We start from the raw sequence: 57,671 nt of genomic DNA, 5'->3' as shown, positions 1-57,671 counted from the left end.
CAACGAAAATTGAAATTGTGGAAGAGCCGTGGATTACTGCAACAATAATGGTCCCTGACCAATACTTGGGAGAGATTCTATCTCTATGTGAAGAAAGGAGGGGAGAACAGGAGGATTTATCTTACATTGGTAACACAACAACAGCATTGTTAAGATATAAATTACCACTATCTGAAGTTGTTTTTGACTTTTATGATCGATTAAAATCAATTTCCAAAGGATATGCAAGTTTGGATTGGGAAATTTCCAGCTATCTGGTAAGCCAAATAGATAAATTAAGCTTTTTAATTAATGGAGAGCCCGTAGATGCACTGGCTTGTATCGTTCACAAAAGTAGGGCAGAAAAAAGGGGGCGTGAAATATGTGCACGCTTGAAGGATCTAATACCACGTCAGCAATATAAAATCGCGATTCAAGCGGCAGTGGGCGGAAAAATTATTGCCAGAGAAACGATTAACCCATACAGAAAAGATGTAACAGCTAAACTCTATGGTGGAGATGTAACGCGAAGAATGAAACTACTTGAAAAGCAAAAGAAGGGTAAAAAAAGGTTACATTCTATAGGGAACGTAAATATTCCACAGAATGCTTTTATTCAAGCCTTGAAGATAAGTGATTGATCTTAAAAGACTTCTTGTATAGTTTTTGGCAACAACCGTTAGAAACAAAAAAACTTACTTGACAAACTCCGCCAGCCCCCTTATCATGAAACTGAAGCTATTTATTTATCTTCTCTGTACAGATTAAATGACAAAAAACTCACGTATCTGGCGTCTCATGTTTAATTTTTGCACTATGTGCACCTTATGTCTTTATCAAATTTCTGGGTTTTGACCTACACAAGCTGAAATACGCTTATAAAGCATTTAAAACATTAAAAAACGCTAACTTAAAAAATGGATAGTGAATAATTAGCTACCCTAGGGTTTCTTTTACCTTTTTTCTGTTTAGTAAATTTCTTAACGTTTATAATTTAGATTAGTTGCGGCTTAAAAGCAACTGAATCGCGGTTATTAAGTGTTTAGAATAAAAAAACGCCATACTTGAAAGTTTAATGTAAGTAATTAGCCAACCACGGGGCTTCTTTTGCCTTTTTTTTATTTGGTAAATTTCTTAATGTTTATGGCTAACCGACAACCGTCATCCCGCTGCTTGTTAGCGGCTAAGAGATACCGCGAATGAATCGCGGTATGACGTGGGAAACCTTTCTTGGGTTAGCTATAGAGTTGACTTTTTTATTATGGTATGTGATAATTGCAGTGTTATTAAGTTTAGTGGTAAAATGATAATGAATATAGCTTATTTAGCAGCACTTATAGCAGCAGCTATAATAAAAATAGCAGCAGTAATACTTTGTGCTATAATGTGTATAAGCATTTTCTTTATATTATTTAAGGGAAAAAGAACACTTAGATTCAAAAGGATTTCTATCTCTTCTGAAAACAGTAGGTGTAATTTCTATAATACTATCAATTATATCTCTCCCACTTATTATATTAAGCCTTACTACTCCGTCACCTCTGGTAGTAGGTATAGTAGGTGGTATCGTTGGTGCTATTTCCATAATACCATTAATAGTAGCTTACATTTTGCTTTCAATAACATCGAAAGGATTGTCTCAACAGCCTGAAAATTATCAGCACTTGTTCTTAACTTCTCTTTTACTGTTTATTGGAAACATCATAGCTGGAGCTTTTATCGCTGTAAGTGGTGTTTTTCCAATATGTAAAGTAGATTCCTTATCATCTTTATCAGCAGCACTAGAGTCCTTACCTGCAGTAGGAATACATGCACTAGCACTTACGATTGCAACTGCAATTGGAGTAGTTATTGTAATCGATCTCGCTAAGCAAGCTAAGGAGTACATATCAGGTAAAATAATGCAAGCAGAAAAAGAATCTGTGACTGATACACATAAAGAACCAGACTCTAAAGTGGATGAAGCAAAAGAAGGAAATGTTAAAAATGAGCGGAAAGTACCTCTTTTGCCCTAAATATAAAGATGTCATCCCAGTGCTCCTTTTTTTGTCATCCAAGTAGCTGACACTGGGATCCAGGTTGCTCACAAGCAAACTAGCATAGAAAGTGGTTACAACGTTTTCGATGAGATTGCAGAAAGGCTGGATCCAAGTGGGCTTTGTTGCATCGCTACTTATGAAAGGCTAACTATAATTAGGATTATAAGCAACTTATTGAAAATCTTGTTTTTTTGCAATCAATCTGATCAAATTTAAGAATAGTAATTTGTTATTTATATTAATAAATTTAATTCTATTGAAAATAGCTAAAGCATTGAAATTCTTGAATTTTAGCCGGATTAGTGAGTGGTAGTGAAATTTCTTTTACTCAAATTTAGGTATTCACTGACCGTTCTTGTTATAAATACCAGAATAATAAGCTACTGATATTCTCCACCTTTTTTATCTTTAATCCATCATAGCTAGCGATGCAACAAAGCCATCCCAGTGTCAAGCACTGGGATGACAGGGGAGTTGGATGACACCGTCTTGGATGGAAATCAGTGTCAGCTACTTTCATGACAAAAAGAGGGCACTTGGATGACAGGAGAAGGAAGCATTGCCCTCCTGGTAGCACAATGTTCGTGCAGTTGTGTGTCAACTACTTTTGTGGCACCGTTTGTTATTCAATCTTTATGCTAGTTTTACTAAAAATTATACTATTTTAGATATAATTACAATATCTAAGTTTAAGGTATAGAGATGAATCCTACAATCAAGAGAATTTTCAATATTTTTCTTATAGTATTATTTATTTCTTTTTCTCATGTTGGGAGTGCTGCCGCTGACACTAATACTGATACAACTGCTCAAGTAATATGTAACATTATTGGCTACGTTTGGGGAATAGGCGGACCGCTTATGACCGTAGTGATAATAGGTGCAGCTTTGCTTGCGATATTTGGTAGAATGCCATGGCCAGCTCTTTTTGCACTCGGTATATTTTGTGCTGTATTTTTCGGTGCTAAAACTATCGTCATAAAAGTAATGGGTGGTATAGGCGGCACTGGAAATACTTCTTTGATGGACCAATGCGGAACAGGAGACACAAAAAAGAACTATTTTTTTCTAAAACAGACCTGATGCACGGCTTCAACTATATCTTCCACTTGCGGTAATGCTTTTTTTTCTAGATTTGCAGCGTAAGGTAAGGGGATGTCCTTGCCAGTTACACGTACAACTGGAGCATCAAGGTAGTCAAATCCTTGTTCCATAATAACGGCTGACAGCTCTGCTCCTATTCCTGCAAATGGCCATCCTTCTTCTACACTAACTAACCTATTAGTCTTCTGAATAGAGTTAATAACAGTTTGAGTGTCAAGTGGTCTTAAGGTTCTGAGGTCAATAATTTCAGCTTCTATACCTTCACTCGAAAGTAAATCTGCTGCATTTAAGGCATCCATTAATTTTAATGAAAAAGCAGTGATAGTTACATCCTTTCCTTCCCGTATAACAGCAGCTTTGCCTATCTCAAGTAGATAATCTTTGTTTGATAGCTCAGAGTCAGAAACTTCATGCTCATGTCCATAAGCTATTTCGTTTTCTAGAAATATTACCGGATTAGGGTCACGAATTGCAGCTTTAAGCAGACCTCTGCAATCTGAGGCAAAATAGGGTGCTATTACTTTTAACCCCGGTATATGCGAATACCAAGCTGCAAAGCATTGAGAATGTTGTGCAGCAACTCTTGCTGCAGCGCCATTTGGTCCACGAAATACTATAGGGCATCCAAGTTGTCCGCCTGACATATAATTTGTTTTTGCTGCGGAATTCACAATTTGGTCAATAGCTTGCATAGAAAAATTAAAAGTCATAAACTCGACTATTGGCTTTAATCCAGCAAATGCCGCTCCAACAGCAAGGCCAGCAAATCCATGTTCGGTAATAGGCGTATCAACTACTCTGTTTTCTCCAAACTCTTTCAGTAATCCTTTCGTTACTTTATAAGCACCATCATACTCTGCAACTTCTTCACCCATGATAAGCACATCAGAGTCGTTTTGCATTTCTTCTCTAATTGCTGTGCATAAAGCTTCTCTTACACTTAAGGTTGCCATTTATAAACTTTTATAGACTTTAACTAAAGTAACTATATCAGAATTACTGGGGGTAAGTAAAGTGTACAAATTAAGTTTTACAAACATCATGACCAACTTATTCCAAAAAAAATCTTCTCACGCTTGCTGGTTTTGGTTGCTAAAAATGATTGTATTGCTTGTGTTTTTAATAATATATACTGCTAAGTTAATAATAATTCACTTGGGAATAACAGAAAAATACATGATAATTTTATATTTCAAATAGAATAAAATCCTTTTTATTGATACTGTCTTTTTTTGTAAAAAACATTCCTAACTTTTCCACCACTTTTTCTGGCTAAGGTCAGTATAACTTTTGCTTGAAATAACTGTTTATATGGTGCAATTTACAGCTTTTAGTTGCTAAAATTATAACTCTTAATTTAATAATTTTAATCCAATAAGCTTTCAGGTTAATAAAATTAAATTATTTGAGTAAATGCAATACCATGTCTTTATTTGTGGGTAATAATAAGAATAACGAAGGTTGGCTCAGCTACACTTCTATAATTTCAATTTTTATGTTTACCGTATAAAAGAAGTTTCTTCTATCTGTGTCTTCGCGTTTGAAACTAACTTTATTCTATCTCTTTCTTGTTCTGGACTTAACCTGTGAAGCGCGTAACTGAAATCTTCCTCACTCACTATAAGCCGTCTTTGCGCACCAGCGCTAATTTTTGCTTCATTCACTAATTGCTCTAACTCAGCCCCAGAATAGCCTTCAGTCTTGGAGGCTTAGCTTTTCATCAGTTTTTGTACCTCGCATATAAAGTGCCAATATCTTTTGTCTCACCTCTATGTTTGGATTAGGGACATAAACCTTCTGACCTAAACGTCCAGGTCTAATAAGTGCTGGATCTATACCACCGATAAGGTTAGTTGCACCAATTACTATTATATCTTTTCTGCTCTTAAATCCATCTATTTCAGTTAACAACTGTGTTAAACTCTCTTGACAATGGTAAGCTGAGTTATTAGCGGTACTTCTTTTTTGAGCAACTGCATCTATTTCATCTATAAAGACTATACAAGGAGAATATTTTTTTGCTATTTTAAAAAGCTCGCGTACAGCATGTGCACCATGACCAATATATACTCCAATAAGTTCAGGACCTGAGATGCTTATGAAATTCATATTTGATTCACCTGCAATTGCACGAGCGATAAGTGTTTTACCATTTCCAGGAGGGCCATATAATATGTAACCTCTTAGTGAATTAATACTTTTATTTCCAAACAGCTTGCGCATTTCTTCTGTCATTTGGTCACAGCAAATCATCTGCAACCGTTGTTTTAAGGAGTCATCAATTATAGCATCAGCAAATGTTATTCTTTTATCATCTGAATTAGCTAATTCTATCGATATAGGCAGCTCTACTTCCTTTAGTTTGCTGAATACTTGATCATATACAAACCAAACAATAAAAAGGGGAACGACAAGTAACACACAAGGCATAGCTTCACTAACATAATGTGCAGCTAACTCATACCCTTTACTAAGCAACATTGTATGCATATAGGCAAACAAAAAAGCGATAGAGACAATAGTTGCCACGCATAGTAAACAGATTGAAATTCTTTTTAGTAATTCTGAAATTTCAATTTTTTTCATCTTAATACCTTATACCAATTTTAAACTAAGAATAATTTTATCTAGCTTACCTATTTTAGCTTGATTAGAGCGTTCAGAAAAATTATCAAGTACGTACTTTAATTTATTAAATACTAAAAACAATATATCACCATATTGTCACATACATCTTTAAAGTTTACCAAATTCATTTTCAAAAAACAAGATTTTATTATTAACCAGAATTCTGGATTAGATTTTAGGTAAATTATTGAAAGTCTTGAACTTTACTAAATTAGTAACTAGTCTTAAAATGCTTACTGCTTTATCGTAAATGCTAAAACAATAAGCTATTGATATTCTTGTTTTTTTTAATCTCCAATCCAGAATTCGGGTTAAAAACGCTAACTTGTATCTTCAAGAAGTAAGACATAATAGCTCTAAAATGTCTTGCAAGGAAAGGTAAAGCTGAACGCTAACTTATGCCAGAAAAATACCGTCTTGTTTGCCTTTTTGAGTAGTATCATCTTATTTTTCCTGTAAATTTTGTTTATAACGCCTAAGATTTACGATATTTTAATCCCGGTAGAATATCTTATAAAATCAGATTATATGTTATACCTATGGAAATAGATAACTTTCAGCAATATTACAACCAAGAAGAAATGAAGACAGTAACATTAGCTCAAATTTATAAAGACTTGGTAATAAAGATATTCGATATAGCCACAAGCAAAATGTAAGCTACTATTAATGGTATTATGGAAATAGCACCAACGATACCACCTACTATACCTACTACCAGAGGTGACGGAGTAGTAAGGCTTAATATAATAAGTGGGAGAGATATAATTGATAGTATTATAGAAATTACACCTACTGTTTTCAGAAGAGATAGAAATCCTTTTGAATCTAAGTGTTCTTTTTCCCTTAAATAATATAAAGAAAATGCTTATACATATTATAGCACAAAGTATTACTGCTGCTATTTTTATTATAGCTGCTGCTATAAGTGCTGCTAAATAAGCTATATTCATTGCAATTATCACACACCATAATAAAAAAGTCAACTCCATATGTTTAGGTTGTAAAATCCCAAAAAGCAGCCAGAATAGAATAAGCAAACATTTACGAATTGAATTTAGTGCAAACAAGGGTGTTGATATCAACCATACTCTGCAGAATCGCAATATGGTATGACTACATGCTTTTTATTGATTTGATTAACATAATCAGCAGAGAGTTTTGTTTTGCAAAAGATGTCTACAGTAACATACTGCAATTATTTGGAATTGTAGGGCTAGGTGCAATTGTAAGGCCACTTGGTGCATTCATATTTGGTCACGTTGGTGACAGGTATGGAAGGAGGATAGCATTAATAATTACTATCTTGCTAATATCGATACCATCAAGTCTCATTGCATTTATTCCAAGTCACAATCAAGTAGGTATAATTTCTACTATATTGCTTCTTGCAATCCATATAACACAAGGAATTGCACTTGGTGGTGAACAAGGAAGTTCTGTTTATCTTATAGAGCATTTATCCAGTAGGAAAGAGAACTTAGGGATGTATTTTGGAATGATGGGTTTTGGTCGCTCCATTGGCGTCTTGCTTTCTGCGGTGATAGTGATTATCTGCAAAAAAACTACTGATTTTTGTACCTTGGGTTGGAGATTGCCATTTATTTTCTCAGCTATTTTAGGATTAATTAGCGCGTATAGCATATACACATTGGGAGAAACTCCAGCATATGAAAAAAATCGAAAACAAAGAAATTTACCTGATTTGCCAATAATAGAGCTTATAAAACGCCACAAGAGAGCTCTTATACTTGCTATTTTAATATCTGTACCTGTTAATGTTGCTGTTGGATTTACCATATTTCTTCGAACTCTCGCAAAGGAAATAGCATCAGTGGATGTTTATGTAACAACATATATCAACGAAATTGTATTGATTATAACCAGTGTATTAATGCCGATATCTTCAATAGCGTTTGGAATGTTGGCTGATAAAGTTGGAAAAGAGCGCACTGCAATCTTATTTATAGCAATTACAATGGCACTGTGTTGTCCTGCGTTATCTATTGCATATTACTATAAAAATTATCTTGTGATTGCGTTGAGCGTAATGGTTCTCTCTATAATAGAAAGGGGTATAGTTCCCATAGGAATAGTTGCATCTGAACTCTTTCCTACCAATGTTAGATTTAGTGGTGTGAGCTTATCACGCAATGTCTCTTATGCGTTACATGGAGGATTTACTCCTATGGTTTGTATTTGGTTGACTGTAACATTTCCTCAAACAAACCTTGCTGCTGGGCTTTATATAGTCTTCTGCTTGTTGATCAGTGTGGTAGCAATATTGCAAATAAAACCGCAAGATAAGAAATTTGATTGGTCTTAGTTTTCTCCTATGTGATTTGATAGACCGGGAAAGGGTTTCATCTAAGTAGCTGACACCCTGACAACCGTCATCCCGCTGCTTGTTAGCGGGATCTAGAGATACCGTGACGGTATGACGTAGGACTGCTGTCATTCCAGTCTGGAATCCAGAGAAAAGGATGATGTCATCCCAGTGTCCCTGTAATGTCATTCCAGTGCTTGACACTGGAATCCAGCCTTTATTATGCAGCCACTTGGTTAAAATTAAGTCTTCTGGATCCCAGTGTCTGGGCACTGGGATGACAAAGGAGGGCAGTGTCAGCTACTCGGATGACACCCTGCTGGTGGACAATGTTTGTATAGTTGTGCGTCACGCGCTGGAATGACGAATTACTTAACCGCCATACCGTCACGGTATCTCCTAGCATAGATCCCGCTAACACGTAGCGGGATGACGATTTTGTATCGGAAAACAAGTAGCATGAAGATTTATCAAATGTTCCTTAGTTTCTCAAAAAAATCCTTTAACAAAAAAGAGCATTCTGTTTCTAATATCCCACCATAAACTTCAGGTATATGGCTGCAAAATTGAAATATCTTAGCACCATTTTCAATTCCTCCACCTTTTGGATTATAAGCTCCAAAGTACAATCGTTTAATTCTGGCAAAGGAAATGGCTTGAGCACACATCGGACATGGTTCTAATGTTACGTACATATCAGCATCACAAAGCGTGGGAGTTGAAAATGCTTGTCTGATCGCTAACATCTCTGCATGTGCAGTTGGATCGCTGGATATATTGTGTGCAGAAGAAATGATATTGTCTCCACTCACTATTACAGCACCTATGGGCACCTCATCATTTTTTTGAGCGAGTTTGGCTTGCTCTATGGCAAGCTCCATATATTGATACTTAAACACTAGGCACTTATTTCTTATCAATTGCTGCTTTAACGAACGACACGAAAAGAGGATGAGGAGAAAACGGCTTTGATTGAAATTCTGGATGAAACTGCACACCAATAAACCACGGATGACTCTCTAACTCCACTGCCTCTATGCACGTTCCATCTTCTGATATGCCACTGCATAACAGCCCATTTTTTTCTAAGTCATCTTTATAATCTGAATTGATTATGTACCTATGCCTGTGTCTTTCTGAAATAGTAGTGTTACTATATGCATCCATCATTTTAGAGTTTGCATTTATATTACATTTGTATGCCCCAAGTCTCATGGTTCCACCAAGATCGTCATCTTGATCGCCAGCTAACTTAACGATTGGATGTTTACAGTTACGAAATTCTTCAGAGTGTGCATCTTCAAGCTTAACAACATTACGAGCAAATTCAATAATTGCAAGCTGCATACCAAGGCAAATTCCGAAAAATGGGATATTATTTGTACGGGCATAATTTATTGCTAATATTTTACCCTCTACTCCGTCATCACCAAACCCCCCTGGAACAAGGATTGCATGAGAATTCTGTAACTTCTCCCCTATAAGCTTTTCATTTATAGGTTTTTCTTCCTTCTCTCTTGAGTTAACCCAATTTATCTTTACTTTGACTTTATTACTAATCGCACCATGATTTAATGCTTCAACCAGTGATTTGTATGCATCAGGGAATTCGGTGTATTTTCCCACTATAGATACAGTAACTTCCTGTGTTGGGTGCCTTATGGAATGCACTATTTGATCCCATTCAGTCAAGCTTGGTTTTGGCTTACTTAAATGAAAGTGCTCCAAAATTTGCGTATCAAGCCCACATTGGCTATACAACACCGGTAACTCATATATATGACTCACATCAGGGGCAGGTATCACATTGGATAAAGAAACATTGCAAAGCTTAGCTATTTTCTCTCTTTGATTATCGAAAATTTCTTTCTCACTGCGGCATAATATAATATCTGGTTGTAACCCCGCGGAATTTAACTCTCGAACTGAATGCTGCGTTGGTTTTGTCTTTAATTCTTGCGCTGCGGTAAGATATGGTATTAAAGTTAAGTGAATCAGGATAACTCTTTGTTTTCCTAATGTGTAGTTAACTTGGCGTATAGCCTCCAAAAATGGTTGGCTTTCAATGTCACCTACAGTTCCGCCTATTTCACATATTACAAAATCTAAACCTTCCGTACCATTAAAAATGAACGATTTGATCAAATCTGTTACATGAGGAATGACTTGCACAGTTTTGCCCAGATAATCACCACGCCTCTCTTTCTTCAATAACTCATGATATATCTTACCAGTTGTTATATTGTCATCTTTTGTTGCTTTAATTCCAGTAAAACGCTCATAATGCCCAAGATCCAAATCAGTTTCAGCACCATCTTCGGTAACAAATACCTCTCCGTGCTGAGTTGGGTTCATTGTCCCAGGATCAATGTTGAGATACGGGTCAAGTTTTCTGATACGGATCTTAAAACCGTGAGCTTGAAGAAGCGCACCAACACTCGAAGCAACTAAGCCTTTACCAAGCGATGACACAACTCCACCTGTGACAAAGATAAATTTAGCTTCCTTCATTAATTTTCAAATGGAACAGAAGTAGATTCACTTTCTTGCTTTTTTTCTAATATAATTTTTTCTGCGATCGATTTTTTATGTACGTCTTTTGAACATAATCCTGACAATAGCAATGTGTTTATAATAAACAATCCAGCAACAATAGCCGTTATTCTGCTGAGCGGGTTTTCAGAAGATTTCACCGGAATCATCGAATTGACCCCCTGTTGTGTATTACTAAAACCACTTAACGAACTACTTCCAGGCGGCTGCAAGAGCACTAAAATTACTAACACAACAACCAATATTATTTGAAATATACTTAATACCGCTACTGACATTATAGATAGGGCTGAAAATAAAAATTTTAGCAGTACAAAGCACGTAAGTCAAGAACATCTGTCACCCAAATAACTTGAAATCTAAGTATGTATTTACTGCTTACCTTATTTTGATTAACATATGCATAAAACTTTGGGCTTAATATGTATCACATTTTAAAATACAAAAATTATGAACCAAAAATAGACGAAAGTGCTTTCATCGCAGGTGGTTCGCATATCATAGGCAAGGTTGAAATAGGAAGAGATGCAAGCATCTGGTTTAATTGTGTAATCAGAGGGGACGTTGGATCAATAAAAATAGGTAATGGAACAAATATTCAAGATGGAACGGTAATTCATGTGGATAGAAACCCAGGTGGTGACACAATTATTGGCAGCATGGTAACAGTGGGACATTTTTGTGTGTTGCACGCATGCACGGTGCATGATAAGGCGTTTATTGGTATGGGCTCTACCGTGATGGACCATGCAGTTGTGGAGCCTGAAGCTATGGTAGCTGCTGGCTCACTGGTAACACACGGAAAAGTGATAAAAAGTGGGGAAATATGGGCTGGCAGGCCAGCAAAATTCTTCAAAAAATGTCGAATGAAGAAATTAAACATATTACACAATCAGCACAAAATTATATTATGCTAATGAATGAATATAAAAACTGAAGCTCGCGTCAAGTGTTTTACTTGACACGTACATTTCGGCTTAACCCTTGTTACTTCTTTTTCCCATTCTCATTTACTTCTTGTGCTTTTGCCCCATCTACTTGAGTACTAGGTAATACTGCATATGTAATACCACCGGCTACGAGTGCAGATGCTACTGCTATACCAATCATTACTAACATCTCTAACTTAACTGTACGTTCAAGTGCAGTAAATGCTATCAGTCCAGCAGCAAGACCCATACCAACAGTAGCAGTGTACCGTGCTCCATTGCCTTGTTTTAGTTGTTGAATTTTTTTGTTTTCAGCTTCTAATTCTTTATTTTCCTTCTTTAGCTTGTCAACTTCTTTCTCTTTAGCTGTTAAGTCTGCCTTCAGTTTGTCAACTTCAGCATTTGGCTGTTGTTGTTTTAGTTGTGCTATTTCTTTCTCTTTATCTGCTAATTGTTGCTGTAAGTCCGCAACTTCTTGTGTATTTTGTTGAGCTTTTAATGCTGTTATTTCCTCGTCTTTCTCTTTTAACTGCTGCTTACTCCGTTGTATTCTTTTACTTGTTGATCTTTTTCCTTTTCCTTTTTTTGACTTAGTAACACCTTCTTGCCCATTAACAGAACCTTCACTTAATGTCGTGCTATCACTAGAAACAACACTTCGATTACCTTTATTGCCCGACGTAACCTCATTATCATCGGCAACCTGCATTGTATCATTAATCCCTTCAGACACAGGCGTGCTACTCGCATCAACATAATCATTTAAAGACTCTTGATTACCAACTAAAGAACCTTGTAACGACTGCTCTGTTCCTGATTCAATAGAGTTTTTATTTATAGTTCCTTCTTGATCAGATGTTATATCAGTTGGTGAAGTTGCTCCAGGTGAAAGATTTTGATTTGAATTATGCATATTTAACCTCAATATATATAATTAACATTACATAATACTCTTAGAACCTAAGGTCAAGTAATATTTTTATCATAGCATAGAAAATTTATGTTCGTAAACAAAAAATTTTGGCGTAAAATTGCCGTATTTACTTAATTGTGCTATAGCTAAAGTAATTTAGGTTTACCGACCATCGTCATTCCGCTGCTTGTTAGCGGGATCTAGAGATACCGCGGCGGTATGACGTTGCTAGCTTAAAGTTTAAAATTGAGAAATATTTATGTTAAAAGAAAAATACGGCTTTAAAGAAGTTGAAGACAAATGCAACATATTATGGGAAGGTAGTAAAGTTTATAAATGGAATGGTGAAAAGGATAACACTTTCACTATAGACACGCCTCCACCGACAATATCAGGAAAACTCCATATCGGCCATATATTTAGCTATTGCCACACGGACTTTATTGCAAGGTTTCAGCGCATGCTGGGAAAAGATGTGTTTTACCCAATTGGGTTTGATGATAATGGGCTTCCCACTGAAAGATTGGTTGAGCAAACCTATAAAACCCGCGCAAAAGAAGTTGGCAGGGAAAAATTTATAGAGATGTGCCATGAGGTTATTGAAAAATCAAAGCAAGAATTCAAGGAACTATTTAAATCGGTCGGCATTAGTTATGACTGGGATTTGGAATACCACACGATCAGCAAGGAAACTGTGACGCTTTCACAGATGTCGTTTATTGATCTATATAATAAGGGATATGCATATAGAAAAATGCAGCCCATCCTTTGGGACCCGGTTGATAAAACAGCAATTGCACAAGCAGAAATAGAAGATAAAGTTTTTGAGTCATCCTTAAACACGATAGTTTTCTCTACTCAAGAAAATGAGCAGATCAATATTGCAACTACGCGGCCTGAGTTACTCCCCGCATGTGTTGCAGTTTTTTGTCATCCAGAGGATGCGCGCTACACCCATCTGATCGGAAAAACAGCCGTGGTGCCGATCACAGAGACAAAAGTTCCAATAATAGCTGATGATAAGGTTAAAATAGATAAAGGCACTGGGCTTGTTATGTGTTGTACATTCGGTGATGAGCTCGACATATATTGGCAGCAAAAGCATAATCTGCCGATGAAAATTATCATCGATCAGGATGGGAGGATGAACCTTCATGATGTCATTCCACCACACCCCGGCGTCATTCCAGCGCGTGACGCTGGAATCTATGAAATAAATGGACTAAAAATTGTAGCAGCAAGAAAGAGGATGATCGAAATCCTAACTGAAAAAGGACTTTTGGTAGAAAGCACTAACATTTCTCATTCTGTTAAGTGCGCAGAAAGATCTGGTGCACCACTTGAGATATTGCCTACTTATCAATGGTTTATCAAGACTTTAGAGCAAAAAGCTCAAGTATTAGATAAAGTAAAAGAATGCAATTGGCATCCAGCTACTATGCGTAAACGTATGGAAGTGTGGATAGAAGGGCTAAATTGGGACTGGTGCATCTCAAGGCAACGTTATTTTGGTGTGCCATTTCCAGCGTGGTATTCCAACCGTAAGGGAGAAGAAGGTAAAATTATTCTAGCTGAGATAAAGGACCTGCCTATAGATCCATTGAAAGATTTGCCAAAAGGGTATAGCAAAGAAGAGGTTATCCCAGATCAAGATGTAATGGATACCTGGGCCACAAGTTCAATTACTCCTCAACTAAGTGCACTAGCAGTAAACAGTGAGTTTAGCTTACCAAATCATCGCTATGATACGATATTTCCTGCAGATCTGCGCAGCCAGAGCCATGAGATAATAAGAACTTGGGCTTTTTATACTATTTTAAAGGCACATTATCATGCAAATTCTTTACCTTGGAAAAACATTATGATCAGCGGTTGGTGTTTAGCAGATGATAAGAAAAAGATGAGTAAATCAAAGGGTAACATCATTACTCCTCATGTAATACTTGAAACTTATGGAGCTGATGTAGTGCGCTATTGGGCAGCGAACTCAAGGCTTGGAGTTGATACAGTCTACTCTGAAAATATATTCAAAATTGGCAAGCGCCTCGTTACAAAACTTTGGAACGCTAGCAAGTTTGTTTCCATGTTCATGGAAAAGCATCAAACAGTAAGCATAAATTCCATCAGTGAGACGATGGATAAATGGATACTGTCTAAGCTGTACAAAGTAATAGGTAAAGCAACGAATAACCTATTACAGTTTGAATACTGCGAAGCTTTGGGCGCAGTAGAAGAATTTTTTTGGAAGGATTTTTGTGATAACTACTTGGAATTAGTAAAAAAACGCGCGTACGGAAGCAGTGAAGCAACCTTAAGTGCAAAGCAAAGTTTGGCATATATACTGAATATTATTTTGCGGTTATTTGCACCTTTCTTGCCTTACATTACAGAAGAGATATACCACCAGTTGTATAGTTATAATTCTGTACACAATCAAAGTAATTGGCCGAGCAAAGAAGAACTTATCTACGATAAATATTCAGAGGAAATGGGAGATAATGTTATTCAGATATTAAACATTATCAGAAAGATAAAGGCAGATAATAATGTATCAGTTAAGCATCTGATAAAAAAGTTGATGATAAAAGCGAGCGTACAAGAGGATAAGTTAGATCAATCTGCACAGGATGATTTGCAGGCAGTGTGCAATGCAGAAATGATAGAGTGGATGCAGTCTGAGCTTGAAACTGAAGACGGAAAATACATAGTGAATATAGACTTATACTGATTTTTATAGCTTTACTTCCTTTAATATCCATGCTATTGTAATCATTATTAGTATGAGGGAATAATGAGGGATTTGTATAGTAAAACCAATGCACCATATCTTATAGCTGGTGCTCTTGCTACTTTGGTATTGCTTGCGTCTGGGACACTTGCTGTTGCCCCTTATGTTAAGTTCTTGTCTTCAGTTGCAGCCTTTAATGTAGCTCTTCCTGTTGCTTTGAGTTTGTCTATACTTTCTATTTTGGTGCTTGCACTTTCGTATAAAATAATTAGTAATAATAAAAAAATAGAGGTTGAGAGAAATAAATTCGCTCAGAAAGAGCAAGAGTTGGAAAATAAAATAACTCTAGGAAAGGAAGCTGAAAAAGCTGCAAACAAAGAAGTGGAAAAATTAAAACATGAATTAACTCGAGAAAAGAAAAATTTAGACAAGAGAGCAAAAAAATTGAATCAGAAAGTAAATGAGTCAGAAGTTGAGAGAGAATCTCTTCTTGAAGAAAAAAAATCTTTAGAGAAAAAATTAGAAACAGCAAAGAATCGTACGTTTGAAATAGACAATGAATTGGACAAAACAAGAAAGGAAATAGGTAAGCTTAATGAGCAGGAAGAGAAATTAAAACTTGAAATCTCATGTTTAAAGAAACAGTTGGAAGAAAGAAGTAGATTTATTGCAAAGCTGAAGATGGAAGTGGATGATAATAAACATTTAGAGCTAGAGAATAAGGGGTTAAATGATAGAATAGAAACGTCACGTGAAGTACAAAAGGCACTACGTGAGAAAAAACATGAACTTAGTGAAAAAGTAGAGGCATTGAATAAGGAAAAAATAGATTTTCTAAAGAAGTAGAGGAATTACGTGAAGAACAAGAAAGACTGCATGCAAACTTAGATAAGCTACAATGTAAAATTAAAGAGGTCAACAAAGAAAAGAAAAATTTATCTAAAGAATTAAAAGAGAAATTTGAAGAGTTAGATGAAGCAAATGGTTTAATTAAAAATCAATCTTTTGAGTTAGATGGGATAAGAAAAGATTGTAATAATGAAGTAAAAAGTTTAAGAAATTCACTTTTAGAACGAGACAGTCAAATAGAAGATTTTTTGAAAGAGAAAGAAAAACAAGTGAATTTTGCGCAACTGTTGATAAGATGCGTAACAGACAATATAGAAGAACCAATAAGAAATAATGATGGAAAAGCAATATTAGATACGATTCAAATATTAAAGTCTGCGTTACAAGGAGAAATTGCACGGCTTTTGCCAGACGAAACGCCTTCTTCTTCGCTGGAAGATCTTGGATATGAATCATTATTTGTCAGTCGCTCATCCACCCCGACCAAGTTGCCAAATTCACTATTGACAGAATCTTATGAACGCAGTCAGTTCAATCAGAGTGAAAGTATTTGCAAAACACAACAATGAGTCTTATTATAAGATAAATCATGCAAGATAATGAACCCAATAATATGCGCACTGGATACACAAGACTTAAATAAGGCTATTTCTCTAGCTAATGCTCTGCGTGGTAAAGTTGGCATGGTAAAGCTGGGATTAGAATTTTTTGCTGCTCAAGGTCTTTCTGGAGTGCAAGAAGTTGCAAAATGCAATGTACCAATTTTTTTAGATCTGAAATTGCATGACATTCCAAACACTGTAGCCAAAACAGTTGAAGTAATAAAAGTTCTGAACATTGAAATGTTAACTCTGCACATCAGCGGTGGAACAAAAATGCTTGAAGAAGCGCTAAGTGTAGTGCAAGGCACAAAAATAAAGCTGATTGGGGTGACAGTGCTAACTAGTATGAGCAATGAGGATTTAAACGAGCTTGGAGTAGCAAGAGAGGCAAAATCACAGGTAATTTTGCTTGCAAAGCTTGCAAAAAAGATTGGACTCCATGGAGTAGTCTGTTCTGCACTAGAAGCTCAAGAAGTGCGCCGAGAATGCGGTGAAGACTTTAAAATTATTACTCCAGGAATTCGTATAGATCCAGGTCATGACGACCAAAAAAGAACAGCAACACCAAAAGAAGCAATAAATTCAGGAGCTGATTATATCGTCATTGGCAGACCCATTACAAAAACTACAAGTAGTGCGGAGCTAATATTGAAATCCATGAAAGAATTTTAATATAATAACTTAATTTATAAAAATACTAACATATTAATTAGGAATAAGCATAGTAATATCAATAGAATAATACGCGGAGTAATCAAGGAATTCCGCTCAAAATTACCAGATAAGGAAATAGAGGAATATTCTGGCAAATTGAATAAGCTACATATCTACCAGTGCAATAAGCATATAATAGAAAATAAGAAGCTATATCATTATACAATAAATGGGAAAACCCATGCTATGGGTCAGCATGGGCATAATTTTGTCAAGAGTTTAGAAGTTATCTTGAGGAATAAGCCACAAATTTCCTTAGAAGAGGTAATTGATTTTATGGAAAAAATAATTAATTTTGGTATTGATAGTTGTTATGGAGCATTTGAGATGATATTTGAATCTCGCTCTGGTGTTACAATAGATGATGCAGTTAATTTTGTAAAAGATAGCTTATCTAGTAAATTTTATAGATTCCATGGCAGTGGGATTTTCAAAGTAATATTAGAACTTAATCCAGAGAGCTCTCTTGAAGAGATAGAGAAACAATTTAGCAAAGTAGTAGATCCTTACTTTCTTAATGCTTGGAGTCGAGAAAGTGAAAGGGCTTTTGCTAAGATATGTAGGTTATGTAGAGAAGGACATGTGGAGAGTATGCAGAAATTTGATTTTAGCAATTTTAATTTAGATCAAGATAGTGCTGGAGCATTAAGAGCACTGTTACAGTATTGTGTTGACGTTTCTAATCAAAAAGCTTTAGGTGATTCACATGAATTGCATAGAGAAGAGATGGAGGGGATATATAAATTTGATGATAATTACGATTTAAATTTAGATAGTGATCATAATGATAGTATCTGGCATTGAAATTATACTACAATAATAAAATAACTGGATAAAAATTATCACCAAAAAAATTCAAAAAAGTGCTTGACATAAAAGAACGAACATTATATAGTGTCATTATCTTTTATTTTACCTCGCTTAATTTAATTACTGGATTAAGCTTACAGTACTAAGCGTGGCACAAAGTGCCACGCTATTTTTCGGTTTACATTTTCAACAGATAAAAAATGATGCCATTTCAGTGCCAAGCACATAACTGTACGGATATTCATTTTTAAAGGTAAATTGCACAACAGATGATGTCATTCCAGTGCTTGACACTGGAATCCAGAAATTTTGCTTATAACTGAGCTGATGAGCTAAAGGTAGTTGTCTTACGCTAAAACAAACGTTTTTAATTAAGTTGCATAGAAGCTGGATCCCAGTGTCAAGCACTGGAATGACATCGTTTACTATGTACCATATTGCAATATTCGTACAACTGTGGGAAACATCTATGGATGCCATTCCTATTACCTTATTTCCATTTTTATTTCATTTTCAAAGGAGGCTATTATGTCACTTACCGATATCGCTCACTGTATCAATGAACTCGCTTCATCATGGGAGCAATTTAAATTAATAAATGATCGCAAACTAAAAGAAATTGAAAGCAAAGGGCGTGCTGATTCTGCAACAATTGAGCAGCTATGCAAGGTAAATAATGCCATTGATAGTTGCAAAGAGCGTTTAGACTTGATCGAAACTGCAGCTCAACGCCCAGAAGTAAATACAGATTTTAGCACAAGCGATAAATATTTTTCTGATTATATCCGCAAGGGAATGGAAAGCGGTTTATCACACAAAACCCTCAGTGGAGATGACAGTGATATCGGAGGGTATCTAGTTACTCCGCATATTGTAAAACGCATAAACAAGCGCGTAACTGATTCGTCCCCAATGCGACAAATATGCTCCAGTCAAAGAATCTCTACTGAAACATTGGATTACATTATAGAAGATTTTGACCGCGCCGGTGCAGGTTGGAGCAGTGAAACAGTAGATGATGAGAACGGTGGCAATAAGTCTAAGTATGATTTTGCAAAAGATACGGACACGCCCAAAATCCAAAAGATTTCCGTCACAACTTACGAGTTATATGCTCAACCACAAATATCACAAAAGTTACTCGATGATGCGTTTGTCGATGTTGAGAGTTGGCTGGTGGAAAAGATTGCCGAGACTTTTAGTAAGGAAGAAAGCGAAGCCTTCATTAAGGGTGAGGGCACTTTTCAACCAAAAGGAATTTTAGCTTATGAAAATGGAAACAGTTATAATAAAATAGAGCAAGTTAAAACTGAAAAATTAGATAGTGATTCAATAATGATGTTGTATTACTCTCTGGACGAATATTATTCCAAAAATGCGTCATTTTTGATAAACAGGAGTACGTTGAAGGATATCAGGCTGCTAAAATCTCAAACAGGTCAGTATCTCTGGCAGCCAAGTCTGTCGCTTGAAGCTCCAGATACTTTAATGGGAATACCAGTATATCAATCTGCCGATATGCCACCAGCGCCAAACAATCAGCTACCAGTAATTGCGATGGCAGATTTCAAACAAGCTTATAAGATTGTAGATAACAGAGGAATGAGAATATTAAGAGACTCTTATACGAATAAACCTTATGTGAGGTTTTTTGTCACTAAGCGTGTCGGCGGAGAGGTTGTAAACACCAGTGCTATTAAATTGTTGAAAGTTGCGAGCAAGTACTAAAAACTTCCGCAGCATCATCTTTATAGCTGATCAAAGCAACACGTCATACCGCGATTCATTCCATAACTGTACGAACATTTTGATTTTGGCCCATCAGGAGGGTGTCATCCCAGTGCTTGACACATATAGCTAAACTGACTTAGATTTACCGACAGTTTGAAAAACAAAAATTCGTCATTCCGCTACTTGTTAGCGGAATCTATGCTGAGATATCGCGGCGGTATGAGGTAGGAAAACCTTTCTTGGGTTAGCTATAGTTTGCTATATTATGTGATTTTATTTTTAGCATTGCTTCTTACATTATGTAATTTTGTTTTCCATAATGTATATTATGTAATTTTCGATGCTAAAATCTGTTATAGCTCTCAGTATGATATGAGTGATTCTCTTTTAATAATTATTTTTTAAATAGTTTGTTGGTTCATCAATTTCTTTAGGATTGATATCTACAATTATTTTTCCGTTTTTTAACAGAATAATCCGATCTGATATTTTTGTTAAAAAATCCAAATTGTGAGAAGCGATAATCATAGTAATACCCATATCTCTAACTGATTGTAATAGTTCCACAACGTCGACTATTGTTGCTACGTCTAAACCAGACGTTGGCTCATCGCATAATAGAATCCTTGGATTCATCATTAAGCTTCTGGCAAGCGCAACCCGCTGTTTTTGCCCACCGGATAGATTACTAGGGTAATCATTTTTTTTAGAGGCAATACCCAAAGACTCAAGTAGTGAATCACTTTGATCCTGAGTTTTGTTTTTAAGTTTGGGAGCATATGTAAGATTTTCCCAGACAGTCATATGTGAGAAAAGTTGAAAATCCTGAAATACAAAACCAGTACTATCATTGCATTCAATGCTACCAGAATCTAAAACTTCGAGTTTTTGTATACAACGTAACAATGTTGATTTACCACTACCAGAAGGACCAGCAAGACCAACTATAGATTGTTCTATAATCAGGTTAATATTATTAAGTACTGGAACATTATTAAATAATTTACAAATATTATGCATTTTTATCATATATACCTTTCTGTTCAATCTTTTTGCCTATATATTCAATTAGTAATACAAGAGCGTAATAATAAGCCCCAGCAAGACAAAGTGGTATAAAATAAGTAAATTGTTCTGCTGCAAGCATTTGCGCAGAGCGCATAATATCAACACCACCAATAGTAGAGATTAATGCCGTTTCTTTAAGGAGTGCAATGATCTCATTTATCATTGCAGGAAGAATATTTTTAATAACTTGTGGTAATATAATATCTCTCCACATATAGAAACTAGGTATTTGTAAAGTTTTAGCTGCTTCAAACTGGTTTTTTGATATAGTTTCAATACCAGCTCGTAAAATCTCAGCAATATAAGCACAGCTATTTAGACCAAATGCTATAATGCCAGCACTAAATATGTTTAATTTAATTCCTGCAATGGTTGGAGTCATAAAATAAACAACACTTAACTGTAATATAAGGGGGGTGCCACGTATTACAGATATAATTCCATTAATTAATGGAATACAGATCTTATTATATCTGAGTACTGAAAATAACCCTCCTAGACTCATACCTAAAAGCAGTCCTCCAATCAATAATTTTAAAGTAAAGGCAAGGCCTGTTCCAACAAACAAGAAATTAGAAATTAATTCCTGCATCAGTTATCTCCTAGCCATTTTTCTGCTATTTTTTGTATTACACCTTTACTTTCTAAACTTTTTAATGCCTCGTTTATTTTATCCTTTAAAGCAGATCCTTTATTCACAGCAATAACATAACCACCATCTAACTTGGCAGTGGCTGACCATGATAGACCAGGATTTTTTTTGCTAAATACTTTACCTTGGAATTCATCAATTAGGACGCCATCAACATGACCAGACTTTAATGTTTCTACAGCTTGATTATTATTGTCTATAGCAATAATTTGAGCTGTTGTAGGAACATGCTCTTTTAGCCAAATTTCCATGACAGTTCCTAGTTGAACGGCTATCTTCTTGCGAGTTAAGTTGTTTATACCGGCTATGGGTTTATTTTTGTGATATAGAATACCAAATTCCCCTGTATAATAACTATTTGAAAAATCAAAATTTTTTTCACGCTCTTCTGTGCTACCAATAGTAGATATAGCAGCATCTACAGAATTACTTTGCAATGCTGCAAATATAGTACTAAACTGCATATCTTTAAATATCGCTTCTTTACCTAACTCTTTTGCTACTAATTGAGCAAGCTCAATGTCAAAGCCAGTAAATTTACCATTTTCATAATATTCAAAAGGTGGATAATCTGCAGAAATTGCAAATCTAATGATATTATCGTGTTTATTTTCCTTGCATCCTGTTAATAGAATACTTATCACTATAATAGCATTTAAAATATATTTTTTCATATTACTAATTTATATTCATGTTTTATTCATCTTATGAATATAGACATTAAAAATTGAATAGTCAAGAAATAATGAATATAATTTCAAATATACTTATTACATATTCAATATGAGGAAAATGCATAATGCATGACAACACACTAGGTGAACATATTTTAAATATTATTCAAAATCACGAAATTTTAGAGCAGAGCGATTTACAGATCTTGCTTAAAGAAAGAGGGCACAACATTCCTCAGGCTACTTTATCAAGAAAATTAAAAAAACTTAAAATTGCCAAAGTTGCTGGTATGTATAAAGTAATTGACATCAACCAATATCGATTACCATTAATACTTAATATGCAAATTTCGGATTTTGGTTTAATAGTACTACACACTCAACCAGGACAAGCTAGCAGCCTAGCTTACTTTCTAGATCAGAAGTATGTTATTTATTCATTAAATAATAGCAAAAACATAGGAATTATAGGAACTATAGCAGGTGATGATACAGTATTATTGATCATCAAAAGTAAGGCTGAACTTAACAAAGTATTACAATCAATTTATGAAACATTTCCATATTTAAGTCCTGAATAAGAATGTTGTAAGTTAAAAATGTGATATAAAGGAGATAAGAGGGATTTCTTTGTTTAAATCTTTGTCTTCTTTTTTTCAATATACCTACATATCAGAATGGACAATTCATATAGAATCAGCATAGGTATTGCAAGCCCTACTTGGCTTAATACATCAGGTGGAGTTAAGATTGCAGCGATAATAAAAATTACCACTATTGCAATTCTACGTTTATTTGACAAACTTTGTGCAGTCAGTAGCCCAACTCTCACCATTAATGTGAGTATTACTGGAATTTGAAATGCAGTGCCAAAAGCAAACATAAATTGGAGAACGAGGTCTAAATATTCGCTAACTGATGGCATAAACTCTATTGGTATACCGAAAGATTTCCCACTATGTTCAAAAGTGATGAAAAACTTCCAGGCTAAAGGAAATATATAGTAATAGACTACAGTAGCTCCCGTTACAAATAAAACCGGTGTTGCAATCAAGTATGGCAACAACACTGCCCTTTCACTTTTATATAACCCAGGTGCTAAGAACATATAAAATTGCCATGCAAACACAGGAAAAGAAAACAAAAGTGCGCTCATTATTGCAACTTGGAGATACACAAAAAATGCCTCTGTTAAGTCTGTGTAAATTAAAGAAAAACCTTCGCTACCTTTTGTTGCTTCTATTAAAGGTGCGAGTAAAAAACGGTATATATTTTCCTTAAAGTAATAACAAAAACCAAAAGCAACGCAAAAAAATAGAAAGCAAAAGATAACTCTTTTTCTGAGTTCCGCAAAGTGCTCATAAAATGAGGCGTATTTGCTTGAGTTCCAGTTCATACTTTACTATAGCTCAATAATGCTATGTCTAACATTCTCAGCGAAAAAGCCCACTCATTGTCATACCACGCTGCAACCCTGCATATATCACCTGTAACATATGTACCAGTTAAATCCACAATTGCACTATAAGGGTTATGCACAAAATCTATTGAGACTAAAGGTTCCTCGCATATAGAAAGTACATTTGACATTGGATAACCCTCTGTCATCCTAGTACCCTCTGATGTCATCCGAGTAGCTGACACTGGGATCCAGAAATTAGATTCCAGCGTCATGCGCTGGAATGACGTAGAGGAGAGAGCTGCATCCTTAAATATTTCATTGATTTCTTCAACGGTCGCTTTCTTATCAGTCGTAAATTTAAAATCAACCATAGAAACATTGCTAACTGGAACTCTGACGGCAGTGCCATCTAGTTTTCCTTTTAATTCAGGGATGACAGAACCAATTGTTTTTGCTGCCCCGGTTGTAGTTGGCACCATAGATAATCCGCAAGCCCTTGCTCTACGCAAATCTTTATGATTACCATCAAGAACATTTTGATCATTCGTGTAGGCATGTATAGTAGTCATAAAACCGCTTTTTATACCTAAACTGGAGTGTAGGACTTTCACAATCGGAGCAAGGCAATTTGTAGTGCAAGAACCTGCTGATATCACTTTATGCTCTTTTTCGAGCATATCGTCATTCACACCATAAACTATAGTGACATCAGCATCCGGAACTGGAGCAGAGACAATTACTTTCTCTGCATTGTGCCTTATTGCTTCTTTACGTTTATTGAATGCACCAGTACATTCAAGTATTACATCAACATTCCAAGGAATATTTTCAGGATTCCGTTCTCTATATAAAGAAAACTTTTTGCCATTTATAGAAATCCAATTTTGAGACTCATTAAAATCAATATCACCACTGAATTTGCCATGAACAGAATCATATTTAATCAAATGTGCATGCTGCTTTGCACTGAGCGATCCATTGACAGCTACAACTTCTATTTGTTTGCTATATTCTTCTATTTCGAAAATAGCACGCAATACGCCTCTGCCTATTCTACCCAGACCATTAATTCCTACGCGAACCGTCATCTCTTCATTCAAAAAATTTAATTATAGAGGATATCACTTGATATTTCATTTTATTCTTTTGACTGCTAATTGGCAGTTTTAACCTTAATATATTAATATTTACCTTGACTAAAGAACTATAATACTGTATCATTTTATCAATAGTATTGAAACTTTAATAGGAGGCTAATTATGTTATTACAGAGGATCATTATAGATCAATTAGAAAAAATTTCAGGCCAATCATTTCTACACAAACTTGCTACCGATAAAGAATATTTTAAGGAAGTGTCAAGGTATTTGGAAGAAAATCATAAGATGAGCTTAGAAGAGTTTATAATTAGCGTTTATAGATCAAGTGGAGGAGATGTCAATTTTCGTGATTATAAGGATGAGACAGCATTATATTCTGCATCAGAAAACGACAATCAAGATATGGTTCGTATTTTAACATCATGTGGTATAAGCATTGATGACTTTAATTGTGAAATTAGTAATAGAATACAGGAAAAATCTGAACAATCTAGGAGAATTTCATTAAGTAATAATGCTAATGTTTCACATATCTACGAAATAATACGCAGAATTACTAATATAAGAGATGCTTTCCAACATTTGGACCCTTAGACACAGTGATAAGAGACCTTTTATTGTTGGGTGTATTACTAGCTTTGTGAGTTTGATGGCTATTAATGCTATTAAAGGTAATTACTATAATGGTCCTGGTAGTCTTACTTGCATTCCTGTTTTCCATGCCAACATGTCAAACTTTTCTGATTTTACTACTTATAGAATTAATACCTTTGCTAGCTTTATTATTGGAACAATAGCATATAAGGCCGCACAAAACATTTCTACGTTAGTAAGAGATGTTTCTAGTTTACTCCATAATAGATTGGAAGTGCAAAAAAATGAATCAGAAATCGCTAGATATAAAAAAATACAAGAGAACGTTATCTCTATTCTGTCAGAAGTAAAAGTAGGATCAAATTTGTCTAGAGATATCAATTGTTGATGTTACCTGAGTACAGATTTTTCTCATATCTCAATACTTTCTAGACTGTTATTGAGTGCTTTCACATCTGAGTTTTCCTACTGTCATCCCAGCGCGTGACGCTGGGATCTTTATTGCTTTCATAGTCTCATTTATTATTTTGTAACTAAAAAAAATACTTTCCCTTTTTAGAGAACTGCATATAATAGATTTGACATTGCAGTGCGTTGTGCAAACAGAATTCCCAATACTATAACCTACAGGAGGCCTTATGAATAAGAAATTTCTCTATTCACCATTGTCAATAAAAAGTATAGGAGAAAACGGTGTATTTTCTGGTTATGCGAGCGTTTTTAACATAGTTGATAAACAAAATGATCTGATATTGCCCGGAGCATTTAAGGAAAATTTAAACAGAAATAAAATAAAACTCCTTTGGCAGCATAATCCTGACGAACCTATAGGTAGCATCATAGATATTTATGAAAATGATGTTGGCCTGTATATAACCGCACATTTACTTTTGGGTATTCAGAAAGCAGAAGAAGTGTATTTGATGCTCAAAACTGGGGCAATTAACGGACTTTCCATCGGCTATATACCTATAGAGTATGATGTTGATCATAAAAGTGGAGCTAGAGTGTTAAAACAAGTGGAATTATGGGAAGTCAGTTTGGTCACTTTTCCTGCAAACTTGGCTGCTCAGGTAATCAATGTGAAAAATCAGAACAATGAACAGGAAGTGTTAGCAAGAGCGATAGAAAAAGCAAATACTGTACTTGCAGACATGTACATTTCTGCTTAAAGTGTATTAGTCGGGCAAAGACTTTACCATAATTTGACACCTGTGTTAGTATTTGTTTAACATTTATACTAATATATATAACTTTATTACTATTAAAATTTTCTGTAAATTAAAGTTAAAAAATAAGGTAATTTTATGCTAAATATTAATAATAAGGTTAATTATGAAATTAATATTAAGCGAAAGGAAAAAAAATACAGCTGGTCTACTGTATTTGCTTGGTTATATCTAAAAACGATTGGACGAATATTGCCCAAGAGATGGAATAGATGGGCAGAAAATATTTTGTACTACGATAAAACTACTGCAAACAATGAAGTTCAAACTGATGCTTTTAAGACAATATATGGAAGTGTTCAAGTTGACTTAAAACCTGAAGTTGTAGAGAAAGAGAGCCAAAGTGTAGTGATAAACAAAGATGGAGGGGTTCAGACTGATGGAGTAGCATTGATAACAGAGGAAGATGATGAAGCATTAGAAGAACAGCTGGAGGGCATAAATCAGGAATTAGAACTTAAACGTTTACAAAATGCTTCCTTAAAAGAAGAAAATAGAGAATTACGATCTGCAATTGAAGGACTTGAAAAGAGTTATAAGGGACTTACAGAAGATGCAGGCGAACGAGAAGAGGAACTAACCAAATACAAACAAGATAAAAAAGCAATGCAGGATAAAGTTGATGAACAACAGAAAACTATATTTGATCAATACATGATAATAAGAGAGCAAGGAGAAGAAATTGAAGCTACTAGGAAAGATAATGAAAGTCTGCAAGCACAAATAATAGAACTTAAGAGTAGGTTAAAGGACAAGGAGGATAAATTAATTGAATTGAATCAACAATGGCAAGCTAGCAAATTAGTGGCTTTACTTAAATCACAGACTGATAAATTGTGTCAGGCTAAAGACAAAAATACTGAATTAGAAAATAAAGTCAGTGACTTAGGTCATGAAAACAAAGCTCTACGATTAAGTGTGAATACATTGACTGCTCAATTGGGTGAAATGGAGAACTTGGGGAAGCAATTACAAAGTGTTCAAGAATCTAAACAACAATTGGAGATTGATTTAGAAGGTCAATTGAAAGCTGACACTAAGAAACTACAGGAAGCAAAAGAAGGTCAATTGGCTAAAAAGGCAGGTGCAGTGAGTACAGTATCTACTGCAAAATCAACTCTTTCAAAATTACGAAACTTGCCCAATAAGCTTTCTAGGGATAAGGGTCTCAATAACTTTTTATCTGGGAAAAACGAGGAGTTAAAAAAAGGTTTTCCTGAATTTAAAGAGAAACACTTTTGCCATAACGTGCTTAATGAAACTATAAAGTCTCTATCAAATCAAGATGATGGCAAATTTGAAAGCAGTAAGCTGCTTGAATTATTAGAAAGTAATTTGAAACAATCCGCAAGGGAGATCATAGAAGCTAAGGTTAAAGAAGTTGTCACCTTCTGTTAGAAAATGCGTAAAAAAATTAGAATTTAACAAACAAGAAGGGGTAAATAAGATTGTAGACTCTATCTTGCACAGCTTTAATAGCAAGAATAATAATAATAACAACTCAGGAGAATTTCTTAAAGAAATTGTTACAGGAAAATTAACAGAGGCTAAAATGAAATGTTTTTCAAATAAGATTCAAGAGTTACAACTGGCATTAAGCATAAGAGATAAATTTTTATCTCCAGATCAGGGAATGTGTAATCAAACTCAAGGAGGAGTAAACGAATATCAATTAACAGAAAAAGCTAAAAAAGAACATATACCTAATTCCTCTATGAGTTCCCCTAATATTGCAAGCATACATTCATTGAACAGTCAGAAAGCAGTTAGAATAGGCTCTTAGCATAAAGCACCAGCTCCTCTTTTGTTAAAGTGTAGGAGCTATCTTCCCAATGTTGTTTTAGCAATTCCAAGTTTCTACCTAAACTTTTTCCTGGCTGGTGACCTATACCTATCAAGTCATCACCAGATAAAGGAAATTTTGGAATATTGAATGTATTAGCAAATGAAATATATTCATCAACATTTTCTCCAGACTCAACACCACAAATTCTTACTAAATCACAATATAATTCTCTACCAAATAAAGATATGTATTTTTTTTGCTCTTTTTCTGAAAGTTCTGTTTTGATATCGTTGGATAGTAAAAATAGCAGCTTTTTCTTTTGCTTGTTCGAAAGACGTAGAAACATGATTATGTATTCTCCAAGACTTAGCCTGTCATTTTTTTTAGTAGTCCTAAGGAGTAACGCTAATTTTACTAGCACATCAGTGCCGAAAAGAAGTGACGAAGACAGAATTTCGCATTTTACTTCTTTTGGGATAATCTTTTGCAAAACATCAGATTCTTGCATGCTCTTAAGTGTTGGAAAAGGATCATTGCACTCCAGCAATTTAAGTATTTCATCTCTTATTCTCTCTCCAGAGAGGTTTTGGATCATATGCGAATGCTTTTTGCATACGCTTAGTATTTCATCACTCAAATCTCCGGCACATATTTTTGCATGAAAACGAAATGCTCTTAAAATACGTAGATAGTCTTCTTTAATTCTATCTTCAGCGTTGCCTATAAAGTTTAACCTTCGCGCCTTTAAATCCTCAATGCCACCAAAGTAGTCATATATATGGCCATGCTTATCTGCATATAGAGCGTTAAATGTAAAGTCACGCCTTGAAGCATCAGCTTGCCAATTATTGGTAAATTCTACTTTTGCATGCCTACCATCACATTTCACATCATGCCTTAGTGTCGTAATTTCAAAAGACCTCTGATTTAAGATTGCAGTAATAGTTCCATGGTTTAAGCCAGTTGGAATAGTTTTTATATTACGGAGTTTTAGCGCTTTCATCACCTGATCAGGAAGCAAATTAGTAGCTAAATCGATGTCGTGGACATCACGTTGCAAAATTGAGTCTCTCACACATCCGCCGACAAGCCTAGCCTCACCACCAAATTCCTCTATGGCATCAATAATTAAACTAGTCTCCTGGTCAACTTGCATTTAGGTTAGTACATACTGCAAGTTCATATTATATGAAATGCTTGCACAAACCCCTATATAAAAATATACAGGGCTATGAAGATTTATTTTACACTTCCAATTGTGATATTTGTTGTTGATGAAATATTTTTTCTGTTCTTGATTCCTCCATACTACATCTTGGTAAACTTGAAGGGTTTTGCTTTTCAGAGCGCTCTATGCGCTGCTTTATATCACTAACGCACTGCCCTACAACATCACCAATTTTTCCATCAGCATTTTCTGCCAATAACTCATCAAATCTCTTCTCAACCTCTGCTCTCTCAGAGATATCCTTTGAAAGGTTACAATACTCTAAGATCTCATCTAACTGAAGCTTTTTTGCTAATAGGAAATCTTCTTGTTCTTGTTTTGCTAAACTTTTATTTCTATCAAGCAATGGTTCAAAATGAGCATGTCCTTTGTTTATTACATGCAAAACACTACTGTCGTCATAATTAACTTTATTGTATTCACCTGCACTTTTTGAACCTGAATTGTCTATTAATTCATGCAAAAACAAATCTTGGTTATCAACAGTCTGGTTCTCTATAACATGCAATTTTACATCATACTTCTGACAAAGTATTCTGCCTTCAACGTCAGGATCACCCCACCTATCGTTACGCATAATGTTTGCTGTATAATCATCTACAGTTTCACTACGGTGCTGGCCATTGTTATCATGACTATTGACAATTGCATTTGTAAACCACTTTGGTGGATTCTTTTGTGCAAATTCTTTACAGTCTTCTCGTAACTGCTCAACAGTAACTTCTATCCCCTTCTGCTGTTCTAGACCTTGTCTGAATGAGTCAAAAAAGCAGCTTCCATTACCAATTGCTTGTCCTACATGGAAATTGTCAGGGTAAGGATTACTATTTAAAAGAGTTATTTCTTGTCCAGAGCTCTTGAACCTTTTCGGACTTCCAGTATCGTAAAAATCATTTGATAGTTTCCGTTTCCTAGGTACATTCATTTGCCCTGAGATCTTGGGCCTTTTTATTCCAACCTCAACATCATGAAAATCACTTGGTAGCTTCCATTTCCTAGGTTCAGCCATAGTTTTTACCTTAATTTAAGCTATATGTTACTATACCAACAAAATTATTAATAAGCAACTAATTAAGTATAGCAGAAATTTTTAAATTATGCAATAGTTATAACTTTAAATAGCAAATATGAGCTTTAACTGCGGTATAGTTGGGTTACCAAACATAGGAAAATCAACCTTATTTAATGCGCTTACAGAGTCAAGTGCAGCCGAAGCTGCAAATTATCCTTTCTGCACAATTGAGCCAAATATAGGCAAGATTTCGATAAAAAATCAGCGTTTGAAACAAATCGCAGCAATTGCAGGCTCAGAGAAGATAATTTATAATCAATTAGAAGTTGTAGATATTGCAGGTCTGGTAAAGGGTGCGAGCAAAGGTGAAGGGCTCGGCAATAAATTTTTAAGCCATATCAGAGAAGTTGATGCTATCGTTCATCTGCTCAGGTGCTTTACGGATGACGATATCAGCCATGTACACAGTAAAATAGATCCAATATCAGATGCTGAAGTGGTAGAAATGGAATTAATCCTAGCTGATATTGATAGCATAGAAAAAAGGCTTCCTCAATTGGAAAAGAAAGCAAAGCAAGGTGATAAAGAGCTAAAGAGACAACTTGAATTAATGCAAGAGGTATTAGCTACTTTAAAATTAGGTAAACCTGCAAGAAGTTTGGAGAATATCAATGAAGATGAGATGAAGTTGCTTCAATTGCTGACAACAAAGCCCGTTATGTACGTTTGCAATGTTGAAGATACAAATGTTATAACTGGCAATGAATTATCTAAAAAGGTAGAGAGAATGGCAGAGGAAAATAAAAGCAAATTTTATTGCATTTCAGCAAAACTCGAAGCAGATATTGCAAATCTTGATAGTGAAGAGGAAAAACAGAGTTTTTTATCAGAATTTGGCTTACAAGAATCAGGCCTTGATGGAGTAGCGCGTATTATGTATGAAGTGCTGAGTATGATAACTTTCTTTACTGTGGGCCCCAAAGAAGCACGGGCATGGCCAGTAAAAATAGGGTCAACAGCCGATAAAGCAGCAGGTGTAATCCACACTGATTTTGAGAAAGGCTTTATAAAAGCAGAGACAATAAGCTTTGCAGACTACATAAAGTATGGAAGTGAATCAGCTTGCAAAGACGCAGGAAAAATTCGCTTTGAAGGCAGAGATTACATCGTGCAAGATGGTGATATAATGCACTTTAGGTTTAATGTGTAGTTTATTATGCAGCCACTTATTTAAAGTTAAGTTTTCTGGATCCCAGTGTCTGGGCACTGGGATGACAAGAAAGGGAGCACTGGAATTTTTGTTTCAATATTTGTACATTAGCCATGCATCTGAACAGATACCTCCCCTAAACGGATACACTGTAGAAGGATAGTTTCTTCTCCCCAGTAAAGACTAAATTCCAGACTGGAATGACAGCAGTCCTATGTCATACCGCGATTCATTCCATAGCTGTACGAACATTCATTTTTGAAGGTAAATTGCACAGCAAATGGTCAGTGCTTGGCACTGGAATAACGTCCTCCTTTGTCATCCCAGTGCCCAGACACTGGGATCCAGTTTTCCATATAATCTCATCGAAAATGTTGTAACCACTTTCTATGCTAGTTTGCTTGCTTACAAGCAAACTTTTCTGGATCCAAGTAGTCTGGGCACTGGGATGACAGGAGAAGGAGGCTACTTGCATGACACCATTCTTTTTTCTGGATCTCAGTGTCTGGGCACTGGGATGACGAGAAAGGAGCACTGGGATGACATCCTCCCTAGCGGAGATTGCTCTCAAATCACAATGTTCGTACAGTAAGCACTGACCACTTTGCTTCAATATTTGCGATGCCCCTGAACAGATACAAAAAATCTATTATTTTTTTATAAATTAAATCCTAAGGCATTTTTTACTGTAGATTAATCATTTGATTATAGTATCATTTTAATTAAGCTTATGTTTTGAACATTTATGAAAAATATTTTATATTTCATACTATTAGTTGTTGTATTTGGATCACTGAGCCTGTTTGCCATAGAGCAGCGTGAAGAAAAGAAAATTGGGTCAGTTCATAAAAACGAAAATGTAGGTGCAAGAAAGCAAGATTTACTGAGCAGTACAAATCAAAAAGATGAGTTGAAAAGCAACGTCGATGCTAAACAAACACAAGAGGCTGAGAGCAAAAGATTAGACGGCACTACCGATAAAGAGAAGCTGCAACACAACGAGAACAAAGCTTCCGTGGTTGAAAAAACTATAAGTGAGGGTGAAAAGATTGATAAAGATTTGCCAAATGACCAGCTAGAAGGAAGCACAGACAAATTTGCTCAAAATTTACCAAATATGGCCAATAAAGAAGTGAATAAAGATTTGAAACCAGAGCCTTTGCCTTTAAGTGCTGATTTAAATGAGAATACAACTGACCCGCAAAAAAATCTACAAGCTGATCAGAAGATTGATATAAAAGATAATGAACTTTCAAAAAGTGATGCGAGTCAATTATTAGAGGGAAAAAAAGAAAAAGTAGAGAATCAGTCTGAAGAAAAAAAAGTGAAAGAAACAAACAGTAATTCCAAGGACCGCAATAGAGTAAAACCTATAACTAAAAAAGATGAAAGTGAAAAGAAAAATTTACAAAAATGGACAAAGCTAAACAGAGAACCAATAAAAGAATGGGGTCATAAAGACATACAAAGCAAGTCAATATATAAACGACAATATGATAGCCTTAATGAGCATCTTCCTACAACTGTGTTTATTGATGATTACAGTAAGCAATTTTTTTACTGCATTAAGAAGAACAACTTAACTTGCTTAAGAGGAGTAATAAGTAAGCTAGAAAAAATTGGATTAACAATTCAAGAGATACTAAGGTTTAGAAATAAATTGGGTGATACTCCTCTCATTTATTCAGTTAAACAAGGTGAGGTAGACATAGTGCGCTTTCTCTTATTACAAGGTGCTGATCTTAGAGTAGTTAACAATAATTTTCAATCCCCAATTGATATAGCAATCGAAAAAAAGCAGATCAATATAATAAATGCGATTGCCGAAATGATGCCACATCTTTTGGAGGATAGAAAAATAGACAATAAAGAAAGCTCAGCAATGTACGATTGGGCTGTGAAAACGAAAGAAAACAATGAGTCACAGTGTGATAAGCAAGATGATTAGATTTTTGATATTAATTTTAGTTGGTCATTTATGTTATGGAAACGAAACAAATGATGAAAAAAATCAGATTAGTGATTTTTTAAACGCTCTGCATGATGTAAAATACGTATCTTACAGTAAAAAAGACTTTGCTGAATTTTTGGTGCAGTGCCACAAAGAGGGCGTGCCAGAAGATTTTAAGAAAGGTTTTGGTTCTAACTTAAATGGAGCTAATTTTAACCAACTGTACCTAAGTAAATCTGTTTTTGATGGAGTAAGTCTGATTGGTGCCGATTTTTCTAACACCGATTTATCCGATGTGTCTTTCATTGATGTTGATTTACGTGGTGCTAATTTTTCCAATGCTAATTTACATGGCATTAAAATAAAAGGTACAAATTTGAGTTTTACAAAATTTGTTTCTGCAAACTTAACAGATATCGTATTTGATCAGTCTAATGTTAGTTATGCTGATTTTATCAGTTCCGATCTCAAAAAAGTAAGTATGCACAACGTAATTGGTTTGCATACTAATTTCTCGAATGTGAAAATGAATTTCTCCAACTTATCAAACTCGAATGTTAGCCACGTAAATTTTAGTGATAGTGAAATAAACGATACCGTTATGCAGAAAAACAACCTTGATAATGCAAGTTTCTTTGGAGTGGATGCATATAAATTAAAGATACAATTTTCTTCATTAAAAAATGCTAACATATATGGTGCAGAGTTAAAAGAATCAGACTTTACAGGTAGCAATCTTTCCGATGCTTGCCTTAATTCTTCTATCATAATTAACAGTAACTTCGACGAAACTAATTTAAGCAACACACAAATTTCCTATGTGAATGACGATAATTCAAGTTTTGTTCAATCTATACTAAATGGTTCCAAGATAAAACATGCATATGTTTCTGAAACAAATCTTCAGGATGCTGATTTATCCAATATTGATTTTAGTTTTAGTGAACTGCATCAAGTTAATGTCTCTAATGCTGACATTCGTCATGGAAAGTTTCATAATACTAAAGTTGCGAATTCTAACATGAATGGCTCATTTTTTGACCATTCACTATTTACCTCTGCAAAGATAGAAGATTCAGACCTTTCTACAACTTCAATGTATAAGATAAAAATCCAAGACTCTCAAGTTTATAACAGTACGCTTTCTCGCCATAATATTGATTCCAGTGAAATAGAAAATTCAACATTCTTTAATTTATTAGCTGATAATTCGAGCTGGTCTAATTTAAAAGTAACTAATTCAAATTTTATTGAAAGCGATTTCAGGTCTTCTTTGCTTCACGCTAATGCCTTTAGGAAAACTAGTTTTTTCTTAGCAATTTGAGTAATTCAACAATTAGTGATATGTCTTTTCTCTCTTCAAGCATATATAAAAGTTCAGTTGCTAATTCTCATTTAACAGGTTGCAAGTTTGATAATTCAATTTTGATTGACAATCAAGGGCAGAAAAAACTTGCAGGCTTAGAAAATGCTATAACTTCAATTGAAGATTTGCAAGAGAAAATATCACAGGGTGAAAAATTTAATGTAAATTATTCTTACTTTGAATTTAAGGATATGAATTTAGAAAATGCCGATTTTTCTAATTCAACATTGAGTAGAGCAAAGTTTGTAAACGTTAATTTGAATAAGGCAAATTTTGAAAAGACCGATTTGCGCTATACTGTCTTTGATAACTCTTCTCTCATTGGCACCAACTTATCAAATTCTAATTTAGAAGGTTCTAGCTTTTTAAACTCTGATCCAAAAAGCACCATGTTAAAAAATGCAAAGAAAAATGACCGTAAAAAGTGAGGGCGTATTATTGGTTCTATCCTCCCCTTCTGGAGCTGGAAAAACTACTATATCAGCAAAATTACTTGAGCAATCAACTAATTTAGTTAGGTCTGTTTCTATGACTACACGCAAGCCTCGCCCCGGCGAAATAAATGGAAAAGACTATTTTTTCGTTACCGAAGAAAAATTTCACGAGTTATGCAAAGCTGGCCAAATGCTTGAATACGCCAAAGTTTTTGAGAATTTTTATGGTATACCAAGAAATTTTATAGAGCAAAACTTAAGCAATGGAATAAGCGTTTTACTCAGCATAGACTGGCAAGGAGCATTTCACTTATTCAAGCTCATGAGAAAAAAAGTTGTAAGTGTTTTTATACTTCCCCCTTCAATGGAAGAGCTTAGGTTGCGTTTGCAAAAGCGTAATAGTGATGATGCAAGCGAAATAGAGCGCAGATTAGCCGAAGCTCAAAAAGAGATAAGCAAACGTGATAAATATGATTATGTAATAATCAATGATGATATTGATAAAAGTGTAGAAGAGATAAGCTCCATACTAAATAAAGAAAGACTTAAAAAACTAAAAGAAAAACCAAGTCTGGAAGACTGATAAAAACATCAATTTGGATATTTGCAGCTATAGTTTATTATCCTATTTTAGCCAGTAGCACGTTTCGCAGTTTAGCTATATTTATTATTTTTTAAGATTAAATGGTTAAAATAGTAGCAACTGTTCAAGTGAGGATTTGACTATGATAACAGATTTTCTAATAGAAACTAGTTTTCTGCCTTTCCACCTATACATATACAACGTTTAGCTCAATTTAAAAGTCAAACTTCTTGGTTGTTAGTTTAGTGCTGACAACTTAAATAGCTTTTAATATTGAGGTTTTAGTATGGGTATAGATATAACTGCACTAACTACTAATGCAGATAAATTAGGTGAATGCATAGATAAAAATAAAAAGCAAGAGCAGGATAGAAAAGACGAGCAATTGTATGGCATTATAAAGAGAAAGGTAAAAAAAGAAGAACACAAGCGTGAAAAACCAAGAGGTCAAGATGGAACCCTCAAGAAGTGTAAAAGGTTATTTGAGAAAGATGCTAGTCCTGAAGTATTAACTAAATTAGAAGAATCACTTAGAGAACAAGAAAAATATTATAGGTATTATGTCCAATGCTTCCTTCCAGTGCTAGATAAAGCAATAGAACGATCGAAAAAAATATCAAATGAAACAAAAGAGCGAGTAAAGCAAGCAATTTCAGAAATTACTTATAATAGCAAATATTGTAACCAAAATGATCGTAGGGACAGTGGAATTGAAAGTGACTACAGTAGCGATGCTGGTGATGATTATGAGAAACATTCAATCAGTAACCCTAATACAGCAAATGAAGATCAAGAAGTAGAGAAAAGCAACGGAACAACGCATAATAATGTTCAATTACTAAAAGCGATCAAAAATGGAAATAACAGGAAATTAAAAAAATATCTAAAAGATTGTACGGATATTAGCAGCATAAAAGCTGAAGAAGGGAAAAATATTTTACACCTCATTGCGTCGTTGGAAAAGAAACAGAAATGCAAGTTTCTGGGTACCCTAATAAAAACGGTCACCAAGGAAGATCTAGCACAACTCATTAATAGTGAAAATCAGACCCCTTTTCAGGTAGCACTAATTAACAAGGTAACAAAAGAAAAACATGAGTCTAATACAATTCGAAGTAACGATAACACACTTAAGTTTCTTACAAAATTGTTAGAGCATGGAGCCAGCTCTGATAATTTAGAATTATCTACAGAAGAATTACAAAACTTAAAAGAGGAGCAAAAGACATACTACCGTAATTTCTTAGAAAAATTAGCAGAGCAAGGAAAGAAATCTAAATTAAAGCCAGAAATAAGAATCAATACAGAAGCAAAAATTAAAGAAATTATACCACATACCATAAATACTCCAGATAGTAATGATAATTATCTATTACATCCAGTAATTAAAAATAGTGATAAAAAACTTTTTAAAGAACTATTGGAAAAAGGTGCGGATATTAGCCTTAAAGACACAGATGGTAACAATGCTTTACACTTGATTGTTAAACCTGAAACAAAACAAAAACTTAAACTTCTCAATATATTGCTAGAAACAGGCCAAAAAGAACAATTTATAAAAGCTGTAAATGATAAAAAAGAAGGGCAAACACCGCTCCATCAGATACTCCAGCGCATACAAGAGAAGAGTGAGAACCGATCACTTAAGAAATTTGAAAAAACTAAAAGGTATGAAACCCTAGAACTATTGCTAAAAAACGGTGCAGATATTACTGTGCAAGATAAAGATGAAAAAAATGCTCTGCACTATATTGCTTCATTCAAAGGAGAACAAAAAGTTGCATGTTTGAAGTTGACTTTAGGTAAGGATGAATTTAGTAAGGCTATAAATGCTGTTAACGGGAAAGAGCAAACACCGCTCCATCAGGTACTCCAGCGCATACAAGAAAAGAGTAAAGAGCCTTCATTGAAAAATAAAATAAAAAATGTAGTAAAAAAAGAATTTAAGGATACTGGCAGGTATAAAACCTTAGAGTTATTTCTACAAAATGGTGCAGATATTACTGTGCAAGATAAAGATGGAAAAAATGCTCTGCACTATATTGCTTCATTCAAAGGAGAACAAAAAGTTACATGTTTAGAGTTGATTTTAAATTCGGTGGAAAAAGAGAAATTTAGTAAAGCTGCAAACGCCGCTAACGAAAAAGAACGCACACCACTACAAGTAGCGCTAATTACTAAGACGACAAAAGATAAACATAATTTGGTCAATCCTAAGAGCCGTGATAACACGATCAAGTTCTGTGTAAAATTATTGCAAAATGGTGTTGACCCAAAGCAGTTAATACTACCCGAAAGATTATGGAGCAAAGAGTATTATAAAACTATAAAAGGAATAGAGAAATCAATGGGTAGAGCGCTTATTCCAGATGATATGAGAACTGAACTGAAGTGCAACTTTGGCAGGAAGTTAAAAGCACGCGATATTGTGAAGTACATCAATAATGTTGCTTGTAAAGCAGTGAAAACGCTTGTATTTGCTGCTTTAGCCTGTGCAGCAATATTCAGTGCTTCTCAAGGAATTATTACAATTGCAACTGCCTCATCTATTATAGCAGTTATTGGAGTTTGTTATCTTATTTACTTGAATTTAGAAAATATTTATGAAGGATTTGGAAAAATTAAAGGAAAGTTTACTGAAGAAAAGCAACTTACACTTCAAGATAACGCACCAAAAAATGATACACAATGCAATAACTCTGTTAAAGATATAGAAAATAAGTCCAACGATTTAGAAGAGCAAGAGGTGCAAAAATCATCAAATCAATCAGAGCATACTGAGAGTCCTCCAGACACTAAAATGAGTGCCATATCAATAAACTCGTTGAAAAATTGTGTAGGGATAGTGTAACTAGTAAACCCTCTTCTCTGGCGCTATGAAATCAATCTCACCGCTCAGAGTTTTTTCAGCCACTTTTTTATAATCAATTTTTACGTTAATTTGCCCTTTCTTTTCTTCAAGCCACGCTATAGTGTGCTTCATCCAGTTTTTGTCATCACGTTCAGGAAAGTCTTCACGAGCATGGGCACCTCTGCTTTCCTCGCGATTAGCTGCGCATTCCATGGTAATAACCGCTTGTGGGATCATGTTAGCAAGCTCCAGTGCTTCAACTAAATCACTATTCCACATCATACTGCGATCCTCAAGTGAAATATCAGGCATCATTTTTGCTACCTTTTTTATAGCTTTTTTGCCTTCTTCTAAAACTTCAGCAACACGGAACACTGATGCGTACTTTTGCATAGTGTTCTGCATTTCGCTGCGTATTTTTGCTACTTTTAGCCCACCGGAGGCAAATCGCATTTTATTAAATCTATCCACTATCCAGTCTGTGCAGTCTGAATGCAATTTTTTATGTGGTGTACCGGATTTTAGTTTCTCTCTTGCTCTGAGCGCTGCAGCTCTGCCAAAAACCACAAGATCAAGAAGCGAGTTAGAACCAAGTCGATTTGCACCGTGCACAGAGACACACGCAGCTTCTCCAATTGCAAATAGTCCATCTACCACTTCTTCCTTACCTTGCTTCAGCGTGATCACTTCTCCATAATAATTAGTTGGAATGCCACCCATGTTATAGTGAACAGTCGGAATGACCGGTATTGGATCTTTAGTGACATCAACTCCAGCAAAAGTTCTTGCGGTTTCGCTAATGCCCGGCAATCTGAGTTTTATTACTTCCGGATCAAGATGTGCTATAGTTAAATACATGTAATCTTTTTTCGGTCCAACTCCCCTTCCCTCTCTAATTTCAATTGTTATTGCGCGACTTACCACATCACGAGAAGCTAAATCTTTTGCTTTTGGTGCGTAACGTTCCATAAACTTTTCACCCTGAGAATTAACGAGGTACCCCCCTTCACCACGGCATCCTTCTGTCATCAGGCACCCTGAGCCATATATTCCTGTTGGATGAAATTGTACAAATTCCATATCTTCAAGTGGTAATCCAGCCCTTACTACCATGCCATTACCATCACCTGTGCAGGTATGCGCACTTGTTGCAGAGAAATAAACACGTCCATATCCACCTGTTGCTAACACCACTCTATGCGCACGAAATCTATGTAATGTGCCGTCGCATAGCGACCAAGCAAGAACTCCGCAGCATGTTTCGCTATCCATAATTAAATCAATCACAAAGTATTCAACAAAAAATTCAGCGTTGAATTTAAGACACTGCTGATATAGAGTGTGAAGGATTGCGTGCCCAGTCTTATCTGCTGCCGCACAAGTGCGCTGCGCTGATTTTCCTTTACCAAAGTGAGTTGTCATTCCACCAAAGGAACGCTGGTATATTTTGCCATCTTCTGTACGAGAAAAAGGTACGCCAAAATTTTCAAGTTCAATAACAGCTTTAGCAGCGTTTTTACACATATATTCTATTGCATCTTGATCACCAAGCCAGTCTGAACCTTTTATTGTGTCATATGCATGCCAGCGCCAATCGTCTTCACCGATATTACCTAAAGCTGCACTAATTCCGCCTTGTGCTGCAACTGTATGACTTCGTGTAGGGAAAATTTTAGAAATGCAGGCAACTGAAAAATTAGTTGCAGCCATCCCAAGCGTTGCTCTGAGCCCTGCTCCACCTGCACCTACTACTACCACGTCATACTCATGTTCTATGATCTCATACGCTGACTTATCCATATTTACTTATTTTATCATTACAGGCTTATGATATCACAGAAGTAGAAAAAATCTATACAAGTTTTCTATAGCTATACCACCGCGAACCGTCATACCGCCGCGGTATCTCTTAACATAGATCCCTTACTTAACCGTCATACCTTAACATAGATCCCGCTAACAAGCAGCGGGATGACGGTTATCAGGCTAGCTGTCATCCCAGTTTGGAATCCAGGAAAAAGAATGGTGTCATCCCATTGCCCAGACACTGGGATCCAGGAAAGTTTGCTTGTAAACAAGCAAACTAGCATAGAAAGTGGTTACAACGTTTTCGATGAGATTATATGGAAAACTGGATTCCAGTGTCAAGCACTGGAATGACACCTCTCTTGGGCTCTTTTAGCTATAAACATTAAGAAATTTACCAAACGAAAAAAAAGGCAAAAGAAGCCCTGGGGTTATTATCCGCTTTAAAATATTGGCGTTTTTTATGTTTTAAACTCTTGACAAGCAAGATTTAGCTGCTTTTAATTGCAACTAACTTACGCTGCAAATGTTTAAGAAATTTACTAAGCAGAAAAAAAGACAAAGAATCCCCGAGTTAGCTAGTCTTTTACTATCTCTGTCGAGTATTGGATTTTTTGATGTCTTGTAACGCTTTATAAGCGCGTTCAGCTTATTTAGATAAAAATCTAGATGTAGATGAAGTTTTGTAAAGACATACAGTATCTATATACTGCAAAAAATTGAACATAAGACGCCAATACATTAAGTAATCCTTACCTTTTAATCTGCAGATTGGCGAAAGCAAATACAATAGCTTCACTGTCATGATAAAGGGGCTGGCGAAGGATGTCAAGTAATTTTCTTATTTCATTTAAATTGCTTGTAACCTTCTTATACACTCATCTTTACCAAGAATCACCATGATATCAATGATTCCAGGTGCATCCATTACTCCAGTTATAGGGGTGCGTAATGAGTGGTATACATCGCTTATTTTCATATCGTGCAATTTTGCACATTCCTTGATCTGAGAAGATAAAAAACCCTTATTCCAATTTTCATCACCGATCTTTGACAGAAATGACGCGAGTAACTTAATTATATTGAGGTTAGATTTGACAATTTGCTCAGCCTCTTCACTTAAATCAAGTGGCGGATCTTGAATATAAAATTTTGCTAAATCCAATAATTCGGTCAGGTAGTTTGCTCTTTTTTTTAGCTCTGTCAGTCCCTGCAGTAAATAGCCCTTTTTTTTGTCAGTTAGAGTATTTTCTCTAAGCATTAGAGTCAGAATATCTTCATTGCTCATATTACTAATATAGTGGTTATTCAAATGCTCCAGTTTTTTGAAATCGAGCCGTGCAGGTGAACGACCAATACTTTCTAAATTAAACCACTCTATTGCTTGCTCATCGCTAATAATCTCATCGTTGCCGTGACTCCAGCCAAGTCTCAGCAAGTAATTACGCATCGCTTTTGGCAATATTCCCATCTTTTCATAATCGCAAACGCTTGTGGCACCATGCCTTTTGGATAGCTTATTCCCATCTTCCCCATGGATAAGCGGCACATGTGCAAAGCGTGGAATGTCAAAATCAAGAGCCTGGTATATTAGCAGATGTTTAAAGGTATTAGTGAGATGGTCAGAACCGCGTATTATATCAGTTATTCCAGCATCATGATCGTCAATTACGACAGCAAAAATATATGTTGGAGTGTTGTCAGAGCGTAAGATCACTATATCATCAAGCTGGTTGCTATTTACTTTGATTTGGCCGTATATTTTATCATCAATAACGATCTCTTGCGAATCTGGCACTTTAAAGCGGACAACTGACCTCACACCCGATGTCATTCCAGCGCGTGACCACATATTTTTCCAGTGTCGGCTACTTGGATGACAAGAAGGAGGTTTTGTAGTACATTTATGCTTGTATATCTTGCTCTCTTCTCTTGCTTTTATTTTCTTTTCTGCAACTTCATCCTCAGGGCAATAACAGTGATACGCCCTACCCTTCTCAACTAAAAGGTTTGCTACTTCTTTATGCCGCTCTATTCTTTTTGACTGATATACTATTTCCCCATCATAGCTCACACCGAGCCATCTTAGCCCTTCTATAATTACATCAATTGCTTCTTTCGTTGAACGTTTTCTGTCGGTGTCTTCAATTCTCAGCAAAAACCTGCCACCATGATGCTTTGCATAGAGCCAATTGAATAAAGCAGTACGAGCTCCTCCAATGTGCAAAAATCCTGTTGGTGATGGAGCAAATCTAGTGACTACGTCTGGCATATTTGTCTATTACAGTAATATAAATGATGATAGCTAAAATTTATGTTTGTAACAATTTAGAATTTATTTGTTCTGAGAGATAAAATTTACTTGTTTTTCATAAATTGTGTTGTATAATTTAGTACTGGTTGAATATAGCGAGGTGAGTTATGGATGGACTTGTAGATATAGCAAAATTGCTTTCAGATAATGAAGCTAATATCAATTGGCGTTACACCGGCCCTTTTGATAAAACAAAACAAAGAGTACAGGCAGATAATCTCCTGCATTTAGCTGCAAGAATACAAAACAAAGGTAAATTTGTAGACATTTGTAAGAAGAACATTGCTTCTGTAACTGCGCATAATGAATATGGAGATAATCCATTTCATGAAGCAGCAAGAAGTGGAATTTTGCTGCCTGCAGTACAAGAGATTGTGAATGACTTAGAGACGGAAGCTGATAACAAAATTACGAAAGCAGAAGAAGCTGGAGATCGGAAAGAAGTAAGCAGATTGAAAGAGGAACTCAAATGTAATAAAAAATATATTAAAGATGCGCTCTGCAGTAAAGACTATGCTTTTAATAAGAAGAGGGAAACTCCTCTTTATTACTTAAATGCTGCACAACAGAAAGAAATTAAGCAAATCGCAGGCATAAAAGACAGCTTTATATGTAACCAGAAGTTTCACCTGTGCTTATATATAATAGGAGCGATAGCATGTATCGCTGCTTTATGTTTGTCTTTATACTTTTTATTTTTAGTTTCTCAATCTTTTGCACTAAGCTCGATGGTTGCAATAGCTTCTGGCGGAGTCACATACCTGTCAGTTAAAGCATGTAGCGAGACACATGCCTTGCATAACGAAAGCACTTTAGTGGAAAATGCTAATGTACAACTTGCAGGAGAAAGTTTGGGTGTTTGATGAAGCTAGAAATTACTTGCAGGCAATGATATAGAAATTTACTTTCTTAACTTCAGAAAGTATACTCATACGATGATAGAAAAGAAGTACAGTAAGATTTTAATAGCAAATAGAGGAGAGATTGCCTGCAGGATTATCAGAACTGCTCATAAGATGGGTATATCTTGTGTGTGCATATACTCGGATGCAGATGTAAATTCTGTGCATGTAAGACAAGCAGATGAGTCAAGATATATCGGCCCTTCGCCATCTTGCCTCAGTTATTTAAACATTGAAAAAATATGTGAAGTAGCAGTTGAAACAGGTGCGCAGGCAGTTCATCCTGGCTATGGTTTTTTAGCAGAAAATCCAGATTTTCCACGTGCTTTGCAAAAACACAATATAGACTTCATCGGCCCCAGTGCAGAAACAATAGAAGTTACAGCCAACAAAATAACAGCAAAAGAAGCGGCAAAAAAAGCTGGAGTGAATGTAGTGCCAGGATATATGGGTAAGATTAGCGACGCTGCCCACGCAGCTCAAGTTGCTGAAGAAATTGGCTTTCCGGTTATGCTTAAAGCTGCATCAGGCGGTGGTGGCAAAGGAATGCGAATTGTAAACTCCAAAAAAGAAATTGAACTAGCATTTACATCAGCCACAAATGAAGCAGAGAAAAGTTTTAAGGATGGCAGTATCTTTATAGAGAAATATATAGAGTTGCCAAGACATATTGAAATACAAATCATAGCAGATAAATATGGCAATATAGTTTGTCTTGGAGAAAGAGAATGCTCGATACAAAGGAATAATCAGAAAATAATAGAAGAAACGCCAAGTCCATTCATTAGTGAAGAAGTAAGACAAAAAATGTATGTTCAATGTGTTTCTCTGGCAAAGCAAGTTGGCTATTTTTCAGCAGGCACTGTTGAGTTTGTTGTAGATAAAGACCAAAACTTCTATTTTCTTGAGGTAAATACGAGATTGCAAGTTGAGCATCCAGTAACAGAATTTATAACTGGAATAGACATAGTAGAAGAAATGATTAGAACTTCCTGTGGAGAGAAATTGAGATTCAATCAGGATGATATTAAACTTACTGGTTCTGCAATAGAAAGTAGAATTTGCGCTGAAGACCCATCGAAGAAATTTTTCCCTTCCAGCGGAAGAATAAAATATTACGATAAACCGGGTGAAAATGATTATGTAAGAATAGATGATGGAGTTGCTGCAGGTTCAGAAATTAGCATGTTCTATGATTCGATGATTGCCAAAGTGATAACATATGGAAAAGATAGAGTAGAAGCGATCAGCAGAATGCAAAAAGCATTGTCTGAATGCTATATAGAAGGAGTAACAAATAATATAGAATTTCTAGAATCCATCTTCCATCACCCAAATTTTATCGCAGCAAAGCTCTATACGAGATTCATTCCAGATCATTACCCTAGTGGGTTTCACGGCGATTTTGTTACAGAGGAGTATATTAAAATATTTATTTTCACTGCGTTATATGTTCATTTGGAAAATGAAGAAAGGTACCATCATAAAGCAGTGAATGAAACATCTCAGGTGTCATTCCAGTGCGTGACACTGGAATCTAGTAAAAAAGAAGGGGCACCAGTATCAGCTACTCGGATGGCAGGTGACCGTGCAAGAGATTTATTCATAGTGAATATAAATGACAATGAGTACTCCGTAAATGCAAAATACCAAGATAATATATTAATAACGGTATATAATCACAATAAATACTCCGTTATAGGCAAGTGGAAATCAAGTTATAGATTGCTATATATCACAATTAATGACGATACCAATATAGCACTTAAAATAGAAAGACAAGGCAGCAAGTACTTCATAAGACATGCAGGCATGAAAGCTGAGTGTTGTATATTTAAGCCTCATGTAGCTGAATTAAGTAGGTTAATGCTAAATAATGAAACAGAAGGGATTTCAGCAGATGCTGTAAAATCCCCAATATCTGGCTTATTAGTTAAGTTGCACGTAAATGTAGGAGATCAGGTGGAAATAGGACAACCTTTATTTGTGGTGGAGGCAATGAAAATGGAAAATATCATATGTGCTGAAGCAGCAATGGTGATAAAAAATATTCCCGTTCAAGAAGGAAAAAATGTGCAGATTGGTGATGTAGTCTGCTTTCTTAAATAACACAAGAAGTACAAACTTGACCCAAACAAGATAAATGAAAACACTTGATGAGCTATGGCAATGGCTATTGGTATGTGTAACAAAAGAGTAACCACTCCTAAAATTATCTGAATGATGATGGAGAGCAGCATAATATATACCGGTTTTACGCTAGCATTTTTTACTGTGAGTATTACTACCAAAGTTAGTATTAGCAATGCCAGTGCTCGATGTATAAATTGCACTGTCGCTCTGTTCTCAAAGATATTCAGCCATATAGGCTGTAAGAAAAATAAATCTTCTGGAACGACTTGTCCGTCCATTAGTGGAAAGGTATTGTAAATCAAACCAGCATTTAATCCCGCAACAAATGCGCCGAAAATTATTTGTATTACAATTAGGACCAAAATCATCCTTGCGTAGTATATAGTGTTACCACTAACCTTAAGTTTTGTTTGTTGTGGCCTTATCTGATAATCAAAAAATTGATATGACAATAATGCAAAGATAATTAATGCTAATAATAAGTGAAGTGCAAGCCTATAGTGGCTAACATGAGGTTCAGTTACTAAACCACTTTTAACCATATACCAACCAGCAAAAGCTTGTAAAGCTCCAAATAATAATGCCACAAATAGCTTTATTACTACCTTTTTAGATATTTTTCTTCTTAATGTAAAATATATAAATGGCAGGACAAAAACTAAACCTGTTAGTCTTGCCACCAATCTGTGTACATATTCTATTAAGTATATAGCGCGAAACTCCTCCATACTAATACCATAGTTAAGTGCTTTATATTCAGGTGTAGCTTCGTATTTTAATTTTTCTTGTAGCCAGTCTTGTTTACTCAGTGGTGGTAATGTTCCAGTAATAGGTTTCCACTCCGTGATTGACAATCCCGCTCTTGTAAGTCTGGTAAATCCACCAATTCCTACCATAAGAATTACCATAATACAGCAGAGAAAAAGCCAAATGGCTACAGGTTTTGCTTCCATAAACCATGTTTAGTTTTGTTCCATCGCTCAGGGTAAAGAATAAACTCCCACAAGGCAAGAAAAGCTGCAACACTATGTAGCAGACTATAGACCGGAAAAAATATTGATACTATATAAAAATAAAAAGGCATCTTTTGCTGTTTGACAGCTATTACCAAAAGAATCAGGTTAGTAACGTATACCACTACAAAGTAGTACAAAAATAATTCATTTAAAACTTTAGTTAATATCAATGAAAGCAGTAAAAATGGAGTAGTAAAAAATATAAAAGCTGCAGAGCCAACAAAAAGATTCAATAGCAAAATTCCCTTAAATCCAGTGTGTTTATAAAGTGACTTTATATTTTTTAAATGAACAATATAAGTTTGCATATAGCCTTTGATCCAGCGCGCTCTTTGCTTAATCCAAGCAAATACAGCAATTGGTGACTCTTCCAATGTTTCTGAGTCAATCATCCTGGTTTTATATCCCATTTGCGCAAGTCTCAAACCGAGGTCAGCATCTTCGGTAACACTATAAGCATCCCAGAAAAACACTTTTTTTAGAATTTTTACTGAAAAATGATTACTGCTACCACCAAAAGGCATCGGCATGTTCATTTTTTGGAATCCAGGCAATAAGTATTGAAACCAGTTCATATACTCCAGAGAAAAGGATTTTGTGAGAAAATTATAATCACAATTATAGTAATTTAATTTCGCCTGTACACAGGCAAGCTTATCGTCGCCCTTATTAAATTCAATCAGTGCTTTTTTTAACTGCAATGGGTCTGGTTTATCGTCCGCATCATATATTACTGCATACTTTCCTCTAGCAAAGCTCATAGCATAATTGCATGACTTGGCTTTTGTTCTAGGCAAAGAATGAGGCACTTTTATTACTTCAAAATACTGTGGTAAAGTGTACTTTTCTATAGCTGCTAGCGTTTCCTGGTCATCACTTTCTACCAGAAGCTTTACATCTAATTTCGACTTTGGATAATCCAAACTTTTAACGCTTTCAATTAATTGCCCTATTACTGCACTTTCTTCAAATACAGGCAGTAAAATAGTATATATAGGTTCATTCAACTTACTATAATCCACTTTTTGATTAGAGATTTCACATAAGCTAAAAACTGTAGCTATAAACTTGAATAAATAACTAGAACATCCGATTATAAATATCAACATCAAAGCAAAATATGTACATTTCTCTGTGAGTGTTAAAATTGAAGTTACAATAAAGAAAGAAGCAAAAAATATTGAGCTTAGTTTAATGCTTTTGGCTGAAAAATTAGGATTCTTGTAATATAAGTAGTTGCTTGCAAATTCTGAAATACCAAAGTGCGAGTTAAGAAGATTTAAAATCTGTTCGCTATCCACTTTTATTAATACATAGTCAATACCGTAATGAGTTTCGACCCAACGGGTGATATCTAGACTTGTGTCTTCAACCATAAAAAAAGTAGTATCATTTAATTTTTGCCAAGGAATTATATTAAATTTATAGTAAAAAAGTTTCTCTTGCTCTTTGCATAAACTAGAATCAAACTTAATTTTTTCTACATTATCAGCTTGAAGTATAGGCATTAAACCTAATGCAATTTTTTATTTAAGTCACGTGAAAATGAAGATATGACCTCGCTACTACGCTTATCATCTTTACGTTCATGCATTATTTTTTTTACAGCATCAGCAGCTATACTCGCTGTGTTAGCCTGTAAATCTCCAAGAGCTTTTTCAACTTGGTCAGTGACTTTCTTCAAGTTAGAATGGGCATTGTCATCTAATGTCTGATCTAGCTGCTGTCTATTGTGCTTAATGATACTATTAGCTTTATCAAGTGCTTCATTCATCATTTCATTAACTTCTGCATCTAATTTTTTGTATTTTTCAGAAGATTTTTTGTAATACTCCAACATATCTTTCCTGAATTTTTCAGTTTCTTCACTTGAAAATTTGCTTTTGTTACGCTTATTGTTAAGCGCATTTTTTATCACTTTCTTCAGCAATTTATACGAAAGGACAAAAATTACCAAAAAGGCAAGACCGATAATCAGTGATGTAGACATAAAAACCCCTAAAATTCTTTGGACACCAAATCAGCAACAAACTCCTCTTCAATTTCAGAATTGGTCAATTTAGTATAATAAATTAAAGCAATACTAGTAGCCATTTGTTTTAACTGATCAGTATATTCAGATTTAAATTCTGCCACTTTTTCTTCAATAAGCTTGCTCTTTTTTTTGTCTTCCTCTTCTAATATATTCTTTACATTAGCTCTCATTTCTTCTACCTGAGCAAGTGCATCATCTATGATTTTTTTTGCCTGTATTCTAGCTTGGGTTAAAGCTGCGTTATACTTGGCAACCTGATCTTCCGTGAGTCTTAAAAGATGAACAGAACTATTAAAAGAATCCAATACTTCTTTACTTCTAGTGCTTATTATTTCATCTAACTTTGGCAAAAATAAACAACTTACTACGAAAAAAAGTGAAGAGAAAAAAATTAAAAACCAAAAAACTTGAGAAAAGAAGGTTGAAACATCAAGCTGTGGCATCTGTTAAGCAGCAAATATTAATAACATTGCAAGTACAAACGCAAGCAATCCCATGATTTCAACCATGGCAGCACCAATATAAACGTAACTTTTCATTTTACCTTCTGATTCAGGGTTCCTCGCAATCCCATTTAACATAGCAGAGAAGATATTAGCTATACCTAAACCAGCGCCGAGCATTCCAAACACAGCTAAACCAATTGCTATAAATTTTAAAGCTACTAAATCCATATATTACCTTTAATTATTTCTTTATAATATAATTGTAAAATATTCTACAAGGAAGTCAATTACTTTACTGCATCTGACAAATATACACATGTTAATATAGTAAATATATAAGCTTGTAAAATTGCAACAAATACTTCAAATCCTATCAATGCAATTATGAACAAAAACGGCGCAGGAGTGAAAAATATGTTCATATTTACAATAAACCCTGCTATCACTTTGATGATTGTATGACCAGCAATCATATTTGCTGCAAGCCTTATTGATAGGCTAATCGGTCTTACTAAATAAGCAAACAACTTAATAATAATTATTATAGGTGCAAGCCACGAAGGAGTTCCTTTTGGTAGCAATATGCGTAAAAATTCTACTCCCCTTTCTTTAAATCCAACAATCGTTATATAAATAAAAACCACCATCGATAAAGCGAAGGTGACTATCACATGACTTGTGACCGTGAAACTATAAGGAAGAACACCAACTAAATTACACGATAAAATGAAAATAAATACTGTGAATATCAATGGAATGTGCTGCAAGCCTTTGCTTCCAGTGTTATTTTCTATTATTGAAATAACAAAATCATATACATACTCAACTGCAGCTTGCAAATATCCTGGTATTACTGACCCCTTCTTTATTCCAAAAAGCAAAAAGAGTATCATCAATATCACCGAAATCATCGTGAAAAAAGATGAATTGGTAAAGCTTACGTCATACCCAAATAACCTAGGTAACTCTATTATTGTATATACCTTAAACTGTTCCAGTGGATTTAGTGCCATTTTAATCTGAATTATAAACAGTAAATAAAGTATGAATTTTATAGGACAAAGTCAAGAATTAAGATAAGGCTCTGTATTATTATAACATTAACATATTAACAAAATATGTAATTAGAATGTTAATTACAGTCAGCTCTGTATTTTAAAATTTACTAATCTTGTTAAATTATTCAATATCTTGACTTAATATCTTATTTTGATTATAATTTAATTTTTAGTGAGGTATATAATGAACGAAATAGATTTTATTAACATTAATCATCTTTTAAATTTGGAGCAGGAATTTGGTAACGGATACATCGAATTTGTAGATTGTTTCCTTGACGAAGATACTCGCGATTATTACATAGGACTCAACGTACTAGATGAAAGCCATAATGCAATAAAACACTTCGTTTTTGATGGTAACATTGATGAGGATGCCTGGGATTATGGAAGTCTTAAATTCTTTCCGGAGATAGATTTAAAAGGTGACATAGAAAAAATTCTTTCTCTTCGCAAGAAGATATAAAGTTACAAAAGCTTCTACATCATTGTTTATGATGTAGAAGTATTCCACTACAACAAGCTTTAAAAGCACTACATTTTATATTACAATAACTTTTTTATTTCTTGTTAGATCGATGAAATTCACGTTATCTTGGTTACTGGAGTATTTAGAAACCAATGCTAGTTTAGAAGAAATTACCGATAAATTAACTCACATAGGGTTAGAAGTAGAAGATGTGATCGATAATTCCAGATTGACTGGGTTTATCGTTGCAGAGGTATTAGAAGTCGTACCTCATCCAAATGCTGATAAATTAAAATTATGTAAAGTAAATGATGGAAGTAAAATTCTACAAATAGTCTGTGGAGCAAACAATGTTAGAGAAGGTATGAAAACTGTACTTGCATCTCTTGGTAGCACGTTGCCAGAAAGTGATCTCACAATTAAGTCCACAAAAATACGAGGAATGCTAAGTGAAGGGATGCTCTGCTCTGCTTCTGAACTTGCGCTGGTTCAAGAGAAAAGTGAAGGAATAATCGAGCTTTCCGATGATTATAAAGTAGGGGATAAATTTTTCAATTGTGACCCTGTAATTGATATAAATGTTACTCCAAATCGTGGAGATTGCTTAGGCATTTATGGAATAGCTCGCGACCTTGCTGCAACTGGAATTGGGACATTAAAGACTTTAAGCATTCCACAACTTACCAGCTCCATAAATCCACCAATCGATGTTGAAGTTACTGACGGGGAAAGTTTTATTAGTGGAATATACATCGCCAATGTAAAAAATCAAGAAAGCCCAAAATGGTTAAAAGATAGGCTGGAATCGATAGGAATGCGCTCCATTTCTGCAATAGTTGATATCACGAACTATATTATGATATCTTTCAGCCGCCCAATGCACGCGTATGATGCAAAAAAAATAGAAGGAGAGCTCACAGTACGCAAAGCAAACGACGGAGAAAAATTTGCTGGTTTGAACGGTAAAGAATACTTATTAAACAAAGACATAAGCGTTATTGCAGGTGATAAAAATATTCATGGAATTGCTGGAATTATAGGTGGTAAGTGCAGTGAATGTACTCTTGAAACTACTGATATCTTTTTAGAGTCTGCTTGGTTCGATCCCATCTCTATTACTAAATCTTCAAGGCAGCTCGGCATCTCCACAGACGCTAGTTACAGATTTGCACGTTCAGTTGATCCTGGATTTACTTTTGATGGACTCAACCTTGCAGCTAAAATGATTCTGGACTTATGTGGTGGAGAAACCTCAAGCGTAGTGTCTGCTGGCAGTTTAGATAGTGCTGACACCAAGGTGAGCTTTGATTATCAGGATGTGAACAAGTTTGGAAGTGTGTCTGTATCGCCTGATGAGGTGCTTGATATCTTAACGAAACTAGGGTTTAGTATTGATAAAAAAACCGAAGGCAATTGGAATGTACAAGTACCAAGCTGGAGACCGGACGTGACAATACCGGCTGACCTAATCGAAGAAGTAACAAGGATATACGGCTATGACAAAATAAAAGAAGAACCACTACCAAATAATGTTGAAGAAGTAGATAGTACATACGACAATTTGCGTATTTTGATGACAAACAGAGGGTTTCATGAAGTGCTAACCTGGTCGTTTATGAGTGAATCAACAGCTGAAAAATTTGGTTACTCGAATAAGTTATTTATCATCGATAATCCGTTTAACAATAGCTTTAATATAATGAGACCAAGTATTATGCCAAATTTATTGCAAGTTACTGCTGATAATATTGCCCATGGAATATCTGATCTTGCAATCTTCGAAATCGGGCCGATTTACGATGGTGAAGCTCAGTCTAAGTATGTTTTAAGTGGAATTAGGTCAGGAAATAATTTACCGCGAAACCATTATAATACTGATAGGAAAGTAGATGTTTTTGACGCAAAGGCTGATTGCATAGCAGCTTTGGAGTTTTTTAACGTTAATTGTGATAATTTAACGATAGAGAAAGCAGAAAAAGAACATTACCACCCAGGAAAGTCAGGCACTCTCTCTTTTAAGAATAAAGTAGCAGGTTATTTTGGAGAGTTGCATCCTAATATATTAGATCTTTTTGATATCAAGCAAAAAGTTGTAGGTTTTGAGGTAATACTAGAAAATATTGAAAATTTACCTGTAAGTAGAAAGAAATTTATCGATTATAAATACCAAAGTGTAAAACGTGATTTTGCATTTATAGTAAATAAGGATGTGGAAGTAGGTAACATAATCAATGTGATAAAAAAAAGCTCAGAGCTCATCACAGAAGTTTTGATATTCGATGTATACCATGGAAATAATATAGAACCGAATAAGATGTCTATAGCGTTGTCAGTTACTTTTTGCTCTCCAATCCACACTTTAACTGAAAAAGAGATCCAAAAAGAATCAAGTGCTATAGTTAATTTAGTATGTGAAAATACCGGAGGAACTTTGAGAACTTATCGTTGAGTCACAATCATAGTTTCCTGCCGTTGCTGTGTCACACTTACTTCATCCAATTTATTTCCAATATTGAATTCAATATCCTTGAAAAATCTATCCCACATTCCATGCAAATGCTCTTCTATTTTAGGCCACACATCATTTTTAAATGTTACCCCATCATCAGAAAATAAATTACCTAAAAAGGCTCCAATACCTTCATAATTTGACTGAAAACATTGAAGAAATGTCTCTCCTTCTTTATAAGTATTATGTGCCACATTTAACGCTTTTCTCTCTGTAGTCTCTTTATAAGCATTTGATGCTCCAATCTTTATTGCACCAAACATAACTTTACTCCAGTTCTTAACTTTCTGTATACAACCTTCACTATTTCCTGGTATATTATTTATTATATTTTTTGTCAAATTGTCTATCAAAGGAGACAATAAATTTTGACTAAAATGTTTGATATTATCTTTTGTTTTAATTACAGGATATTTGATGCGTTTTTCTGCTAAACAGTACTCCAGTTCTGCTCTTTCTAATAACTTCTTGATTTCTTTTTCATCAAAAGTTTCAAGCTTGAATACCTTCAGTAAATCATCTTCTATTACTGCAAATTTTATTTTTTCACGAGACGTTAGTTCTTCTTTATAATCATTTTTTGTTTCTTCATTTATCAATAATTCTTTTTTGCCTAATTCTAACTGTTTTAATGCTTTCAGAATTTCTTCATTCCTTTTTAAGAGCACTTCTATTGATCTTGTACCCGGATGCCCTTTTTCCCTGTTATTTTGTTCAGCTTGTAAACGCTTATTTTGATCTTTGAGTGTTTGTTCTAATGTAGATTTTTCTAAATGTCCTTCATCTTGCACGCGAAAAGCTTCAATTATTTCTGCTAGACCTGATTCACCATATTTTCTTAATTTCTTGCATAAACGTAAAACACCCTTTTTTTGTTCTCGAAGTAACCTTTGCACTTTATATTTTTTTATTTCTAAATACATCTTTTCTATAAAGTCATTTATTTTAGCTGAAGCTTCCTTATCCGATGGAACCTTTACTTTTTTTTCTAAATCTTCAAGCTGCTTCCTTAGGCTTTGCTTCTCCTTATCCGGTATATCTGATTGACTTAACTTACCTTGAACTTTTTTCATTACTGATTTTATCAGCCTGCGCTCAATCTCTTGATCATGATATTCGAATTTAAAAAGGTCTTCTAACCCCCTTTTTAAGGTGTCATTTGTTAAGCTACTGTTTTCATGTATTTCTTTTAATTTCTTATATATATTGTTACACCTTGTTTGACCTATTCCTCTTAAACGTTCAATTTCTTCTTTCGCATTACCTAAGGCTTTCTCTGTTGCTTGGAGATGCTTATTTTTATAAATATCAATTACTGTCCTTTTAACTATTTCGCCTTCCTTTATAAGCTTTTTCCATTCCGCCTCATGTACAGAAAATTCATCATCTTTTGAGTCTTCTACTTCCATTCCTGCGTTTTTCAAATCTTCTATTATAATCTCTTTTCTACTTGGTAATTCCTTACCTTGGCTCTCTAATTCCTGTCTCACTAAAGAATTTTTTATCTCATCTTCCAGCGAAAAATCTTCTCCCCGTCTATCTCGCTGAAACTTAATTGCTTGTATAAAGGCAACTTGATAGGCGTTGTATATTAAGTGAGTTGTCAACTTAAAATCTATGCTACTTACCACTTTTAACCTGAATTCGTCCAACAATTCCTTCAATTTATCATATGTAATCTCTTTCTTTTCTAGTTTTATCAGTTCTTCCATAGTCTTCGCAAATTCTTGAATAGAAGTTGCAAGCACATTCTTGATCTCATTACGTAAAGGCTTAAGACCATTTTTTAAGTGGATATTAGCTGATAATTTCAGTATGGTATTATGTTCTGAATCACGTGCAACATTAAACCAACTACCATCTTTATCTTCGTATAAATCTCTAACTAGTTGTTTAAATTGCGGTGGAAACTTAACTTCCATATTCCACTTAATGTCTGCTTCAATAGCCTCTATCTCATGAAAAGACACCTCAATATTTTGGTGTTCATTTTGACATAACCCATTACTTATTTTAATAGCAGCAATCAAAAAATGAGATAATTTTTTATTTAAAAGATAAAAAGTAGCCAAAGCGAGTGTTGCAGGAATAAGTAATGCTGCAAGCACAGCGATATTAACAAGAATCACTATTGCAGCAAGAACACCATATGCCAATCTTTTTGCTGTACTTTCACTTACTTCACTTTTTTTTGTTTTATTCTCCTCTGAACTGATTTGTGTCTTATCATTTGTTTTTAATTTATTATATATGGCTAATCCTAACGCAGTGAAAACTATATAAGGAAACATTAAAACTGATAGAGCTAAATTTAATACTTTCTTCTCCGGGCAAGCTCGATTTACCTCTTTAAATATTCTACTTGATATATTATACCAAGAAGTAAAAAAATCAGAGTTATAATCTTTATAATGAAATATACTGAGTGGAACGTTAAAATTAGCTAACGGCTCTTGTTCTTCCACAGCATCAAAAAATTCTTCTTCCTCCTCCAAAGTAGCAACAGATTCTACTTTACCTAAATCATCACTATTGTTATTCAAATCAACAACTTTTTCATAATCATCTGCAACAGCCTTATTCATATTATAACCTTACCTCAAGTAACCTAAGTATAGCATAAACAATGACAACTTTCAACTACTAATAATTTAACCTAATACCAACACTTAAATCCTGATATTCCTTAGAATAGAAGTTAGTTCCAATTTCTGTATTAATGTCCAAAGATAAGGCAAGGGTCTGCTCTTTTATATATTCAAACCACGTATTTATTGCTTCCTTAATTTTCTCTTCTTCTGTTTTGATTATTACTCTGATTCTATCTGATATATGAAAATCAGCTTGTTTTCTGGTTTCTTGAATGAGCCTCACGACATCTCTCGCTAACCCTTCTAGAATTAATTCATCATTTAGTTCAGTATTTAGAATGACAACTCCTTTGTTGTTATCAAACACAGCAGAATATCCACTATTTGCTTTTAACAATAGTTCATATTCGCCTTTTTCTATGATGTAATTTTCTGACTCATTACCTAAAAAAACTTGCTCATTTTCAACTTGCTTCCATTTTCCCTCTTTGACATATTGAACTAGTTTCTTAATTTTATCTGGTATTCTCTTTCCAAGCAGCGGAAAACTTAGCTTTAACTCTAGTGATGCAATATCTTCAAGTCTGTTTACTAACTCCAGTTTTTTTACATTTACCTCATCTTTTATCATCTCTTGATATTCATTCATGCTTGGTGTCATTCCAGCACTTTTTTCTTTCTGGATCCCAGTGTCAGCTACTCGGATGACAGGAGAGAACTCTGGGATGACAGAAAACGGCTCACCTTCAAGAAAACTACAGGAAGACTGATGATAAATGATCATACTGCCAAGTGGCTGTCTGATACGTATGTTAAAAGTGTTTCTAATAGAGAGTGCAGAGTTGCATATCTCTCTCACCAAATCCATCTTGGCAATGAGCTGACTATCAAACTTCTCTAATTGTGGAAAATTAGCCAAATGAACAGATGTTTCTTCATACTTAAGCCCTTGCCATATATTCTCTGTTATAAGTGGCAACAAAGGAGCTGCAGCTCTTAGTATGTAATAAAAAACCGTATATAGAACATTATAAGCATCAGTTTTATCCTGATCCAAATCACTTTTCCAAAAACGCTCGCGACTGCGACGAATATACCAATTATTTAGCACTTCAAAAAAGTTCATTAAAATTTTGCAAGCCTCTTGGGAGTTATAGTTGTTCATAGAAGCTTGGATACCTTCTACAGCTTCAAAACACTTGGAAATCATGTAACGATCAATAGTGCTTTGATAATCCTTACAAACTTCAGCTTTAATCCCATCTGCATTTGCATACATGGTAAAAAAGTGATAGCTATTCCAAATAGGTTTTATTACGTTTTTCAGAACATCTCGTATTGAGTTTC

The 57,671-nt window shown here is 34.9% G+C and carries 55 protein-coding genes and 3 pseudogenes (2 of these 58 running past the window's edge); 29 read left to right on the top strand and 29 right to left on the bottom strand.

Features of this window, described 5'->3' with window-relative positions; genetic code table 11:
• A protein-coding gene (gene lepA, locus HUB95_RS03525) for a translation elongation factor 4 (protein WP_209452302.1) crosses the window boundary here: on the top strand, window positions 1–620 show its final stretch. Its footprint begins 1,177 nt before the window's first position; only the last 620 of its 1,797 coding nucleotides appear in the window; its start codon lies off the left edge, out of view; the stop codon is at window positions 618–620.
• A 767-nt stretch (window positions 621–1,387) separates the two neighbouring features.
• Here lepA and HUB95_RS03520 read toward each other — a convergent pair.
• Window positions 1,388–1,564 (bottom strand): hypothetical protein, encoded by a 177-nt coding sequence (locus HUB95_RS03520; protein ID WP_174930852.1) that lies wholly within the window; start codon window positions 1,562–1,564, stop codon window positions 1,388–1,390.
• A gap of 25 nt (window positions 1,565–1,589) precedes the next feature.
• Between HUB95_RS03520 and HUB95_RS03515 the strand changes: the two genes are divergently transcribed.
• Window positions 1,590–1,994 carry a hypothetical protein gene (locus tag HUB95_RS03515; RefSeq protein WP_209452301.1) on the top strand — a complete coding sequence of 135 codons (405 nt, stop codon included), beginning with the start codon at window positions 1,590–1,592 and terminating at the stop codon, window positions 1,992–1,994.
• Window positions 1,995–2,376: 382 nt separating this feature from the next.
• Here the strand turns inward: HUB95_RS03515 and HUB95_RS03510 are convergent, their stop codons facing one another.
• A complete protein-coding gene (locus tag HUB95_RS03510; protein ID WP_141457193.1) occupies window positions 2,377–2,619 on the bottom strand; it encodes a hypothetical protein in 243 nt (80 codons plus the stop codon).
• Between the two features lie 101 nt (window positions 2,620–2,720).
• Here HUB95_RS03510 and HUB95_RS03505 point away from each other — a divergent pair, with 101 nt between their 5' ends.
• Complete coding sequence (locus tag HUB95_RS03505; protein ID WP_015588961.1) at window positions 2,721–3,101, top strand: TrbC/VirB2 family protein; 381 nt, start codon at window positions 2,721–2,723, stop codon at window positions 3,099–3,101.
• Here HUB95_RS03505 and HUB95_RS03500 read toward each other — a convergent pair.
• The 3 genes from HUB95_RS03500 to HUB95_RS03495 form a co-directional block, all read right to left on the bottom strand.
• Window positions 3,077–4,075, bottom strand: a complete 999-nt coding sequence (locus HUB95_RS03500; RefSeq protein WP_197907195.1) for a pyruvate dehydrogenase complex E1 component subunit beta — start codon at window positions 4,073–4,075, stop codon at window positions 3,077–3,079. The genes HUB95_RS03505 and HUB95_RS03500 overlap by 25 nt on opposite strands.
• A 546-nt stretch (window positions 4,076–4,621) precedes the next feature.
• Window positions 4,622–4,786: a hypothetical protein gene (locus HUB95_RS06170; protein WP_244662725.1), complete on the bottom strand. Its 165-nt coding sequence runs from the start codon at window positions 4,784–4,786 to the stop codon at window positions 4,622–4,624.
• A 31-nt stretch (window positions 4,787–4,817) separates the two neighbouring features.
• The gene (locus HUB95_RS03495) at window positions 4,818–5,708 is read right to left on the bottom strand and encodes an ATP-binding protein (protein ID WP_244662724.1); all 891 of its coding nucleotides are present in this window, start codon (window positions 5,706–5,708) and stop codon (window positions 4,818–4,820) included.
• A gap of 719 nt (window positions 5,709–6,427) precedes the next feature.
• Between HUB95_RS03495 and HUB95_RS03490 the strand changes: the two genes are divergently transcribed.
• A complete protein-coding gene (locus tag HUB95_RS03490) occupies window positions 6,428–6,604 on the top strand; it encodes a hypothetical protein (RefSeq protein ID WP_174930852.1) in 177 nt (58 codons plus the stop codon).
• A gap of 206 nt (window positions 6,605–6,810) precedes the next feature.
• Complete coding sequence (locus HUB95_RS03485; protein ID WP_256433088.1) at window positions 6,811–8,076, top strand: MFS transporter; 1,266 nt, start codon at window positions 6,811–6,813, stop codon at window positions 8,074–8,076.
• A 183-nt stretch (window positions 8,077–8,259) separates the two neighbouring features.
• On the opposite strand, the pseudogene HUB95_RS06605 reads toward HUB95_RS03485, so the two are convergent.
• The 4 genes and pseudogenes from HUB95_RS06605 to secG all read right to left on the bottom strand — a co-directional run.
• A pseudogene (locus tag HUB95_RS06605) lies at window positions 8,260–8,370 on the bottom strand (WPE palindromic element domain-containing protein); the annotation flags it as partial.
• A 176-nt stretch (window positions 8,371–8,546) separates the two neighbouring features.
• A complete protein-coding gene (locus tag HUB95_RS03475) occupies window positions 8,547–8,957 on the bottom strand; it encodes a nucleoside deaminase (RefSeq protein ID WP_015588966.1) in 411 nt (136 codons plus the stop codon).
• 25 nt (window positions 8,958–8,982) lie between these two features.
• The gene (locus tag HUB95_RS03470) at window positions 8,983–10,587 is read right to left on the bottom strand and encodes a CTP synthase (protein ID WP_015588967.1); all 1,605 of its coding nucleotides are present in this window, start codon (window positions 10,585–10,587) and stop codon (window positions 8,983–8,985) included.
• Window positions 10,587–10,907: a preprotein translocase subunit SecG gene (gene secG, locus HUB95_RS03465; RefSeq protein ID WP_007548880.1), complete on the bottom strand. Its 321-nt coding sequence runs from the start codon at window positions 10,905–10,907 to the stop codon at window positions 10,587–10,589. Before secG ends, HUB95_RS03470 begins: the two co-directional genes overlap by 1 nt.
• A 144-nt stretch (window positions 10,908–11,051) precedes the next feature.
• On the opposite strand from secG, the pseudogene HUB95_RS03460 reads away from it, so the two are divergent.
• Window positions 11,052–11,566 (top strand): annotated as a pseudogene (locus tag HUB95_RS03460) (gamma carbonic anhydrase family protein).
• Between the two features lie 50 nt (window positions 11,567–11,616).
• On the opposite strand, the gene HUB95_RS03455 reads toward HUB95_RS03460, so the two are convergent.
• Complete coding sequence (locus HUB95_RS03455; protein WP_209452300.1) at window positions 11,617–12,471, bottom strand: hypothetical protein; 855 nt, start codon at window positions 12,469–12,471, stop codon at window positions 11,617–11,619.
• Window positions 12,472–12,730: 259 nt separating this feature from the next.
• Between HUB95_RS03455 and HUB95_RS03450 the strand changes: the two genes are divergently transcribed.
• The 5 genes from HUB95_RS03450 to HUB95_RS03435 all read left to right on the top strand — a co-directional run bounded on the left by HUB95_RS03450 (window position 12,731) and on the right by HUB95_RS03435 (window position 18,168).
• A complete protein-coding gene (locus HUB95_RS03450; RefSeq protein ID WP_209452299.1) occupies window positions 12,731–15,199 on the top strand; it encodes a valine--tRNA ligase in 2,469 nt (822 codons plus the stop codon).
• Between the two features lie 63 nt (window positions 15,200–15,262).
• Window positions 15,263–16,045, top strand: a complete 783-nt coding sequence (locus HUB95_RS06160; RefSeq protein ID WP_244662723.1) for a hypothetical protein — start codon at window positions 15,263–15,265, stop codon at window positions 16,043–16,045.
• A gap of 251 nt (window positions 16,046–16,296) precedes the next feature.
• Window positions 16,297–16,617 carry a hypothetical protein gene (locus tag HUB95_RS06155; protein ID WP_010082621.1) on the top strand — a complete coding sequence of 107 codons (321 nt, stop codon included), beginning with the start codon at window positions 16,297–16,299 and terminating at the stop codon, window positions 16,615–16,617.
• A 30-nt stretch (window positions 16,618–16,647) separates the two neighbouring features.
• Window positions 16,648–17,322 carry an orotidine-5'-phosphate decarboxylase gene (gene pyrF, locus HUB95_RS03440; protein WP_006280567.1) on the top strand — a complete coding sequence of 225 codons (675 nt, stop codon included), beginning with the start codon at window positions 16,648–16,650 and terminating at the stop codon, window positions 17,320–17,322.
• Window positions 17,323–17,460: 138 nt separating this feature from the next.
• On the top strand, window positions 17,461–18,168 hold the full coding sequence (locus HUB95_RS03435) for a hypothetical protein (RefSeq protein WP_242049546.1): 708 nt from the start codon (window positions 17,461–17,463) through the stop codon (window positions 18,166–18,168).
• Window positions 18,169–18,360: 192 nt separating this feature from the next.
• Here the strand turns inward: HUB95_RS03435 and HUB95_RS03430 are convergent, their stop codons facing one another.
• Window positions 18,361–18,654 carry a hypothetical protein gene (locus HUB95_RS03430; RefSeq protein WP_010962608.1) on the bottom strand — a complete coding sequence of 98 codons (294 nt, stop codon included), beginning with the start codon at window positions 18,652–18,654 and terminating at the stop codon, window positions 18,361–18,363.
• A gap of 48 nt (window positions 18,655–18,702) precedes the next feature.
• Between HUB95_RS03430 and HUB95_RS03425 the strand changes: the two genes are divergently transcribed.
• Window positions 18,703–19,902: a phage major capsid protein gene (locus HUB95_RS03425; protein ID WP_209452298.1), complete on the top strand. Its 1,200-nt coding sequence runs from the start codon at window positions 18,703–18,705 to the stop codon at window positions 19,900–19,902.
• 390 nt (window positions 19,903–20,292) lie between these two features.
• Here the strand turns inward: HUB95_RS03425 and HUB95_RS03420 are convergent, their stop codons facing one another.
• From HUB95_RS03420 to HUB95_RS03410, 3 genes are read right to left on the bottom strand one after another with little or no spacing between them, the layout of a single operon-like run.
• A complete protein-coding gene (locus tag HUB95_RS03420; RefSeq protein ID WP_242049547.1) occupies window positions 20,293–20,925 on the bottom strand; it encodes an amino acid ABC transporter ATP-binding protein in 633 nt (210 codons plus the stop codon).
• Window positions 20,918–21,565: an amino acid ABC transporter permease gene (locus tag HUB95_RS03415; protein ID WP_007548901.1), complete on the bottom strand. Its 648-nt coding sequence runs from the start codon at window positions 21,563–21,565 to the stop codon at window positions 20,918–20,920. Before HUB95_RS03415 ends, HUB95_RS03420 begins: the two co-directional genes overlap by 8 nt.
• Entirely contained in the window at window positions 21,565–22,299 is a 735-nt protein-coding gene (locus tag HUB95_RS03410) for an ABC transporter substrate-binding protein (protein ID WP_015588976.1), read from the bottom strand. The genes HUB95_RS03415 and HUB95_RS03410 overlap by 1 nt, the downstream gene beginning before the upstream one ends.
• 125 nt (window positions 22,300–22,424) lie before the next feature.
• Between HUB95_RS03410 and HUB95_RS03405 the strand changes: the two genes are divergently transcribed.
• The gene (locus HUB95_RS03405; protein WP_015588977.1) at window positions 22,425–22,880 is read left to right on the top strand and encodes an arginine repressor; all 456 of its coding nucleotides are present in this window, start codon (window positions 22,425–22,427) and stop codon (window positions 22,878–22,880) included.
• Window positions 22,881–22,933: 53 nt separating this feature from the next.
• Here HUB95_RS03405 and tatC read toward each other — a convergent pair whose 3' ends face one another.
• Window positions 22,934–23,695: a twin-arginine translocase subunit TatC gene (tatC, locus tag HUB95_RS03400; protein ID WP_015588978.1), complete on the bottom strand. Its 762-nt coding sequence runs from the start codon at window positions 23,693–23,695 to the stop codon at window positions 22,934–22,936.
• Window positions 23,692–24,789, bottom strand: a complete 1,098-nt coding sequence (locus HUB95_RS03395) for a type I glyceraldehyde-3-phosphate dehydrogenase (RefSeq protein WP_209452297.1) — start codon at window positions 24,787–24,789, stop codon at window positions 23,692–23,694. Before HUB95_RS03395 ends, tatC begins: the two co-directional genes overlap by 4 nt.
• Window positions 24,790–24,960: 171 nt before the next feature.
• Between HUB95_RS03395 and HUB95_RS03390 the strand changes: the two genes are divergently transcribed.
• The 5 genes from HUB95_RS03390 (at window position 24,961) to HUB95_RS03370 (ending at window position 28,407) form a co-directional block, all read left to right on the top strand.
• Entirely contained in the window at window positions 24,961–25,395 is a 435-nt protein-coding gene (locus tag HUB95_RS03390) for an ankyrin repeat domain-containing protein (RefSeq protein WP_015588980.1), read from the top strand.
• Between the two features lie 55 nt (window positions 25,396–25,450).
• Entirely contained in the window at window positions 25,451–25,783 is a 333-nt protein-coding gene (locus tag HUB95_RS03385; RefSeq protein WP_244662722.1) for a hypothetical protein, read from the top strand.
• Between the two features lie 250 nt (window positions 25,784–26,033).
• Window positions 26,034–26,567 (top strand): HK97 family phage prohead protease, encoded by a 534-nt coding sequence (locus HUB95_RS03380; protein ID WP_197907204.1) that lies wholly within the window; start codon window positions 26,034–26,036, stop codon window positions 26,565–26,567.
• Window positions 26,568–26,702: 135 nt separating this feature from the next.
• Window positions 26,703–28,022 carry a coiled-coil domain-containing protein gene (locus HUB95_RS03375; protein WP_209452295.1) on the top strand — a complete coding sequence of 440 codons (1,320 nt, stop codon included), beginning with the start codon at window positions 26,703–26,705 and terminating at the stop codon, window positions 28,020–28,022.
• Window positions 28,006–28,407, top strand: coding sequence for a hypothetical protein (locus HUB95_RS03370; protein WP_209452294.1), 402 nt, complete (start codon window positions 28,006–28,008; stop codon window positions 28,405–28,407). Before HUB95_RS03375 ends, HUB95_RS03370 begins: the two co-directional genes overlap by 17 nt.
• On the opposite strand, the gene HUB95_RS03365 is transcribed toward HUB95_RS03370, so the two are convergent.
• Both HUB95_RS03365 and HUB95_RS03360 read right to left on the bottom strand, forming a co-directional pair.
• Window positions 28,391–29,566: a CCA tRNA nucleotidyltransferase gene (locus tag HUB95_RS03365; RefSeq protein WP_015588983.1), complete on the bottom strand. Its 1,176-nt coding sequence runs from the start codon at window positions 29,564–29,566 to the stop codon at window positions 28,391–28,393. The two genes, HUB95_RS03370 and HUB95_RS03365, sit on opposite strands and share 17 nt — an antisense overlap.
• An 88-nt stretch (window positions 29,567–29,654) precedes the next feature.
• On the bottom strand, window positions 29,655–30,647 hold the full coding sequence (locus HUB95_RS03360; RefSeq protein WP_197907207.1) for an OTU domain-containing protein: 993 nt from the start codon (window positions 30,645–30,647) through the stop codon (window positions 29,655–29,657).
• Window positions 30,648–30,765: 118 nt separating this feature from the next.
• Here HUB95_RS03360 and ychF point away from each other — a divergent pair, with 118 nt between their 5' ends.
• Complete coding sequence (ychF, locus tag HUB95_RS03355; protein WP_209452293.1) at window positions 30,766–31,860, top strand: redox-regulated ATPase YchF; 1,095 nt, start codon at window positions 30,766–30,768, stop codon at window positions 31,858–31,860.
• Window positions 31,853–32,023, top strand: coding sequence for a hypothetical protein (locus tag HUB95_RS06490; protein ID WP_349496636.1), 171 nt, complete (start codon window positions 31,853–31,855; stop codon window positions 32,021–32,023). The genes ychF and HUB95_RS06490 overlap by 8 nt, the downstream gene beginning before the upstream one ends.
• Before the next feature lie 66 nt (window positions 32,024–32,089).
• Here HUB95_RS06490 and HUB95_RS03345 read toward each other — a convergent pair whose 3' ends face one another.
• Window positions 32,090–32,473 (bottom strand): hypothetical protein, encoded by a 384-nt coding sequence (locus tag HUB95_RS03345; protein WP_174516765.1) that lies wholly within the window; start codon window positions 32,471–32,473, stop codon window positions 32,090–32,092.
• Between the two features lie 132 nt (window positions 32,474–32,605).
• On the opposite strand from HUB95_RS03345, the gene HUB95_RS03340 reads away from it, so the two are divergent.
• From HUB95_RS03340 to HUB95_RS03325, 4 genes and pseudogenes are all read left to right on the top strand, one after another.
• Window positions 32,606–33,808 carry an ankyrin repeat domain-containing protein gene (locus tag HUB95_RS03340; protein ID WP_015588986.1) on the top strand — a complete coding sequence of 401 codons (1,203 nt, stop codon included), beginning with the start codon at window positions 32,606–32,608 and terminating at the stop codon, window positions 33,806–33,808.
• Window positions 33,801–35,605, top strand: a pseudogene (locus HUB95_RS03335) (pentapeptide repeat-containing protein). The gene HUB95_RS03340 and the pseudogene HUB95_RS03335 overlap by 8 nt, the downstream one beginning before the upstream one ends.
• On the top strand, window positions 35,589–36,194 hold the full coding sequence (gene gmk / locus HUB95_RS03330) for a guanylate kinase (protein ID WP_015588988.1): 606 nt from the start codon (window positions 35,589–35,591) through the stop codon (window positions 36,192–36,194). Before HUB95_RS03335 ends, gmk begins: the two are co-directional and overlap by 17 nt.
• A gap of 286 nt (window positions 36,195–36,480) precedes the next feature.
• On the top strand, window positions 36,481–39,045 hold the full coding sequence (locus tag HUB95_RS03325) for an ankyrin repeat domain-containing protein (RefSeq protein ID WP_209452292.1): 2,565 nt from the start codon (window positions 36,481–36,483) through the stop codon (window positions 39,043–39,045).
• Here HUB95_RS03325 and sdhA read toward each other — a convergent pair whose 3' ends face one another.
• Window positions 39,046–40,845 (bottom strand): succinate dehydrogenase flavoprotein subunit, encoded by a 1,800-nt coding sequence (sdhA, locus tag HUB95_RS03320; protein WP_015588990.1) that lies wholly within the window; start codon window positions 40,843–40,845, stop codon window positions 39,046–39,048.
• A gap of 171 nt (window positions 40,846–41,016) precedes the next feature.
• On the opposite strand from sdhA, the gene HUB95_RS03315 reads away from it, so the two are divergent.
• Window positions 41,017–41,205: a hypothetical protein gene (locus tag HUB95_RS03315; RefSeq protein ID WP_197907315.1), complete on the top strand. Its 189-nt coding sequence runs from the start codon at window positions 41,017–41,019 to the stop codon at window positions 41,203–41,205.
• A gap of 496 nt (window positions 41,206–41,701) precedes the next feature.
• Here HUB95_RS03315 and gltX read toward each other — a convergent pair whose 3' ends face one another.
• Window positions 41,702–43,123: a glutamate--tRNA ligase gene (gene gltX, locus HUB95_RS03310; RefSeq protein WP_209452291.1), complete on the bottom strand. Its 1,422-nt coding sequence runs from the start codon at window positions 43,121–43,123 to the stop codon at window positions 41,702–41,704.
• 149 nt (window positions 43,124–43,272) lie between these two features.
• On the opposite strand from gltX, the gene HUB95_RS03305 reads away from it, so the two are divergent.
• Both HUB95_RS03305 and HUB95_RS03300 read left to right on the top strand, forming a co-directional pair.
• Window positions 43,273–44,028 carry an ankyrin repeat domain-containing protein gene (locus tag HUB95_RS03305; RefSeq protein ID WP_209452290.1) on the top strand — a complete coding sequence of 252 codons (756 nt, stop codon included), beginning with the start codon at window positions 43,273–43,275 and terminating at the stop codon, window positions 44,026–44,028.
• A gap of 72 nt (window positions 44,029–44,100) precedes the next feature.
• Window positions 44,101–46,176 (top strand): acetyl-CoA carboxylase biotin carboxylase subunit, encoded by a 2,076-nt coding sequence (locus HUB95_RS03300; RefSeq protein WP_209452289.1) that lies wholly within the window; start codon window positions 44,101–44,103, stop codon window positions 46,174–46,176.
• On the opposite strand, the gene HUB95_RS03295 is transcribed toward HUB95_RS03300, so the two are convergent.
• The 6 genes from HUB95_RS03295 to HUB95_RS03270 are packed head-to-tail and all read right to left on the bottom strand — an operon-like array spanning window position 46,125 to window position 50,710.
• Window positions 46,125–47,153, bottom strand: coding sequence for a COX15/CtaA family protein (locus HUB95_RS03295; protein ID WP_174516784.1), 1,029 nt, complete (start codon window positions 47,151–47,153; stop codon window positions 46,125–46,127). The two genes, HUB95_RS03300 and HUB95_RS03295, sit on opposite strands and share 52 nt — an antisense overlap.
• Window positions 47,135–48,724, bottom strand: a complete 1,590-nt coding sequence (locus HUB95_RS03290; protein ID WP_209452288.1) for a glycosyltransferase family 2 protein — start codon at window positions 48,722–48,724, stop codon at window positions 47,135–47,137. The genes HUB95_RS03295 and HUB95_RS03290 overlap by 19 nt, the downstream gene beginning before the upstream one ends.
• 5 nt (window positions 48,725–48,729) lie before the next feature.
• Entirely contained in the window at window positions 48,730–49,206 is a 477-nt protein-coding gene (locus HUB95_RS03285) for a F0F1 ATP synthase subunit B family protein (RefSeq protein ID WP_141457161.1), read from the bottom strand.
• An 8-nt stretch (window positions 49,207–49,214) separates the two neighbouring features.
• Window positions 49,215–49,694, bottom strand: coding sequence for a F0F1 ATP synthase subunit B family protein (locus HUB95_RS03280; protein WP_015589036.1), 480 nt, complete (start codon window positions 49,692–49,694; stop codon window positions 49,215–49,217).
• 3 nt (window positions 49,695–49,697) lie between these two features.
• Complete coding sequence (locus HUB95_RS03275; protein ID WP_006014985.1) at window positions 49,698–49,925, bottom strand: F0F1 ATP synthase subunit C; 228 nt, start codon at window positions 49,923–49,925, stop codon at window positions 49,698–49,700.
• A gap of 59 nt (window positions 49,926–49,984) precedes the next feature.
• Entirely contained in the window at window positions 49,985–50,710 is a 726-nt protein-coding gene (locus tag HUB95_RS03270) for a F0F1 ATP synthase subunit A (RefSeq protein WP_015589037.1), read from the bottom strand.
• Window positions 50,711–50,939: 229 nt separating this feature from the next.
• Here HUB95_RS03270 and HUB95_RS03265 point away from each other — a divergent pair, with 229 nt between their 5' ends.
• Both HUB95_RS03265 and pheT read left to right on the top strand, forming a co-directional pair.
• Window positions 50,940–51,221 carry a hypothetical protein gene (locus HUB95_RS03265; protein WP_015589038.1) on the top strand — a complete coding sequence of 94 codons (282 nt, stop codon included), beginning with the start codon at window positions 50,940–50,942 and terminating at the stop codon, window positions 51,219–51,221.
• Between the two features lie 112 nt (window positions 51,222–51,333).
• A complete protein-coding gene (gene pheT / locus HUB95_RS03260) occupies window positions 51,334–53,673 on the top strand; it encodes a phenylalanine--tRNA ligase subunit beta (RefSeq protein WP_209452287.1) in 2,340 nt (779 codons plus the stop codon).
• Here the strand turns inward: pheT and HUB95_RS03255 are convergent.
• Window positions 53,664–56,318, bottom strand: coding sequence for a hypothetical protein (locus HUB95_RS03255; RefSeq protein ID WP_209452286.1), 2,655 nt, complete (start codon window positions 56,316–56,318; stop codon window positions 53,664–53,666). The two genes, pheT and HUB95_RS03255, sit on opposite strands and share 10 nt — an antisense overlap.
• A gap of 58 nt (window positions 56,319–56,376) precedes the next feature.
• On the bottom strand, window positions 56,377–57,671 hold the end of the coding sequence (gene ileS / locus HUB95_RS03250) for an isoleucine--tRNA ligase (protein ID WP_209452285.1). 2,065 nt of this gene lie beyond the right edge of the window; the window shows 1,295 of its 3,360 coding nt (coding positions 2,066–3,360); the start codon falls outside the window, past its right edge; it ends in the stop codon at window positions 56,377–56,379.

It is taken from the genome of Wolbachia endosymbiont of Ceratosolen solmsi (assembly GCF_017869155.1).
GTDB lineage: Bacteria > Pseudomonadota > Alphaproteobacteria > Rickettsiales > Anaplasmataceae > Wolbachia > Wolbachia pipientis.
The sequence above is the reverse complement of the archived record's forward strand: the minus strand, read 5'-3'. Positions and strand labels throughout refer to the sequence as shown.

Excerpts from the sequence above, each read along its gene's own strand:
- HUB95_RS03520 (WP_174930852.1), bottom strand. The coding sequence starts at position 1,564 with ATGGAAATAGCACCAACGATACCACCTACTATACCTACTACCAGAGGT.
- HUB95_RS03505 (WP_015588961.1), top strand. The coding sequence starts at position 2,721 with ATGAATCCTACAATCAAGAGAATTTTCAATATTTTTCTTATAGTATTA.
- HUB95_RS03500 (WP_197907195.1), bottom strand. The coding sequence starts at position 4,075 with ATGGCAACCTTAAGTGTAAGAGAAGCTTTATGCACAGCAATTAGAGAA.
- HUB95_RS03495 (WP_244662724.1), bottom strand. The coding sequence starts at position 5,708 with ATGAAAAAAATTGAAATTTCAGAATTACTAAAAAGAATTTCAATCTGT.
- HUB95_RS03490 (WP_174930852.1), top strand. The coding sequence starts at position 6,428 with ATGGAAATAGCACCAACGATACCACCTACTATACCTACTACCAGAGGT.
- HUB95_RS03475 (WP_015588966.1), bottom strand. The coding sequence starts at position 8,957 with ATGGAGCTTGCCATAGAGCAAGCCAAACTCGCTCAAAAAAATGATGAG.
- HUB95_RS03470 (WP_015588967.1), bottom strand. The coding sequence starts at position 10,587 with ATGAAGGAAGCTAAATTTATCTTTGTCACAGGTGGAGTTGTGTCATCG.
- secG (WP_007548880.1), bottom strand. The coding sequence starts at position 10,907 with ATGTCAGTAGCGGTATTAAGTATATTTCAAATAATATTGGTTGTTGTG.
- HUB95_RS03455 (WP_209452300.1), bottom strand. The coding sequence starts at position 12,471 with ATGCATAATTCAAATCAAAATCTTTCACCTGGAGCAACTTCACCAACT.
- HUB95_RS03450 (WP_209452299.1), top strand. The coding sequence starts at position 12,731 with ATGTTAAAAGAAAAATACGGCTTTAAAGAAGTTGAAGACAAATGCAAC.
- HUB95_RS06160 (WP_244662723.1), top strand. The coding sequence starts at position 15,263 with ATGAGGGATTTGTATAGTAAAACCAATGCACCATATCTTATAGCTGGT.
- pyrF (WP_006280567.1), top strand. The coding sequence starts at position 16,648 with ATGAACCCAATAATATGCGCACTGGATACACAAGACTTAAATAAGGCT.
- HUB95_RS03430 (WP_010962608.1), bottom strand. The coding sequence starts at position 18,654 with ATGGCATCCATAGATGTTTCCCACAGTTGTACGAATATTGCAATATGG.
- HUB95_RS03425 (WP_209452298.1), top strand. The coding sequence starts at position 18,703 with ATGTCACTTACCGATATCGCTCACTGTATCAATGAACTCGCTTCATCA.
- HUB95_RS03420 (WP_242049547.1), bottom strand. The coding sequence starts at position 20,925 with ATGCATAATATTTGTAAATTATTTAATAATGTTCCAGTACTTAATAAT.
- HUB95_RS03415 (WP_007548901.1), bottom strand. The coding sequence starts at position 21,565 with ATGCAGGAATTAATTTCTAATTTCTTGTTTGTTGGAACAGGCCTTGCC.
- HUB95_RS03410 (WP_015588976.1), bottom strand. The coding sequence starts at position 22,299 with ATGAAAAAATATATTTTAAATGCTATTATAGTGATAAGTATTCTATTA.
- HUB95_RS03405 (WP_015588977.1), top strand. The coding sequence starts at position 22,425 with ATGCATGACAACACACTAGGTGAACATATTTTAAATATTATTCAAAAT.
- tatC (WP_015588978.1), bottom strand. The coding sequence starts at position 23,695 with ATGAACTGGAACTCAAGCAAATACGCCTCATTTTATGAGCACTTTGCG.
- HUB95_RS03395 (WP_209452297.1), bottom strand. The coding sequence starts at position 24,789 with ATGACGGTTCGCGTAGGAATTAATGGTCTGGGTAGAATAGGCAGAGGC.
- HUB95_RS03390 (WP_015588980.1), top strand. The coding sequence starts at position 24,961 with ATGTTATTACAGAGGATCATTATAGATCAATTAGAAAAAATTTCAGGC.
- HUB95_RS03385 (WP_244662722.1), top strand. The coding sequence starts at position 25,451 with ATGGCTATTAATGCTATTAAAGGTAATTACTATAATGGTCCTGGTAGT.
- HUB95_RS03380 (WP_197907204.1), top strand. The coding sequence starts at position 26,034 with ATGAATAAGAAATTTCTCTATTCACCATTGTCAATAAAAAGTATAGGA.
- HUB95_RS03375 (WP_209452295.1), top strand. The coding sequence starts at position 26,703 with ATGCTAAATATTAATAATAAGGTTAATTATGAAATTAATATTAAGCGA.
- HUB95_RS03365 (WP_015588983.1), bottom strand. The coding sequence starts at position 29,566 with ATGCAAGTTGACCAGGAGACTAGTTTAATTATTGATGCCATAGAGGAA.
- HUB95_RS03360 (WP_197907207.1), bottom strand. The coding sequence starts at position 30,647 with ATGGCTGAACCTAGGAAATGGAAGCTACCAAGTGATTTTCATGATGTT.
- ychF (WP_209452293.1), top strand. The coding sequence starts at position 30,766 with ATGAGCTTTAACTGCGGTATAGTTGGGTTACCAAACATAGGAAAATCA.
- HUB95_RS06490 (WP_349496636.1), top strand. The coding sequence starts at position 31,853 with ATGTGTAGTTTATTATGCAGCCACTTATTTAAAGTTAAGTTTTCTGGA.
- HUB95_RS03340 (WP_015588986.1), top strand. The coding sequence starts at position 32,606 with ATGAAAAATATTTTATATTTCATACTATTAGTTGTTGTATTTGGATCA.
- gmk (WP_015588988.1), top strand. The coding sequence starts at position 35,589 with ATGACCGTAAAAAGTGAGGGCGTATTATTGGTTCTATCCTCCCCTTCT.
- HUB95_RS03325 (WP_209452292.1), top strand. The coding sequence starts at position 36,481 with ATGGGTATAGATATAACTGCACTAACTACTAATGCAGATAAATTAGGT.
- sdhA (WP_015588990.1), bottom strand. The coding sequence starts at position 40,845 with ATGGATAAGTCAGCGTATGAGATCATAGAACATGAGTATGACGTGGTA.
- HUB95_RS03315 (WP_197907315.1), top strand. The coding sequence starts at position 41,017 with ATGACGGTTATCAGGCTAGCTGTCATCCCAGTTTGGAATCCAGGAAAA.
- gltX (WP_209452291.1), bottom strand. The coding sequence starts at position 43,123 with ATGCCAGACGTAGTCACTAGATTTGCTCCATCACCAACAGGATTTTTG.
- HUB95_RS03305 (WP_209452290.1), top strand. The coding sequence starts at position 43,273 with ATGGATGGACTTGTAGATATAGCAAAATTGCTTTCAGATAATGAAGCT.
- HUB95_RS03300 (WP_209452289.1), top strand. The coding sequence starts at position 44,101 with ATGATAGAAAAGAAGTACAGTAAGATTTTAATAGCAAATAGAGGAGAG.
- HUB95_RS03295 (WP_174516784.1), bottom strand. The coding sequence starts at position 47,153 with ATGGAAGCAAAACCTGTAGCCATTTGGCTTTTTCTCTGCTGTATTATG.
- HUB95_RS03290 (WP_209452288.1), bottom strand. The coding sequence starts at position 48,724 with ATGCCTATACTTCAAGCTGATAATGTAGAAAAAATTAAGTTTGATTCT.
- HUB95_RS03285 (WP_141457161.1), bottom strand. The coding sequence starts at position 49,206 with ATGTCTACATCACTGATTATCGGTCTTGCCTTTTTGGTAATTTTTGTC.
- HUB95_RS03280 (WP_015589036.1), bottom strand. The coding sequence starts at position 49,694 with ATGCCACAGCTTGATGTTTCAACCTTCTTTTCTCAAGTTTTTTGGTTT.
- HUB95_RS03275 (WP_006014985.1), bottom strand. The coding sequence starts at position 49,925 with ATGGATTTAGTAGCTTTAAAATTTATAGCAATTGGTTTAGCTGTGTTT.
- HUB95_RS03270 (WP_015589037.1), bottom strand. The coding sequence starts at position 50,710 with ATGGCACTAAATCCACTGGAACAGTTTAAGGTATATACAATAATAGAG.
- HUB95_RS03265 (WP_015589038.1), top strand. The coding sequence starts at position 50,940 with ATGAACGAAATAGATTTTATTAACATTAATCATCTTTTAAATTTGGAG.
- pheT (WP_209452287.1), top strand. The coding sequence starts at position 51,334 with ATGAAATTCACGTTATCTTGGTTACTGGAGTATTTAGAAACCAATGCT.
- HUB95_RS03255 (WP_209452286.1), bottom strand. The coding sequence starts at position 56,318 with ATGAATAAGGCTGTTGCAGATGATTATGAAAAAGTTGTTGATTTGAAT.